General features: G+C 55.0%; 47 protein-coding genes, 2 tRNA genes and 2 pseudogenes (1 of these 51 cut by a window edge). 20 read left to right on the top strand and 31 right to left on the bottom strand.

Going from position 1 to position 41,861, the window contains the following annotated elements; genetic code table 11:
- Window positions 1–143 precede the first annotated feature (143 nt).
- The 3 genes from msrQ to G7G_RS0110355 all read right to left on the bottom strand — a co-directional run bounded on the left by msrQ (window position 144) and on the right by G7G_RS0110355 (window position 2,333).
- Window positions 144–758, bottom strand: a complete 615-nt coding sequence (gene msrQ / locus G7G_RS0110365; protein ID WP_029621906.1) for a protein-methionine-sulfoxide reductase heme-binding subunit MsrQ — start codon at window positions 756–758, stop codon at window positions 144–146.
- 4 nt (window positions 759–762) lie between these two features.
- The gene (gene msrP, locus G7G_RS0110360) at window positions 763–1,662 is read right to left on the bottom strand and encodes a protein-methionine-sulfoxide reductase catalytic subunit MsrP (protein WP_010441161.1); all 900 of its coding nucleotides are present in this window, start codon (window positions 1,660–1,662) and stop codon (window positions 763–765) included.
- A 143-nt stretch (window positions 1,663–1,805) separates the two neighbouring features.
- Window positions 1,806–2,333, bottom strand: a complete 528-nt coding sequence (locus tag G7G_RS0110355; protein WP_010441159.1) for a winged helix-turn-helix transcriptional regulator — start codon at window positions 2,331–2,333, stop codon at window positions 1,806–1,808.
- 40 nt (window positions 2,334–2,373) lie between these two features.
- Here G7G_RS0110355 and G7G_RS0110350 point away from each other — a divergent pair, with 40 nt between their 5' ends.
- Window positions 2,374–2,751, top strand: coding sequence for a VOC family protein (locus G7G_RS0110350; protein WP_010441157.1), 378 nt, complete (start codon window positions 2,374–2,376; stop codon window positions 2,749–2,751).
- A gap of 75 nt (window positions 2,752–2,826) precedes the next feature.
- Here G7G_RS0110350 and clpB read toward each other — a convergent pair whose 3' ends face one another.
- On the bottom strand, window positions 2,827–5,445 hold the full coding sequence (clpB, locus tag G7G_RS0110345) for an ATP-dependent chaperone ClpB (RefSeq protein WP_010441156.1): 2,619 nt from the start codon (window positions 5,443–5,445) through the stop codon (window positions 2,827–2,829).
- Window positions 5,446–5,572: 127 nt separating this feature from the next.
- Window positions 5,573–5,893, bottom strand: coding sequence for a hypothetical protein (locus G7G_RS0110340; protein ID WP_010441155.1), 321 nt, complete (start codon window positions 5,891–5,893; stop codon window positions 5,573–5,575).
- 118 nt (window positions 5,894–6,011) lie between these two features.
- Between G7G_RS0110340 and pyrF the strand changes: the two genes are divergently transcribed.
- Entirely contained in the window at window positions 6,012–6,716 is a 705-nt protein-coding gene (pyrF, locus tag G7G_RS0110335; protein ID WP_010441153.1) for an orotidine-5'-phosphate decarboxylase, read from the top strand.
- Window positions 6,717–6,996: 280 nt separating this feature from the next.
- Here pyrF and G7G_RS0110330 read toward each other — a convergent pair whose 3' ends face one another.
- A complete protein-coding gene (locus tag G7G_RS0110330) occupies window positions 6,997–7,389 on the bottom strand; it encodes an NUDIX hydrolase (RefSeq protein WP_010441151.1) in 393 nt (130 codons plus the stop codon).
- Window positions 7,390–7,478: 89 nt separating this feature from the next.
- Between G7G_RS0110330 and G7G_RS0110325 the strand changes: the two genes are divergently transcribed.
- Window positions 7,479–8,732, top strand: coding sequence for a DNA polymerase IV (locus G7G_RS0110325; protein WP_029621904.1), 1,254 nt, complete (start codon window positions 7,479–7,481; stop codon window positions 8,730–8,732).
- A gap of 2 nt (window positions 8,733–8,734) precedes the next feature.
- Here G7G_RS0110325 and G7G_RS0110320 read toward each other — a convergent pair whose 3' ends face one another.
- Window positions 8,735–9,607 (bottom strand): N-formylglutamate amidohydrolase, encoded by an 873-nt coding sequence (locus tag G7G_RS0110320; RefSeq protein ID WP_010441146.1) that lies wholly within the window; start codon window positions 9,605–9,607, stop codon window positions 8,735–8,737.
- Between the two features lie 150 nt (window positions 9,608–9,757).
- Here G7G_RS0110320 and G7G_RS0110315 point away from each other — a divergent pair.
- Together G7G_RS0110315 and ykgO are read left to right on the top strand one after the other, a co-directional pair.
- Window positions 9,758–9,832 (top strand) — tRNA-Val (locus tag G7G_RS0110315).
- A gap of 90 nt (window positions 9,833–9,922) precedes the next feature.
- The gene (gene ykgO, locus G7G_RS0110310; RefSeq protein WP_005648635.1) at window positions 9,923–10,048 is read left to right on the top strand and encodes a type B 50S ribosomal protein L36; all 126 of its coding nucleotides are present in this window, start codon (window positions 9,923–9,925) and stop codon (window positions 10,046–10,048) included.
- An 84-nt stretch (window positions 10,049–10,132) separates the two neighbouring features.
- Here ykgO and G7G_RS0110305 read toward each other — a convergent pair whose 3' ends face one another.
- The 3 genes from G7G_RS0110305 to G7G_RS0110295 all read right to left on the bottom strand — a co-directional run bounded on the left by G7G_RS0110305 (window position 10,133) and on the right by G7G_RS0110295 (window position 13,388).
- Window positions 10,133–11,563: an NAD-dependent succinate-semialdehyde dehydrogenase gene (locus tag G7G_RS0110305; protein ID WP_010441131.1), complete on the bottom strand. Its 1,431-nt coding sequence runs from the start codon at window positions 11,561–11,563 to the stop codon at window positions 10,133–10,135.
- A gap of 104 nt (window positions 11,564–11,667) precedes the next feature.
- Entirely contained in the window at window positions 11,668–12,612 is a 945-nt protein-coding gene (locus G7G_RS0110300; RefSeq protein WP_010441130.1) for a LysR substrate-binding domain-containing protein, read from the bottom strand.
- A 2-nt stretch (window positions 12,613–12,614) separates the two neighbouring features.
- Complete coding sequence (locus G7G_RS0110295) at window positions 12,615–13,388, bottom strand: aspartate dehydrogenase (RefSeq protein WP_010441128.1); 774 nt, start codon at window positions 13,386–13,388, stop codon at window positions 12,615–12,617.
- Between the two features lie 146 nt (window positions 13,389–13,534).
- On the opposite strand from G7G_RS0110295, the gene G7G_RS0110290 reads away from it, so the two are divergent.
- From G7G_RS0110290 to G7G_RS0110245, 10 genes are all read left to right on the top strand, one after another.
- Entirely contained in the window at window positions 13,535–14,488 is a 954-nt protein-coding gene (locus G7G_RS0110290) for a dihydrodipicolinate synthase family protein (RefSeq protein WP_029621903.1), read from the top strand.
- Window positions 14,489–14,583: 95 nt separating this feature from the next.
- Window positions 14,584–15,126, top strand: a complete 543-nt coding sequence (locus tag G7G_RS0110285) for a 3-hydroxyanthranilate 3,4-dioxygenase (protein WP_010441124.1) — start codon at window positions 14,584–14,586, stop codon at window positions 15,124–15,126.
- Between the two features lie 25 nt (window positions 15,127–15,151).
- Window positions 15,152–16,126: a TRAP transporter substrate-binding protein gene (locus G7G_RS0110280; RefSeq protein ID WP_010441122.1), complete on the top strand. Its 975-nt coding sequence runs from the start codon at window positions 15,152–15,154 to the stop codon at window positions 16,124–16,126.
- Window positions 16,127–16,189: 63 nt separating this feature from the next.
- A complete protein-coding gene (locus tag G7G_RS0110275; RefSeq protein WP_010441120.1) occupies window positions 16,190–16,723 on the top strand; it encodes a TRAP transporter small permease in 534 nt (177 codons plus the stop codon).
- The gene (locus G7G_RS0110270; RefSeq protein ID WP_010441118.1) at window positions 16,720–17,979 is read left to right on the top strand and encodes a TRAP transporter large permease; all 1,260 of its coding nucleotides are present in this window, start codon (window positions 16,720–16,722) and stop codon (window positions 17,977–17,979) included. The genes G7G_RS0110275 and G7G_RS0110270 overlap by 4 nt, the downstream gene beginning before the upstream one ends.
- A gap of 165 nt (window positions 17,980–18,144) precedes the next feature.
- Window positions 18,145–18,807: a TetR/AcrR family transcriptional regulator gene (locus tag G7G_RS0110265; RefSeq protein ID WP_010441116.1), complete on the top strand. Its 663-nt coding sequence runs from the start codon at window positions 18,145–18,147 to the stop codon at window positions 18,805–18,807.
- Complete coding sequence (locus G7G_RS0110260; protein ID WP_010441114.1) at window positions 18,804–20,003, top strand: pyridoxal phosphate-dependent aminotransferase; 1,200 nt, start codon at window positions 18,804–18,806, stop codon at window positions 20,001–20,003. The genes G7G_RS0110265 and G7G_RS0110260 overlap by 4 nt, the downstream gene beginning before the upstream one ends.
- 375 nt (window positions 20,004–20,378) lie before the next feature.
- A complete protein-coding gene (locus G7G_RS0110255) occupies window positions 20,379–21,395 on the top strand; it encodes a Fe(3+) ABC transporter substrate-binding protein (protein WP_010441112.1) in 1,017 nt (338 codons plus the stop codon).
- Window positions 21,396–21,510: 115 nt separating this feature from the next.
- The gene (locus tag G7G_RS0110250; RefSeq protein WP_010441110.1) at window positions 21,511–22,065 is read left to right on the top strand and encodes a helix-turn-helix transcriptional regulator; all 555 of its coding nucleotides are present in this window, start codon (window positions 21,511–21,513) and stop codon (window positions 22,063–22,065) included.
- Window positions 22,062–22,607, top strand: a complete 546-nt coding sequence (locus G7G_RS0110245; protein ID WP_010441108.1) for a GNAT family N-acetyltransferase — start codon at window positions 22,062–22,064, stop codon at window positions 22,605–22,607. The genes G7G_RS0110250 and G7G_RS0110245 overlap by 4 nt, the downstream gene beginning before the upstream one ends.
- Here the strand turns inward: G7G_RS0110245 and G7G_RS22910 are convergent.
- On the bottom strand, window positions 22,591–23,847 hold the full coding sequence (locus G7G_RS22910; protein ID WP_010441106.1) for a molybdopterin molybdotransferase MoeA: 1,257 nt from the start codon (window positions 23,845–23,847) through the stop codon (window positions 22,591–22,593). The two genes, G7G_RS0110245 and G7G_RS22910, sit on opposite strands and share 17 nt — an antisense overlap.
- 252 nt (window positions 23,848–24,099) lie before the next feature.
- Window positions 24,100–24,354 carry a BolA family protein gene (locus G7G_RS0110235; RefSeq protein WP_010441103.1) on the bottom strand — a complete coding sequence of 85 codons (255 nt, stop codon included), beginning with the start codon at window positions 24,352–24,354 and terminating at the stop codon, window positions 24,100–24,102.
- Between the two features lie 107 nt (window positions 24,355–24,461).
- Between G7G_RS0110235 and G7G_RS0110230 the strand changes: the two genes are divergently transcribed.
- Complete coding sequence (locus G7G_RS0110230; protein ID WP_010441101.1) at window positions 24,462–25,085, top strand: DnaJ domain-containing protein; 624 nt, start codon at window positions 24,462–24,464, stop codon at window positions 25,083–25,085.
- 2 nt (window positions 25,086–25,087) lie between these two features.
- On the opposite strand, the pseudogene G7G_RS23930 reads toward G7G_RS0110230, so the two are convergent.
- The 11 genes and pseudogenes from G7G_RS23930 to G7G_RS24530 all read right to left on the bottom strand — a co-directional run.
- Window positions 25,088–25,201 (bottom strand): annotated as a pseudogene (locus G7G_RS23930) (hypothetical protein); the annotation flags it as partial.
- A gap of 193 nt (window positions 25,202–25,394) precedes the next feature.
- The gene (locus G7G_RS23690) at window positions 25,395–26,072 is read right to left on the bottom strand and encodes an SOS response-associated peptidase (RefSeq protein ID WP_050806456.1); all 678 of its coding nucleotides are present in this window, start codon (window positions 26,070–26,072) and stop codon (window positions 25,395–25,397) included.
- Window positions 26,073–26,131: 59 nt separating this feature from the next.
- Window positions 26,132–26,725, bottom strand: coding sequence for a GNAT family N-acetyltransferase (locus tag G7G_RS0110220; RefSeq protein WP_029621901.1), 594 nt, complete (start codon window positions 26,723–26,725; stop codon window positions 26,132–26,134).
- Entirely contained in the window at window positions 26,718–27,116 is a 399-nt protein-coding gene (locus G7G_RS0110215) for a ketosteroid isomerase-related protein (RefSeq protein WP_029621900.1), read from the bottom strand. Before G7G_RS0110215 ends, G7G_RS0110220 begins: the two co-directional genes overlap by 8 nt.
- Window positions 27,117–27,118: 2 nt before the next feature.
- Window positions 27,119–27,571: an arsenate-mycothiol transferase ArsC gene (locus G7G_RS0110210; protein ID WP_010441093.1), complete on the bottom strand. Its 453-nt coding sequence runs from the start codon at window positions 27,569–27,571 to the stop codon at window positions 27,119–27,121.
- A gap of 3 nt (window positions 27,572–27,574) precedes the next feature.
- The gene (locus G7G_RS0110205) at window positions 27,575–28,054 is read right to left on the bottom strand and encodes a UPF0262 family protein (RefSeq protein ID WP_010441091.1); all 480 of its coding nucleotides are present in this window, start codon (window positions 28,052–28,054) and stop codon (window positions 27,575–27,577) included.
- A gap of 97 nt (window positions 28,055–28,151) precedes the next feature.
- Complete coding sequence (gene hisD, locus G7G_RS0110200) at window positions 28,152–29,453, bottom strand: histidinol dehydrogenase (protein WP_010441090.1); 1,302 nt, start codon at window positions 29,451–29,453, stop codon at window positions 28,152–28,154.
- A gap of 60 nt (window positions 29,454–29,513) precedes the next feature.
- The gene (locus G7G_RS0110195; protein ID WP_010441088.1) at window positions 29,514–30,035 is read right to left on the bottom strand and encodes a GNAT family N-acetyltransferase; all 522 of its coding nucleotides are present in this window, start codon (window positions 30,033–30,035) and stop codon (window positions 29,514–29,516) included.
- Complete coding sequence (locus G7G_RS0110190; RefSeq protein ID WP_010441087.1) at window positions 30,032–30,508, bottom strand: DUF2948 family protein; 477 nt, start codon at window positions 30,506–30,508, stop codon at window positions 30,032–30,034. Before G7G_RS0110190 ends, G7G_RS0110195 begins: the two co-directional genes overlap by 4 nt.
- Window positions 30,505–31,773 carry a UDP-N-acetylglucosamine 1-carboxyvinyltransferase gene (gene murA, locus G7G_RS0110185; protein WP_010441086.1) on the bottom strand — a complete coding sequence of 423 codons (1,269 nt, stop codon included), beginning with the start codon at window positions 31,771–31,773 and terminating at the stop codon, window positions 30,505–30,507. Before murA ends, G7G_RS0110190 begins: the two co-directional genes overlap by 4 nt.
- A 6-nt stretch (window positions 31,774–31,779) precedes the next feature.
- On the bottom strand, window positions 31,780–31,935 hold the full coding sequence (locus G7G_RS24530) for a hypothetical protein (protein ID WP_010441084.1): 156 nt from the start codon (window positions 31,933–31,935) through the stop codon (window positions 31,780–31,782).
- An 83-nt stretch (window positions 31,936–32,018) separates the two neighbouring features.
- On the opposite strand from G7G_RS24530, the gene G7G_RS0110175 reads away from it, so the two are divergent.
- Window positions 32,019–32,093, top strand: a tRNA-Thr gene (locus G7G_RS0110175).
- Between the two features lie 547 nt (window positions 32,094–32,640).
- Here the strand turns inward: G7G_RS0110175 and G7G_RS24665 are convergent.
- The 3 genes and pseudogenes from G7G_RS24665 to G7G_RS0110145 form a co-directional block, all read right to left on the bottom strand.
- Window positions 32,641–33,636, bottom strand: a pseudogene (locus tag G7G_RS24665) (recombinase family protein); the annotation flags it as partial.
- A complete protein-coding gene (locus G7G_RS0110150) occupies window positions 33,633–34,001 on the bottom strand; it encodes a hypothetical protein (RefSeq protein WP_010441080.1) in 369 nt (122 codons plus the stop codon). The pseudogene G7G_RS24665 and the gene G7G_RS0110150, both read right to left, overlap by 4 nt.
- 79 nt (window positions 34,002–34,080) lie before the next feature.
- Window positions 34,081–34,572 carry a hypothetical protein gene (locus G7G_RS0110145; protein WP_010441078.1) on the bottom strand — a complete coding sequence of 164 codons (492 nt, stop codon included), beginning with the start codon at window positions 34,570–34,572 and terminating at the stop codon, window positions 34,081–34,083.
- A gap of 68 nt (window positions 34,573–34,640) precedes the next feature.
- On the opposite strand from G7G_RS0110145, the gene G7G_RS0110140 reads away from it, so the two are divergent.
- Window positions 34,641–34,889, top strand: coding sequence for a hypothetical protein (locus G7G_RS0110140; RefSeq protein WP_010441076.1), 249 nt, complete (start codon window positions 34,641–34,643; stop codon window positions 34,887–34,889).
- On the opposite strand, the gene G7G_RS0110135 is transcribed toward G7G_RS0110140, so the two are convergent.
- From G7G_RS0110135 to G7G_RS24965, 3 genes are all read right to left on the bottom strand, one after another.
- Window positions 34,886–35,143, bottom strand: coding sequence for a hypothetical protein (locus tag G7G_RS0110135; protein ID WP_010441075.1), 258 nt, complete (start codon window positions 35,141–35,143; stop codon window positions 34,886–34,888). The genes G7G_RS0110140 and G7G_RS0110135 overlap by 4 nt on opposite strands.
- On the bottom strand, window positions 35,140–35,424 hold the full coding sequence (locus tag G7G_RS0110130; RefSeq protein ID WP_010441072.1) for a TraM recognition domain-containing protein: 285 nt from the start codon (window positions 35,422–35,424) through the stop codon (window positions 35,140–35,142). Before G7G_RS0110130 ends, G7G_RS0110135 begins: the two co-directional genes overlap by 4 nt.
- 767 nt (window positions 35,425–36,191) lie before the next feature.
- Window positions 36,192–36,569: a DUF6629 family protein gene (locus G7G_RS24965; RefSeq protein ID WP_029621897.1), complete on the bottom strand. Its 378-nt coding sequence runs from the start codon at window positions 36,567–36,569 to the stop codon at window positions 36,192–36,194.
- A gap of 765 nt (window positions 36,570–37,334) precedes the next feature.
- Here G7G_RS24965 and G7G_RS0110120 point away from each other — a divergent pair.
- Window positions 37,335–37,592: a hypothetical protein gene (locus G7G_RS0110120; RefSeq protein ID WP_010441070.1), complete on the top strand. Its 258-nt coding sequence runs from the start codon at window positions 37,335–37,337 to the stop codon at window positions 37,590–37,592.
- A gap of 597 nt (window positions 37,593–38,189) precedes the next feature.
- Complete coding sequence (locus G7G_RS0110115; protein WP_147437050.1) at window positions 38,190–39,497, top strand: tetratricopeptide repeat protein; 1,308 nt, start codon at window positions 38,190–38,192, stop codon at window positions 39,495–39,497.
- Between the two features lie 242 nt (window positions 39,498–39,739).
- On the opposite strand, the gene G7G_RS0110105 is transcribed toward G7G_RS0110115, so the two are convergent.
- Together G7G_RS0110105 and G7G_RS0110100 are read right to left on the bottom strand one after the other, a co-directional pair.
- Window positions 39,740–39,961, bottom strand: coding sequence for a hypothetical protein (locus G7G_RS0110105; RefSeq protein ID WP_010441066.1), 222 nt, complete (start codon window positions 39,959–39,961; stop codon window positions 39,740–39,742).
- Window positions 39,962–40,150: 189 nt separating this feature from the next.
- Window positions 40,151–41,861, bottom strand: partial view of a BCCT family transporter gene (locus tag G7G_RS0110100; RefSeq protein ID WP_010441063.1) — the 3' portion only. Its footprint extends 104 nt past the window's final position; 1,711 of the gene's 1,815 nt are visible here — the last part of the coding sequence; its start codon lies off the right edge, out of view; the stop codon is at window positions 40,151–40,153.

Below are 41,861 nucleotides of genomic sequence, written 5' to 3'. Positions count from 1 at the left end.
ACAAATATCAAATTTTAATGCACAAAAACAAACGGTTATGAGAGCGACTCAGCCGCAGCACCCGGAAGTCGCTAACGCCGACCATCGCAAAACAGCACCTCAGATATGTTATTCACACGGTTACCCACAGACTCGCCCGCGAGTCAGACTGAATCGGCCTGCCTAAACCGGATCAGGAGTGTTGTGACCGGCAGACGCATGGCCAGTAGGCCGAGGATGATCGCCAGATAGACCAATGGCTCGATCTGAAACCCCTTCGCCAGCATCACATAATGAAGCGCCCCCAGAATTGCTGCTGGATAGATCAGACGATGTAATTTGCGCCACCGAGACCCCAAACGGCGAACCGACCAGTTGTTGGATGTGATTGCAAGCGGCAGCAACAATACAAAGGCAGCCATGCCGACCGTGATATAGGGCCGCTTGATAATATCCGCCCAGATTTGGCTGGGAATCTGGACATCCAGAACCAGCCAGATCAACAGATGTAACGCGACATAGGAAAATGTCAGTACGCCTATCACACGGCGGAACTTCATCAGATTTAGCCCAACGAAGCGGCGCAAGGGCGAAATCGCGAGACCCAAAATCAGAAGTTGTAGCGCCAGTTCGCCAAATTCATGCTCGAGCGCCTCGATCGGCTCGACCCCGAGGCCACCGGTCATGCCCTGATAGAACAACCAGGGCGCTGGCAGCGCGCCCAGCAGATAGACGGACCAAATGGGGATCCGTCGCAAGAGGTCGTTGAGCCGCTGCATCATCTTAATAGTTCTTCGCCAGATCCATGCCTTCGTAAAGGCCGGCAACTTCGTCTTCATACCCGTTGAACATCAGCGTCGGGATTCGCTTGGCGAACAGACCTCCGCCGATCTGGCGTTCCGAGGCCTGCGACCAGCGGGGGTGATCCACATTGGGGTTCACATTGCTGTAGAATCCATATTCACGCGGACCCGCCAGGTTCCAACTGGTCGGAGGCTGCGTATCCGTCAGGGTGATCCGCACAATCGATTTGATCGATTTGAAACCGTATTTCCACGGCACTACCAGGCGTAGAGGCGCACCGTTCTGGTTCGGGATGTCCCTGCCATAAATCCCGGTCGCCATAATGGTCAGCGGGTGCATCGCCTCATCCAAACGCAGCCCTTCGCGATACGGCCAGTCGAGCACCGGATATGCGACACCCGGCATCTCATCGGGTCGATAGGCTGTTTCAAAGGCCACATATTTCGCGCCGTCCTGAACACCGGCCATGCCAAGCAAATCTGCCAGCTCGAACCCGTTCCAGGGGATGACCATCGACCATGCCTCGACACAGCGGAAGCGATAGATTCGCTCTTCAACCGTCATTTCAGACATGATGTCCTTGAAATCATACTCTCCGGGGCGGTCGACCAAGCCGTCGATGGTGACACTCCAGGGTTCGGTCACCAGCGTGTGCGCATATTTCGCCGGGTCATCCTTGCGGGTCCCGAATTCGTAATAGTTGTTGTACGAGGTGATCTCTTCCCAGGTATTCGGCTCAAGCGCCTCGGCCGCTGCGGGTCGTGCAAAGCCCGCCAGCCCGACACCCGCCAAACCGGCCATGACCTGCCGCCGGTTCAGGAACGCCGCCCTTGGGGTGACGTCTGCATGCGTCAGTTTGTTGGTCCAGCGATGCGCCATTTGGTTCTCCGTCATTCATTAACCTCGGAACTGAGGTAAGGTCTGATAGCACAGAGCCAAGGAAACAGGCGTCACGATTGAGCGAACAGATTGTAACGAAAACTCGGCGTGCTTTGGCGCAGAGATATCAGTCACCCGATGTTCTAGCCGACAACACGGTTTATTTCGCAGCCAAGATTGACCGCCTGATAGGTCGGAAAAGGCAGCCGGGCCGAAGTTTCGATATCGCGTCGAACCCAGTCCTGCGCCTCCAATTGCTTGAGCGAGGATGACAATGCACGATCCGTGATCACCTGAAGGTCGGACCTAAGCCCGGAAAAGCGCCGAGGTTGGCGGGTCAGCGCCAGAATAGGAACCGTCCAGCTGCGGCGCAGTAGCGTCAATTCGGTATCATCCGGCACCAAAGCCATGATTTCTGCCGCTACCGCCGCCGCCTGTACTCCGGCTTTGGTCAAACGGAATTCAGGTCGCAAAGGGTGGCCGTGGCCCGGGTTCCGTTCAAGCAGGCCAAGGCTGACCAGATGCTCCAGACTTGCTGCAAATGCCGTCCGGCTTGCCCCGGTCGCAGCGAGTAATGGGGCCTGCCTGCCCGGAACCCCACTGTGCAACTGCGCAAGAATGTTCAGCGACCAGGCCCGAGAGGTAAGCTTGACAAGTAGCTTTATGTCCATAAAGTATAGTTACTTTATTTTAGGACAAAAGGAAAGTTCCATGCCCCTCGTTTCCTTAGAAAACACCATCACTCTTGCCATTTCGGTCAAAGACCGCCACGCCAGCGCACAATGGTACAATGAGAAGCTCGGGTTTGAATTGGTTCATCATATTGATGAGGCGGGTTGGAGCGAGATGCTCACCAAAACCGAAGGCGTGACCCTTGGTTTGGGTGAGCAGGCAGAACCAGCGCCCGGAAACACCGTTCCGGTCTTTGGTGTTGCTGATATCGCAAGCGCACGCGATGCTTTGGAAGGGGCTGGAGTTCGGTTTGACGGCGAAACCGAGACGATTGAGGGGATGGTCAGCACTGCCACATTTTACGACCCGGACGGCAATGCAATGATGCTGGCGCAGGACTTGGCCGGACAGGCCTGAACGCTCTCAACCCTTTTTCGCGCCACTACCAAAAAAAGACCCGTCAGATTGACGGGTCTTTTCAGTTCTTAAGGCTTAGTGAACCACGGCATCGTCAGGACGTGGGCGTTCAGACGTTCCCAACCGATCGCCGATGATCAATCCATCCGTGCCTGCTGTTACAGGTACAGTCTCACCATCCTTGATCTCACCGGCCAGCAAAGCCTCGGCCAGCGGGTTCTGCAAGGCACGTTGGATCACGCGCTTGAGCGGGCGGGCACCGAAAACCGGATCATAGCCTTCGTTTGCCAGCCATTCCTTAGCCCCATCGTCCAGAACCAGCTCGATCTTTCGGGCGGCCAAACGTTTCTGCAGACGTGCCATCTGGATATCGACGATGCCATCCATATCGGCCCGTTTGAGACGGTCGAAGATGATCGTTTCGTCCAGGCGGTTCAGGAACTCGGGCCGGAAATGCGCCCGGACCGCATCCATCACATCGCGCCGTGCCTGGGCGCTGTCCGCACCTTCGGGCAACTGGCTGAGCGCCTGAGACCCGAGGTTCGACGTCAGGATGATCAGCGTCTGCTTGAAGTCCACGGTGCGACCCTGACCGTCGGTCAGTACGCCATCGTCCAGAACCTGCAACAGCACGTTGAACACATCCGGGTGTGCCTTTTCGACCTCATCGAACAGCACGACCTGATAGGGCCTGCGCCGTACGGCTTCGGTCAACACACCGCCTTCATCATAACCGACATAGCCCGGAGGGGCTCCGATCAGACGGGCGACCGCGTGTTTCTCCATGAACTCGGACATGTCGATGCGCACCATCGCGTTGTCGTCGTCGAACAGGAAGTTCGCCACAGCCTTGGTCAATTCGGTCTTACCCACGCCGGTTGGCCCGAGGAACAGGAACGAGCCCAGCGGGCGGCCTTCATCGTTCAAACCGGCACGCGCACGGCGCACGGCGTTGGCCACGGCGGTCACTGCCGCATCTTGACCGATCACGCGGGAATGCAGATCGTCTTCCATCCGCAGCAGCTTCTCGCGCTCACCTTCCAGCATTTTCGAGGTCGGGATACCCGTCCAGCGCTCCACCACCGAAGCGATCTGCTCTGGGCGCACCGTTTCCTCGGCCATCATGGCGTTGCTCTCGGCGTTCTCGGCCTCGGTCAGCTTTTTCTCAAGCTCAGGGATGACGCCATAAGACAACTCGCCCGCCTTGGCGAGATTGCCTTCCCGTTTGGCGATCTCCAGATCGGCCCGCGCTTTGTCGAGCTGTTCTTTCAGATCACGGGCACCCGCGAGCTTGTCACGCTCGGCCTGCCATTGAGCAGTCATCTCGGCGGATTGCTCCTGCAGGTCGGCGAGGTCCTTTTGCAAGGTTTCCAGACGATCCTTGGAGGCCGCGTCATCTTCAAGCTTCAGCGCCTCTTCCTCGATCTGCATCTGCAGGATCTGACGGTCGAGTTGATCGAGTTCTTCCGGCTTGGAGTCCACCTCCATCCGCAACCGAGACGCCGCCTCATCGACAAGGTCGATGGCTTTATCGGGCAGGAAGCGGTCGGTGATATAGCGATGCGAGAGCGTCGCCGCCGACACGAGTGCCGAGTCGGAAATACGCACACCATGGTGCAGCTCGTACTTTTCCTTGATGCCACGCAGGATACTGATCGTGTCCTCGACGGTCGGTTCAGCCACCACAACGGGCTGGAACCGGCGCGCAAGGGCCGCGTCTTTTTCGACGTATTTGCGGTACTCATCCAGCGTCGTCGCACCAATACAGTGCAACTCACCCCGGGCAAGCGCGGGTTTGATCAGGTTGGCAGCGTCCATCGCGCCGTCGGACTTCCCAGCCCCGACCAGCGTGTGCATCTCGTCGATGAACAGGATGATCTCACCGGCGGCCTCGGTGACCTCGGTCAGAACGGCCTTGAGTCGTTCTTCGAACTCACCGCGGTATTTCGCACCAGCGATCAGCGCACCCATGTCGAGCGCGAGCAGCTTCTTGTCCTTCAGCGATTCCGGCACGTCGCCGTTGACGATGCGCAGGGCCATACCCTCGGCAATCGCAGTCTTACCGACGCCGGGCTCCCCGATCAGAACCGGGTTGTTCTTGGTGCGGCGCGACAGAACCTGCATCGAACGGCGGATTTCCTCGTCCCGCCCAATGATCGGGTCGATCTTGCCTTCGGCTGCGGCTTCGGTCAGGTCGCGCGCGTATTTCTTAAGCGCGTCATAGCCCTCTTCCGCCGATGCGGTGTCAGCGGTGCGCCCCTTGCGGATGTCGTTGATCGCTTCGTTCAGTTTCTGGGCGGATACGGCACCGGCCTCCAACGCCTCTTTGGCTTTGGATTTCACCATACACAGCGCCATCAAAACGCGTTCGACCGGCACAAAGCTGTCGCCCGCCTTGGTGGCGATCTTCTCTGCCTCGTCCAAAACCTTGGCAGTCTGGCCATCCATATAAATCTGGCTCGCGTCGCCGCTGACCTTTGGGATCTTGCCCATTGCAGCGTCCAACGCCTCAACCACACGGTTCGGTGCGCCGCCAGCGCGTGTGATCAGGTTGCTCGCCAACCCCTGATCGTCATCCATCAATGCTTTCAGAATATGTGTGGGTTCCAGCCTTTGGTGCCCCTCACGCAGCGCAATGGTCTGCGCCGCTTGCACGAATCCCCGTGCCCGCTCGGTGAACTTGTTCAAGTCCATAGCTTTCTCCTTCTCCTAAGCGCCCCGTTTTGATGCGCCCGCTTGGCGGCACGCGTCGTTCTGGGCCTCACATTCAATTTGGGAAATGTCTTTTCCCGTTCAAGGGGCTAGAGCAGATAAATCGGCGTCACCCGCGCGGAATGGAATAGACGGAATAACCGCCGGTTTGGCCCATCAATTCAGCATCATACATTTCAACCAAAGATTGCTCGGCACTGCTGCCTGTGGGGCATGAAACCAGATCAGCTGTATGATCGAGGAAGTTGCCGGTATAGGCTGTCTCCCCTGTCAATTGACACCAGTCGTCTTCCGATCGATACCCACGCACCAGCAGAAGATTGTCATTGGTTGGAGCCGGTGCAGCACCAGTTTCGGGCGGATCACTCTGAGGCGCGTCTTCGCATGCGGCCAACATCAGTGCCACGCCAAGTAGAATTACTTTTTTCATCTTTTTTATCCCTGTTCTGAACGTTTGCACATTAGCACAGCTTCACCTCAGGCTTCGCGCATAGACAGATCGCTCCGAACCCGTTAGGACGCACACGTTTGCCAAAAAGGAGCCCCCTATGTCCGATGACCGCCTAATCGTAGCCCTCGATGTCCCAAACGCCCTGCAGGGTCTGGCCATGGCTGAGCGGCTGGGGGATGCTGTTTCGTTTTACAAGATCGGGCTGGGGATGCTGACCGGCGGCGGGCTGGCATTGGCCAACGAACTTAAACAGGATCACGGCAAGCGCATATTTTTGGACATGAAGCTGTTCGATATCGGCAATACTGTTGAAAATGCGGTGCGTGGGTTGGCGCAGTTTGACTTGGACTTCCTCACTGTTCATGGCGACCCGCATGTGGTGCGCGCCGCAAAGGAAGGTGCAGCGGGCAAAGACCTGAAGATTTTGGCGGTTACCGTCCTGACATCCCTGAACAGGGACGATTTGGATGCGAGCCTTCTGAAAGCGGGCGACGTTCAGGACCTCGTGGTTGAACGTGCAGCCAAGGCATTTGAAGCGGGGGCCGATGGCGTCATCGCTAGCCCTCAGGAGGCTGCTCTGATCCGGGCCCTACCCCAATCCGACGGCCGTCTGATTGTCACGCCTGGAGTGCGCCCGGCTGGCGCTGCTCATGGCGACCAGAAACGAGTCGCAACCCCTGCCAGCGCAATTGGAGACGGCGCGGACCACATAGTTGTGGGTCGTCCGATCTATAAGGCTGAGAATCCACGGGCCGCCGCAGAAGCCGTTCTGAACGAACTAATTTCTTTGCCGCGGCACTGACTGAGCAACCGGATTAATGCAGAATAGAGGACAAGTTCGACCTGCAACCAGTTGACCTAACGTCAATTTTCACTGCAGCCGCGCCAAATCGCCCCTGTGCCCGAAAACACACATGAAAAATACGAGTTTATTGCACGATTGGCTTGAAGGTATCGAAATGGGCGAATTTGCGCGATTCTGGACTTGAGACACTCCCCAACGGGCCATCTCTTCCTGAGGTCCGTTTCCTCCCCCCGCACCAGCGGGGGGCTTTCTTCTGAGAACAACCAACCCTTTTCCACTACCCAAGTTCGGTAAGGTAATCCTTTAGACGGACAACGAAATAGGGTATCGCAAGTGGGTCGGCCAAATAATCTTGAGGGTGCATCAGGCACCATCCCTGCCCTTCGTCACCCAATTGGACAAGATGCACATCTTGGGCCGGGCGTCGGGCAACAAAGAACCAGTTTTGATCGTATTGACGGGACCATACAATATCAGTTTCCGACAAGTTCAGCCCAACTTCTTCGACCGTCTCTCGCAACGCACATTCTATGGGGGATTCGCCCTCCTCTCGCCCTCCGCCGGGGAAATCGAAATGCCCGGGAAAGGGGATATCATCTTTTTGGTCTCGCAAAATCACAAGCAATTCGTCCCCGAGGAACAGCGCAGTTTTGGCCCCGGTGAAATCCATCAATCCCCTTTTTATTCCGGCCCAATCGAGATAGATTCTAACCGACCCAGAGACTTCGCCAAGTCGAAACTGGACCGAAAGAACCTGTGATGCCTGCTATCTGTCGCGATTGTTTAAATCAAATAGAGCAGAGCAAGCGCTGCACATACTGTGGCAGCCCACGATTGAAATCGCACCCCGAGTTGTTCGATCTAACCATCGCTCATATGGATTGCGATGCCTTCTACGCATCTGTCGAAAAGCGCGATAATCCCGAACTGGCAGACAAGCCGGTGATTATCGGGGGTGGGAAGCGCGGGGTGGTATCGACCGCGTGTTATGTCGCGCGTATACGCGGCGTGCGATCAGCGATGCCGATGTTCAAGGCACTTCAGCTGTGCCCCGACGCGGTCGTGATCAAACCGCGCATGTCGGTTTATGCCAGCGTTTCACGCCAAATCCGGGAGATGATGGACGAATTGACGCCTGTTGTGGAACCGCTGTCACTGGATGAGGCGTTTATGGACTTGTCGGGCACTGAACGACTGCATGGTGCGCCACCAGCTGTAATGCTGGCACGGCTGGTCAGACGAATGAAGGATGAACTTAGCTTGACCGGCTCAATCGGTCTTAGCCACAACAAGTTTTTGGCCAAGGTCGCTTCAGATCTGGACAAACCGCGCGGGTTTTCGGTGATCGGCAAGGCTGAAACAGCTGAGTTTTTGCACGATAAACCAGTGAGGCTGATCTGGGGAATCGGCCCGGCTGCGCAAGAATCGCTGGATCGTGTAGGAATTCGAACATTTGCCGATCTTCTGCGCTGGGATCAGGAGGCACTGACCGCCCGGTTCGGATCGATGGGCTATCGCTTATGGCATCTGGCCCGAGGGCAGGATAAGCGGCGCGTCTCTGCGCATGAACCGATGAAGTCGATAAGCAACGAGACCACGTTTTTTGAAGACACCGCCAGCATCGAAATATTAGACGGACACCTGTGGCGCATGTCCGAAAAAGTGGCCGATCGTGCCAAAGCCAAGGGATTGGCGGGTCGGATTGTGACGCTGAAACTGAAACAAGCCGATCACAAAGTCATTACCCGGCGCGTGTCGTTGCGCGACGCGACACAGATCGCGGATAGGATATATCGCACGGCGCGCGGATTGTTCGATCAGGTTGGGGATCAGGGCCCGTATCGCCTGCTTGGATGTGGCCTATCCGATTTGTGCACCGAGGATCAGGCTGATATTTCGGGTGATTTGCTGGATCCCGGTGCCACACGCAGATCCCAGGCTGAGCGGGCCACAGACGATATTCGCCGCCGATTTGGTAATGATGCGATCGTTAAGGGACGCGCGCTGCGCTAAGGTTATTCGGCAGCCAGCGACAACGGCTCGGACCCTATGGAGGCAATCTTGCCGGTGACCTGCCGCAGCACCTCACGGAACGACTGAAAGTTGCCGTTTGGCTGAATTGTATCTTCGTCCATATAAAGAGAGCGGTCGATCTCGATCTGGATCGCGTGTTGCTGCCGGGTTGGGCGTCCATAGGTCTGAGCGACATAGGCCCCTGCGAAGGGCGCATTACGAGCTACATTCAGACCCGCATCTGTGAATGCAGATTCAATCTGATCGACGATCACCCCCGAAGCAGCAGCACCAAACCGATCACCTAGAACGATCTCGGGGCGCGCACTGCCAGAGCCGCCGGCCATTGCGACCGCCTCATGTGGCATCGAGTGGCAATCGATCAGGATCGCTTGCCCAAACATCTCATGCGATTCGGACAGAAGGGATTTCAGTTTTTGGTGATAGGGCCGCCAGTAAGTGTCGATCCGCAGGCGCGCTTCGTCCATCGTCAGCTTACCACTGTAAATCGCGCGCCCATTGGCAACCACGCGGGGGATCACTCCCAGCCCCGAAGCCACACGCGGATTGTGCCCGTGACGGCGCGCGCCCTGAATCAGCGCCGGATCCAATTCATCAGCACTGCGATTCAGGTCCAGATAGGCGCGTGGCATGGCCGCGGCGAGGAATGGCGCTCCGGATTCCGGGGCCGAGTCGAATAGCTGATCGACATAGGCATCCTCGGAAGACCGAATCATTTTACGGTTCAGTACAGACCGTTTAAGCAACGACGCGGGATATGCCCGACCACTATGCGGAGAGGCAAATACCACGCATGAGGTACGCTCTGCGGGCATATCCAGAACATAGGCTGCATTGGTCGCGGCGTTGGGCATGGGCTCTCCGTTCGTTCGCATTGAACATAGACCGGAAAATAGTTCTGCCAAACCCCTTGATCCCCCTAACGACTCCTTTTATAGACCCCGCTACCGGCGCGGGGTTCCGCGCCCCATTTCGTTATGGGGTAGGCCAAGCGACGGTTTCATGGGCGGTTAGCTCAGCGGTAGAGCACTTCGTTGACATCGAAGGGGTCACAAGTTCGATCCTTGTACCGCCCACCATGAATTCACTGCTTCGGATTTCCGGGGCACCCGATTAACCCAGGCGCTGGCCACGTCCTTGATGAAGGCGCCGCAGATTGGAGACAGACCATGAAGGTCAAGAACTCGCTCCGCTCGCTCAAGAACCGGCACCGTGATTGCCGGGTTGTGCGTCGCAAAGGCCGCGTCTACGTGATCAACAAGACGCAGCGCAAGTTCAAAGCTCGTCAGGGCTAAGAGCTGCACATATCCGAATAAGAAACCGCGCCTTTGAGCGCGGTTTTTTTGTTTAGGGTTGAAATGATTTGTGCGACGCCTGGGTTAAGAGAGTTTGGCCGAGTGCCAGACATGTTTGACCGTCATGTAGTTCTCCAACCCTTCGGTTCCGCCCTCACGGCCATAGCCGCTAGATTTCACACCACCAAAAGGCGTTTCGGGCATCGAGGCTTCGAGCGTGTTGATCGACAGATTGCCCACCTCGACCTCATCGATCAAACGGTCGATATAATCTGCACGATTGGTGAAGGCATAGCCTGCCAATCCATAAGGCACCGAATTTGCCTGCTCAATCGCATGATCCAATGAAGTGACCGGATTGATTACCGCGACCGGACCAAAAGGTTCTTCCTGCATGATACGCGCTTTGTCGGGCACATTCAGTAGGACCGTGGGCTGAAAGAAGTAGCCTTTGTCACCATGTTTGGCTCCGCCCGTCGCAACCGTCGCGCCCTTTGCGCGGGCGTCTTCCACCAGTTCTGTCAATGCAGGTACCCGGCGATCATTGGCCAGTGGCCCCATCTCAACATTTTGGCCCATCCCGTTGCCGACAACAGTTGCAGCGGCGCGTTCGACGAACGCGTCTGAATACGCATCGAAGATGCTTTCATGGGCAAAGAACCGAGTCGGTGATGTACAGACCTGCCCGGCGTTGCGCATCTTTCGAACCGCGCTTGATACACCTGCCGCCCGAACATCGGTATCTTCGCAGACAATTACGGGCGCATGGCCCCCCAGTTCCATCAGCACCTGCGTCATATGTTCGGACGCAAGCGTGGTCAGATGGCGGCCCACTGCTGTCGAACCGGTAAAAGCCACAAGCCGGATCGGTTCCTGCGGGATCAAGTGGCCAGAGATTTCTGCTGGGTTGCCGAACACAAGATTCAACACACCCGGAGGTAATCCAGCGTCGTCAAAGGCCTTTGCGATATGGATTGCACCCGCCGGTGTTTCTTCGGCCGCTTTCAAGATGATCGAACAACCTGAGGCGAGTGCACCAGCGATTTTCCGTGCCGGTTGGCTCATAGGAAAGTTCCAAGGTGAAAACGCGGCGACCACACCGATGGGCTGGTGATGTACCGCGAATTTGTGACCCGGCGCAGCGGGTATGATCCGTCCATAGGTGCGCATTGCTTCGCCCGCGTCCCACTCAAAGAACTCGACCCCTCGGATCACCTCAAGTCGGGCCTGTTTTAGCGGTTTGCCATGTTCCAAAGTGATGGATTGAGCGATTTCCTCCTGACGTTCCCGCATCAGTGCAGCAGCACGCAGGATCGTGTCAGCACGTTCGCGTGGTGCGGTGCGGCTCCAGATTTTGAGACCTTTGACAGCCGCATCAAGCGCATCATCCAGATCGCTTTTGGACGCACAGGGAAGACGTGCGATTTCTTCTTCGGTCGCCGGGTTCACGACAGGCAGATCCTGGCTGGTCGTGCGCCATTTTCCTGCGATGAACAGCTTAAGCTCAGGATACATGTAATTGATGCCTCCGAATTAGGACCCTTTCAACTCATGCAATGGCTGACATTACTTCAAGTGAATTGGATGAATACTGATATCAAATTGGCGAATACCTGATCCTATTTCTTTTGCACTGCTTGGTGTAGCGCGGCTTTGAAAGCCCGGCCTGCCGGGGACAGATCGGCATCGGCACGAAATGAAACTCCGATGGGCCCCTGACCAAAGGGTACGTCCCAATCCAACGGCGTCAAATAACCGTGGGCAACGTCCTGCGAGACAACTTCTGCCGGCATAAGCCCAATCAAATCGCGCGATTGCAGCAAAGCCCGGTTGGTTAGGTAGGACACGGATTCTATCATCACCGGCGGCACATGTTGTTGCTGACCAACGAAGAAATGGTCGAGCTGTCGTCTGAGTGTGGTTTCCAATGGGGGCACAATCCAGCCAAAAGGCTTGGTCTGGGCAAACGAGATGTTCTTACGCCTGGCAAGGGGGTGCTGATTGCCAACAATTGCAAGTATGTGATCCTCGAACAGTTTCTCCTGCCTGATCTTGTCACGGTGTCGGTGCGAGGGCAGGCGTCCTACCACCATATCGATTTCACCTGACAGCAATCGGGGCATCAGAACTTCATTCGTGCCTTCATTGATCTTGATTGCCACGTTCGGGCGATCGGCCAACAATATTTCAATTGCCGTTGGCAGCAGGCTGGTCGAGGCGGCGAGCAGAGTACCCACAACCACACGCCCCGAATTCCCCTCATTCAGGTCATCAAGTTCCTGCGCTGCGTTTGAGACTTGTGCAAAGATCAGCTTGCCATGACGGATCAGGGTCTCTCCGAACACAGTTGGGATAACGCCGCGATTGGTTCGGCTGAATAGTTTGACCTCAAAGTCTAGTTCCAGATCCTGAATCATCTTGGTCGCGGCGGGTTGCGAAATGCCCAGCTCGCGCGCTGCATTCTGGATATTGCCGTGTGCGCCTACGGCAACAAGCAAACGCAACTGGCGCAATTTCAGCCGAGTCAGGGCGCGGTCGACAATGCGTGAATGACGCCCCACCATGATCAGAGCACGACTGGACTTGAAATCTGTTCGAGTTTCGAGACGACGCTCATCGCGGCCAGTGCTGAGCTGCGCGGATTGTCAGGCAGGGAATTTCCGCTGATCTGAAAATGGAACTGCCCGAAATCGCCTTCGGCTTCGATCTCGTGGATGTTGCGCGTAATCGAAGGGTCAGCGATCAGACGGACCTGCGTTTGGTCGAAACCCAGCCCTGCCAGCGCGACCGCCGCCGCAACATTCGCGTTCTTAGGAAATCTCAGTGCAGCCTCTCGGGCGGTGCCTTTGAAATGCGTTTCCGCGATTGTCAGAGCCTCCAGGTGCAGTTTGTCCGCTGCCGGTGAACCCATCCAGCCCAGTGGCGGTTTCCGCCCGACATAGGTGACTTTTTCCAGCTTGCCCGTCGCGGCGGCACTAAGGCAATCGAGCGCTCCGATCGCACCGCTGGCCAGATGCAGCTTTGCCCCACCTTCCCGTGCGGCCGATGCCAACGCATCTGCCACCCTCTGATCCGCCAGTGCGCCAATGGAAACGGTAACCAGATCGAGGCCGCAAGCCAGAATCTGGGGCCCGTACTCCTCCAGTGCCCGATGGCCCGCGCAATCAATCACCAGTTCCGTATTCGCCGTGAGATTCGAAACCGAATCTACAAACAGTTCCGGATTTTGCGAAACGCTGCCCGATCTCACCAGCACCGCGCAAACCGAATGTCCCCGGGCCTGAACCGCGTTCGAAACATATTGCGCAATCGCGCCTTTACCAATCAATCCGATCCTCATGTGGCAAGCCTACTCCAGCGCTAAAGTTTTCTAAATTGATAATCCATGGATATTCTATTTTCCGATATCCAATTCCCGGCTTTCGCGTTGGATCAGGTGGAATGATCGGGCTTTCATGGTGCGGTCAACCGGAAGGCCCGTCTGAAATGAAATACTCCAAGCACAATGCAAAAGCCTATGCACGCGAACACATGACAGGAATTTGGGCAGCAGCCCTGAATCCGTTCAATGACGACCTTACGCTGGATGAGGCGGGGTTGAGGTCGAATATCCGGCACTGGATTGATGATCTGGGCATTCAGGGCCTGTTTGTAGCGGGCAAACAAGGCGAGTTCTTTTCGATGAGCCTTGAAGAGCGCAAACGAAACTTTGAGGTTGCCGTCGATGAATGTGCGGGCAAGGCCGGTGTGATCGTTTCAGTTTCGGATCAGAACATGGACACAGCGCTGGACCTAGCACGCCATGCGCAGAATTGCGGTGCCGACTACGTCGTTCTGCATGCGCCCGTTCTGAGTTTTGTTCAGGAACGCGGAGAGGTTCTGTACCAATATTATAAGCGGTTCTGCGACGAGCTTGATATTGGAATCGCGATGTGGAGCCATCCGGACAGCGGATATCTCATGCAACCCGAGGAATGCGCGCGGATTGCCGATCTGCCCAATATCGTTGCGATCAAATACTCGGTCCCGCGCGAGATGTACGTGAAGCTGACCCATATGGTCGGCGACAAGATTCAAGTCTCTACCTCAGCCGAACATGAGTGGCTGGATAACATCCTCGAACTGAACTGGAAACTGTACCTGTGCTCGTCACCACCCTACCTGTTGCAGAGCAATAACGACCAGCGGATGAATGAATACACGCGGCTGGCCTTTGCGGGCAAAGCAGATGAAGCACGCAAAGTGTTCGACAGCCTGAACCCAGTGCGGGACGCAATGAAGCGTACCCGGCCTGCGGACAAACCCACCGCCTTTGGCAAATACTGGCAGGAACTATTGGGACAAACTGGCGGGCGTGTACGGCCCCCGATGTTAGAACTGACAGAGGCTGAAAAAGAGATCATTCGCAATGGGTTCGAAGAAAGCGGACTTAAGGTTTAGCCCGATAGATATAAGCAAATCAGATATCTAAATGCAGATAATTTCTTTGCGGTTATGGAAAAACAGGCCAATCTTCTACTAACAGGGAGTGTGATATGTCGAAGTTAAGAGCATTCAACTTTCAGAAATGGATCGACGAACACCGTCACCTGCTGAAACCGCCTGTCGGCAATCAACAGATCTGGGAAGATGCCGACCTGATGGTCACTGTGGTTGGTGGACCGAACAAGCGGACCGACTACCATGACGACCCGGTCGAAGAGTTTTTCTACCAACTCGAAGGTGACATGGTATTGAAACTGTTTGATGGTAATGAGTTCTACGACGTCCCAATCCGCGAGGGCGAGATTTTCCTGCTGCCGCCCCATGTACGTCATTCTCCGCAGCGCCCTCAGGAAGGCTCGATCGGGTTGGTTATAGAACCCAAACGGCAGACAGGTGATCTGGACGCTATCGAGTGGTACTGTTTTGAGTGCGGGTCGCTCGTTCATCGAGCCGAGATGCAACTGCAGTCCATCGTCAAAGACTTGCCGCCAGTCTACGAAAAATTCTATGCATCGGAAGAGGACCGAACATGCCCCCAGTGCCGGACCGTGCATCCGGGCAAAGAGCCGCCAGAAGGCTGGGTCACCCTCTGACACCAACAATAAAACAGGGAAACACATGAGACATTTTGCTAAGATCGCCGCATCAGCAGTCGCGCTTGCTATGACATCGCTGGCCGCCCATGCAGATGAATTCCGTCTGGGCCTGATTACTCCACCCCCGCATATCTGGACCAAAGCAGCAGAGTCCTTTGGGGCCGAGTTGAATGAAGCCAGCGGTGGCGCTCATTCCGTTTCGGTTTTCCCGGCCCGCCAGTTAGGGAACGAGGCCGAGATGTTGCAGCAACTTCAGACCGGTGCGCTGGACATGGCGTTCATGACGGTGGCCGAGGTATCGAACCGCGCACCAGAATTGGGTGCGTTTTACGCCCCCTATCTGGCGGATGATATTGGCCATGCTGGGCGTATCCTGCGTTCCGATACCGCCAAAACAATGCTGGAGCCCCTGCCCGGTCAGGTTGGCGTCGTGGGCGTTGGCTACGGTATGGCTGGCCTGCGCCAGATCGTCAGCCGGGGAGAAGTGTCATCAGCCGACGACTTGTCAGGCCTGAAACTTCGGATCACGCCCTTCACACCGATCCTTGATTTCTACAACGCAGTTGGGGCTGCTCCAACTCCGATGCCCCTGCCGGCGGTCTACGACGCACTGGCCAATGGTCAGGTCGATGCCATCGACATGGATGCTGAGTTGATCTGGGTTCTGAAATACTATGATCACGCCGATACGATCGTGCAGTCGGACCACATGATGTTCCCAATGGTCGGTCTGGTTTCGGCCAAGGTCTGGGCCGGTCTATCCGATGAAGATCGCGCAATGATTGGCGATCTGATGGCCAAGCATGTGGACAGCACCATCGATGCCTATGTCGCCAATGAGGCCAAGTGGCTCGATCAGATCGAGGGAACCGGCAAGGCCTACAAGAAAGTGGATGCCTCGTTCTTCGGCGATGCCATCGAGGAATGGAACGGTATCTGGTCGGAAAAAACCTCATCCCTTGACGCATTGCGGGCGACTGCGGCAGAAACCAAATAAAGGTGAATACATCAAGGAAAGGGCGTAGGTCGATCCTGCGCCCTTTTTCATAGGGGATCAGCGATGTTGTACCGGCTGTCAGCCGCCTGGGCGCGAGTAGAGTTGTGGTGTGCCGCAGGTTTGGCGGTCTGCGTGACCCTTTTGATCTTGCTGAACGTGGTGACACGCACAGCTGGAAACGCGCTTTTCTGGGTGGATGAGTTGGCGATCTATGCGATGGTCTGGATGACGTTTCTAGGCGCATCAGCAGCATTGCATCACCGCAACTCGGTCTCGATTACGCTCGTTGTTGATCTGGTACCACCTCATATCAGGGCAATCATCGGCAAGGTGGTGGATCTGGTTGTATTCGTTTTCGCAGCCGCGATGCTGTACTTCTGCTGGCGCTGGTTCCTACCTTTGGATATCGCGCGCGCTGGATTCGATACAGCGACCTTTCAGGGCAACACTTTCAATTTCATCTATGCCGAGCCAACCCTGACTCTCGGGCTGCCGAAATATCTGTTCTGGCTGGTCATGTGGCTGTTCGCTCTGGGGGCCACATTGCATTCCACGATGCACCTGCTGGCTTGGCAAACTAAGGGCGCGCAATCATGAGCCCGATTGTCTTTCTGGCCGCACTGCTTTTGTCGGTTCCCGTCGCCATCGTTCTTGCTATTACGGCGATCTGGTACATCTGGGAGAGCGGTAATACTGTTCTCTATGACAGTTTTGCCCAGAAGATGTTTGGCGGGCTGGAGAATTATGGCCTGCTGGCGATCCCCCTGTTCATGTTAACCGGAGAGCTGATGAACGAAGGCGGCATGACGCGTCGCCTGGTTGCTTTGGCGCGTGTCTTTGTGGGCGGGTTCCGAGGTGGGCTTGCCTATATCAACCTGTTAGCCAACATGTTCATGGCCGCCATCATTGGCTCTGCCACCGCGCAGATTGCCGTAATGTCGCGCGCCATGGTCCCCGCGATGGAAGAAGAAGGTTATGATAAAGGCTTTGCCGCCGCGACCACAGCGGCGGGAGGCCTGCTGGCGCCCGTCATTCCGCCCTCGATGATGTTTGTCATCTTCGGGGTTCTGGCTCAGATCCCGATCGGCGACATGTTCATCGCAGGAATCATTCCGGGTCTACTGCTGGCCGGGGCCTTTGCGCTGGTGATCACTTTGATTGGGTGGTCGCAGCAGTTTCCCAAGGGCGTCTGGATGTCACGTGGCGACGCGATGCGCGCTCTGATCGCTGCCCTGCCCGCCCTACTGATCCCTGTTTCGATCATCGGAGGCATCCTGTTCGGCATCGCCACGCCAACCGAATCCGCCGCCATCGCCTCACTGATCGCGTTTCTGGTCGGATGGTTGATCTACGGCGATCTTAAACCTCAAAACCTGGGCGAGATGTTCAAAAGAACCGCCTCAAACGCGTCAATGATCCTGTTCATGATCGCCGCTGCCAGCGTTTTCGGCTGGGTTATTATCTACGAAGAAATCCCCCAACATCTGGCCGGTTTAATCACCTCAATTACATCCGATCCGTTTCTGTTTCTGCTGATCGTCAATCTCGCCCTGCTTTTGGTTGGAATGGTCATAGACGGCATCGCAGCGATCATTCTGATCACACCCATTCTTTTGCCCATCGCAACCGGATCCTATGATATCAGCCCATATCAATTCGGTGTTGTCGTTTGCCTGAATCTGGTTCTGGGCCTGCTGACGCCACCTGTCGGAATCGGTCTCTACATCGCTTCCACAATGAGCGGCACGAGCCCGGGGGCTATTCTCAAATCTCTTTGGCCCTTTCTAATCGCAGTTGCCACCGTTCTGATCCTACTAAGCTACGCTCCAATACTGTCGACGGCTTTGATATAGCCCGTTCTACCCGGTTAGGTCTTTGTTGGGTGGTTCATCATCGTTTCCAACCCCGTGTACCGCAGAACGATTTTTACAAGAATAGCCGCCCATTCTTGATCCAATCCTTGGTTAAAATCACCTTGCGATAATCAATAGTATTAATAATTATACAACTGCATAACAATGGCATTTCATGGATTGGAAATGATAACCCAAGGTCGGAAATTCACGCGTCAATCCGCCGAATCTCGACGTGAAGCCCTGATTCAGGCGACGTTGGACCTGATTGCGGAGATAGGTTTACACGGCGCAACTGTCCGCGAAATTACCGCTCGCGCAAACGTTACGCAGGGATTGATCCGGCATTATTTCTTATCGAAAGAAGAGCTGATTCAGGCCGCTTATGAACATCACATGAACGCTCTGACCAATCAAACAACAGCCGCGGCAGGTGATGGAACCGCGGTGTCTCAGCTAACCAATTTTGTGACTGCGTCGCTACAGCCTCCGGTAGTTGATCCAGCTGCCATAGCGTTATGGGCCGGTTTTCTGAACCGGGTGCTCCATGACCCCAAAATGCAGTGTATCCACCAACAGACCTATACCTATTTTCGCGACAAACTTGAGAAACTGATCGTCGCGGCATTGAACGAATCCGGACACACGGTCAAAGCATCCGAGGCAACTCAACTAGCGATCGCCTGCAACGCGGTACTTGATGGGCTTTGGCTTGAAGGTGGCGCCATCCCGGACGCTTTCTCTGATGGGCAACTAGCGCAGATTGGGCTGACAGCGATCAGTGCGATCATCAGAATTCCGTTAACCAAAGATATGAGGCAGCCTTGAGAACCACTGACGTAACTAAACGGCTCGCCAACCTGGGAGGGGCGAAATGGGGTGTACACCTGAAAGCACGAGAGCTTATCAAAACTGGTGCGGATATCGTCGAGATGACAATTGGCGAACCAGACGTCCCTGTTCCAGATACACTGATTGAAGCCACCGTATCTTCGCTAAGGGCTGCGCGCACTGGGTATTCCAATGGCCACGGTGAACCTGGTTTACTTACAGCGATTGCCGAACGCTACACAGCCAACCGAGGGCGAGTTTTTGAACCTGAGAATGTTTTGTGCTTCCCCGGAACCCAAACCGCATTGTTTGCAGTAATGGCCGGGGTGGCTCAGACCGGAGACGAGGTTCTTGTCGGGGACCCGATGTATGCGACTTACGAAGGGGTTATTCGCGCGTCTCTCGCTGACGTGGTGCCCGTTCCGCTTCGACCTGAATGCGGATTTCGCATGCAGGCGCAGGACATCGCGCCGCGGATAACATCGCGCAGTCGCGCGATTTTACTAACCACACCACACAACCCCACAGGTGCAATTCTGACCGAGGCAGACATTGCCGAGATTGGACAATTGGCTATCAAACATGATTTGTGGATTATCTCAGACGAAGTCTATGAAGAACTCGTCTATGAAGGCGCTAGATTTGTTTCGCCATTAGCTATGTCGAATCTGGCTGATCGCGTTATCGCGGTTTCTTCGATCTCGAAATCACATGCGGCCCCGGGGTTCCGCAGCGGTTGGTGTGTCGGACCCGTCTCATTTTGTGAGGCTTTGCTGCCTTTTTCCGAAACCATGCTGTTCGGGAACCAGCCTTTTATTGCAGACATGACAGAACTGGCGATCCGAAGCGGATCTGAAGTGGCCCCTGAAATGGCTGAACGATTTGCGTCGCGCGCCACCCTGTTGGCCGAGCGACTGCGCGCCGAAACGAAGCTGACAGTACACCGGCCAGAGGCAGGGATGTTTGCACTTATCAACGTCTCAGCCACCGGTTTAAACGGAGAGGCCTACGCCTGGGATCTGCTACAAGCTGGCGTGGCCGTCATGCCCGGATCAGCCTTTGGCGACGGCTTGAACGATTGGGTACGTGTCGCGCTGACGATCAGTGATGCCAAATTTTCCACAGCGGTCAGCCGTATTGTGGACCACGCCAATTTGTTAACCTGCGAACGCATCAGAGCAAGGCATGCTTAGACGCCGCATTAGAAAAAATGTTCATGATAGCATCGCTCTAAAGCGGTTGATCTTAGTTGGTTCTACAAGTTTGATTTAGCCCCAACACATAGGGCTATGTCACTTGAATTGGTCTCGTTTGCGGCCAGAGGGCACGTGATCACCCATACATTTAACATAAAACGGGACGCGCAGAGCTTACGCGGTTCACTCCGAATAATGACTGCACCGGCAACTCAACTGCAGTATCCGATGCCTTATCGTTTAAGCCTTCAAGCGCGGCGACAATTTGACCAAGTAATTTTGTCGGAATTACTTGCATCTCCTGCCAAATCGTCTAATTGACTGTTTCAGTCGGGTAAGCGCCCGCACCGAATTGTAATGTTGGGACACATCATGCTGAAATCCTCCACATGTATCGCCGTCGTCTTGACGGCTCTGATCTCCACCTCGGCTGCAGCCGAAGGTGAGCTGAACCTTTATTCTTCGCGCCACTATGACACTGATGAGCGCCTGTATTCTGACTTCGAAGACGCCACCGGCATCACCATCAACCGCATTGAAGGCAAAGCAGATGAGTTGATCGCGCGGATGGAAGCTGAAGGTGCGAATTCACCTGCCGATATCCTTCTAACAGTCGACACGTCACGTCTGGCCCGCGCCAAGAATGCTGGTATTCTGCAGCCCATCGAAAGTGCAGTGCTGGAAGAACGCATCCCGGCCAATCTGCAGGATCAGGACAATCAGTGGTACGGATTCTCGCAGCGCGCACGGATCATCTTTTACGACAAGGCCGACGTTGCCAATCCCCCGGCCACCTATCTGGATCTGGCCAAGCCAGAGTATGAAGGACTGATCTGTATACGGTCGTCAAGCAACACATATAACCAGACACTTTTGGCGTCGATCATCACCAACCACAGTGCGGAAGAAGCCAAGAAATGGGCCGAAGGCGTTGTCGCCAATATGGCCCGCGAGCCACAGGGCGGTGACACCGACCAGCTGCGCGGTATCGTTTCCGGCGAGTGTGAGATCGCTGTTTCAAACTCCTACTACTTTGCTCGTGCCATGCGCAAAGACGTAAAAGGCCTGAGCGCAGATATCGATATGATCGGCGTGCAGTTCCCGGCTCAAGACGCCGAGGGCGCTCATATGAATCTGTCGGGCGCCGGTGTCGCGGCGAACGCGCCGAACAAAGAGAACGCCATCAAGTTCCTCGAATATCTCGCGAGCGATCAGGCCCAGGTATATTTCTCAAACGGAAACGATGAGTTTCCCGCGGTCGAAGGTGTAGCACTGGCCGACAACGTTGCAGCGTTGGGTGATTTCAAAGCGGATGAGGTGAACCTTTCGGAAGTCGCCAAGAACATCCCCGAGGCCCAAAAAATCTTTAATGAGGTTGGCTGGAAGTAAGTTATCTGGCAACCCGAGCAGTTAAGGGCGCGGATATTCCGCGTCCTTTTTTGTTGCGCACTACATTATTTTTGGCATAATTCTCAATTATGAAAATGATTCCCATATTTGATTTATGCTAGACAACCTCTCAAACCGCCTTGCAAAACGTCTGAGCGAGTTGCGTCAGGGCCGTGGCTGGTCGCTTGAACAACTGGCTGACCAAAGCGGTATCAGTCGAGCCACCCTTTCGCGGATGGAAAATGGTGATGTTAGCCCAACCGCCGAAACCCTTGGACGTTTATGTGCGGCTTACAGCTTGCCGATGTCGCGCTTGTTGATGATGGTCGAGGACAGTTTCGACCCTAAGGTGCCTTTTGAAAAGCAACCCGAATGGCACGACGCCGAAAGCGGTTTTACGCGCCGGTCGGTCTCACCTCCGGCGACGGGACTCAGCGGTGAAGTGATGGAGGGCCATCTGCCCCGCGAAACCGTCATAAACTACGACACACCACCCAAACCGGGGCAGGAACATCATCTGATTGTTCTGGACGGCGAATTGGCGCTGACAGTAGACGGAGTGCGCCACGCACTCAGCGGCGGCGACTGTCTGCGCTATCACTTGTCCGGACCCACGCGGTTTGAAACCGGGGCGAAACGAGGCGCGCGTTATCTGCTGGTGCTAATATGATCTCGCGCTTGCCCGAGGCCTTTTTCGATGCCGCACTGGAGGATTTGTCGGATATCCTTCATCGGTGCGTGCATACCGGTTCCAGCATAGGTTTCATCCTGCCATTTTCACACGAAGCCGCCCTTACTTATTGGCGGGATCGGGTGCGCCCCGGCCTGCGCCAAGGCACGCTCGATCTGTTCGTTGCCTATGGTGATGGACGCATTCAAGGTACAGTGCAATTGATTCAAGCCACAATGCCAAACCAGCCCCATCGTGCAGATGTTGCCAAACTGCTGGTCCACCCCGATGCGCGCCGCCGTGGGCTGGGACGCGCCCTGATGACCGCTTTGGAAGCACGGGCGGTTGAACTGGAAAAATCCTTACTGGTTCTGGATACCCGTAGCTCCGATCCTTCACGGGTATTGTACCAGTCGCTGGGTTTTCAAATCTCTGGCGAAATTCCGAACTATTGCCGCAACCCGTTCGAAAATCGACTGGAACCCACAACCTATATGTTTAAGGACCTGAGCTTATTACCGGTCGTCAAAACAGTCGGTTAAATCTCAAAAACTCAACCCGGTGCCCTTCAGGCAAGTTCGCGATCTCTGCCGGGATTACCGCCAACCCGTCGGACTGCGCCAGCAATGCCACCCGCCCGCTGTAGGATGCCGCCAGACATCGCAACTGCGGAGTCCCCTCTGGTGATGTGCCTTCAATCCGCACCGGCCGATATTCCTGCCTACCTGCTTGGCGTTGCAATGGCTCTGCCAGAACAGCTTGCTCGCTTACCGGCTGAGTGTGGCTCAATCCCGCCTTCCGCGCCATTATGTGCGACCCGATGATCTGCCATGTGACATAAGCAGATACTGGATTGCCCGGTAGCCCAACATATAGCGCATCCCCACGGCGCCCGAACATGATTGGCTTGCCCGGCTTCATTGCCACCTTCATCACATCAGTCTCACCGCCAATTTCCTTGAACAGGCGAGGCATATGATCTTCATCCCCCACCGAAACGCCACCTGTGGTGACGATTAGATCAGACGTTTCACAAGCCTCCTCCAACACGCGCTTCAGAAGTTTGGGGTCATCTTCGATCTGGCCGCAATCCGTTAAATCAATCCACGGCTTGTTCAACAAAGCCAACAGCATATACCGATTGGAGTTGTAAATCTGGCCGGGGCCCAGCACTTCATCCGGCTCGCGCAACTCACTGCCAGTCGAAAAAATTGTCACCCTCAGTTTGCGATATACCTTGACGCGCCCGTGACCAGAAGACGCCAGTACGGCAGCTTCGCGCGCCGTAATCTCACATCCGCGGGACAGAATCTGGGTCCCGACCTGTAAATCCTCGCCCGTGCGGCGTATGTGTTGACCGGGCTTGGGCCGACGAGAAAATCGGATGCGGTCAGCGATTACGCTGCAGTCCTCTTGCATAAGAACGGCATCAAACTCCGTTGGAACCGGAGCGCCGGTAAAAATTCGCAAGGCGCTGCCCACAGGTGCGTTGTGCACTCCGCTATCACCGGCGGCCATTCGCCCGCCTATCGGCAATTCAAACTCAGGCCCTTCGTCCAGATCACCAGTCCGAATGGCGTATCCATCCATGGCCGAATTGTCGAAGGCTGGCATGTCGACCTTACTATAACACTCCTCGGCCAGTACACGCCCGATCGCTTGCTGCAGCGGTAAGGATGCAGTGTTACCAACCGGGTGCGCGATCGACAGGCCAAGGGTTAAGGCCGCATCCACGGTTTGATATATGAGAGCGTTACGGTCACAATCACACCCATCAGCCATTTTGAGCCCTCTTAATCCATTACTCCGATCGATCTGGCAGGCCAGAGATCGACGTGGCGAATTTAAAGAGCGGTGAATTGCAGTTCTTTGATCGAGGTTAAATCTGCAATAAATTCGAGATCAGCTATTTTGCCTCTGAAAGTGGGCTGTGTGCCAAGCCAACCCAATCACTCTAGCTCTGCAGTTGGCGATTCTGGCGGGTCAATCAAATTCGGACACGCGCAAATTTAACTACGCCCGAGGTTTTGACCGCTATACATCAATATCCAACGCCAGCGCATGAATACGCGGCACGATGTCCCCCAACGCTTTATGAACCGCGCGATGGCGGGCGACACGAGATTGGCCAGTGAAGGCTTCAGACCGGATGCGAACGTTGAAATGGCTCTCTCCACCCTCTTGATAACCTGCATGACCGCGATGGCTTTCGCTATCATCGACTACATCAAGCTCAGTCGGATCAAATGCTGCCTGCAATCGGTTACGGATTTCGTCGGTCACGCTCATTTTTTTGCTCAACGGCAAATAAATTGCCGTTCCCCTCTTCTACTTTCGGCTGCTTAGATTAAACTGCTGCCTCCGAGTCGAAAAGATGCCTTCGTGAGGTTGTGCAGATGGTAAAGTCAGATCCCTTCGGGTTCGATATGTCCGTGTCCAGCGCTAAGAAAAAGAAGCCGCGCGGGCGCCGAGGCATGTCGGGTGCGTCCGAAACTTCGGTGCGAATCTGCGATCACGAGGGTTGCGAAGAGGCCGGCAAGTTCCGCGCGCCCAAGGCACCTGATGTTCTGGATGATTTTTTCTGGTTCTGCCAGCAACACGTGCGCGAATATAACCAGAAATGGAATTTCTTCGACGGCACCACCGAGGCCGAGTTGAACGCACAGCGCTCGAAGGACAAAGTGTGGGAGCGTGAGACCAAACCTATGGGTGACCCCGAAGCACGAGCATGGGCACGCCTGGGCATCGAGGACCCGCATCAGGTTCTGGGCGAAAACGCCACCAAGAACCCCGGCCGTGCCAACTCTGGCGGCCGCCGCCTACCCCCCACCGAACGTCGCGCGATCGAGATTCTCGAAGCTCAGGACAGCTGGTCCAAGGCTGAAATCCGGAAGGCTTATAAGAAACTGATCAAGGTGCTACACCCCGACATGAACGGTGGTGACCGGTCGCAGGAAGAACAGTTGCAAGAGGTCGTCTGGGCTTGGGACCAGATCAAGGACAGCCGCAGCTTCAAGTAAGGTTATGCGGGAGCGGTTCGGCTTGGTACACGAATAATGCTTGTTTCGCGACATTTTCCGATTCCCCGATACATGCTGTTTGTAGGATCAATCCACTTGTAGAACGTCGCCAAATCGGGTTTGGCGGCGTAGAGGTGCCCGAGATTGTGCTCGGCTGGGCATTCAGCGCCGCGTTTGCTTGCTTATCATGGATGGCACGAGCGAGGCACTCGTCGGATCGCAAGGCTCTATGCCGTGGCACCACACAGTACATTCCGCTCCATAATAACCGGCCAGGTTCACCGGACGGCCACTTACGCTTTGGTTCAATCAAAAATCAAACGCCGTCTGAACCGGCGGGGAATATGGCTCGATCATTTCTTCGCCTTCGCTATCGCGCTTAATCGGTCTTACAGCGTGAAACTCGAAGCGGCCCTCGTAACCTGCTCCAAGCGATTTCTGAGCGTCCTGAGGTGTCGTTACCCCTGACAACCAGCTTTCAATCTCATCAGGCGTCAGGATGACCGGCATACGACTGTGAATATGGGCAATCTGCGGGCTTGGCTGACGGGTTAGAATCGAACAATTGTGACTTCCGTCTTGTGTTCGAACAAAACCGGCGAAGAACATGGTAGGTGCGTTGCGCTTGACCGTAATAAAGACCGGGCAATCATGGCCCCGGTCTTTTGGCCACTCATAGTACCCCAACGCCGGGATCAAGCAGCGGCCGTTGTCCCAGTAATCTTGCCAGAAACCTACATTTTCAATCTTCGAGTTTATGACGGGCTTCGCGCTACGCGGGTCCTTCAACTGCCAGCGTGCGGTTGTCAGTTCTGCGGTGCCATTCGCCCACCGGATCATGCCGATCTGATTGGTCGGGGAAACATTATAACCGCCTGTTGGCAACTGGTCGGGCAAATGAGCCGAAACTTTTCCGTAGAGAAAATTCTCGAGTATCGCCAACATCTCGCGCTGCGTCAGGTGACCGGCTGCAAACTTACCACACATGCCACGATGGTATTGGGTGGCTATAATCGGGGCAAGTGGGCAGCTTGCCCTCAAGCATTTTATAGATCACGAATCCAAAACTGCAGTGGTTTTTGGTTTTCAAACTCCTCGCCCACATCCTTCCACGAGAACTGCGCTACCAACCCCGGTAACGGCGTGTATCCCCGCGCGCGCCAGAAGGTATCAAGCGGACGGTAATCGGTGGGTCGCATCGGATGGTTGTCGGGGCGCTGGACGCTGCAGAAGGTGCATTTGGTGAAGCCCAACGCACGCGCATGTTGCTTGCGCAGGTCAAAGAACTTATGCCCTACACCTTGTCCTCGGTAGCGCGGCAACAACACGGACTCTGCGCAGTAGAAGATGTTTGAAAGGTCCAGATCCGTCTCTGCAAAGGCTGCGGCGAAGTCGTCTGCATGATCGGTCAGGGGGGCCCCTGTCGAGGCGCCGACCAACCTGTCGCTATCAAAGGCACCGACAACGATAGCCCTGTCACTGTCCCGATAGGATCGCAGGTATTCCCGTTCATAGGCCAAATCGCCATCATAGAGATATGGCCAGACCCGGAACACCTCGATCCGCAGGCGCGCCACATCGTCCAGCGCAACCTCAAGTGCCGCTCCGGTCAAGGGGCGGACATCCGTGATCTCAGCCATTTGCAACCTGTTTGGTCCAGTCAGCAAGATTGTAGTAGGTCGTCACGCGAGTGATCTTGCCATCCCTGAGGTCAAAGAACGAACCCGCAGGCAGGCGATAGGTCTGGCCATGCGCCTCAGGCAACCCCTCATCGGTTTCCAGATAGGTGCCGTTAACGATAAACTCGGCGGCGGCGCGGGCGCCGTGCTCGGCCTCGAAGATCACGATATCGGTCAGGTTCTCGTGGTAGCAACGATTCATATGGGCGCAGAATGCGGCAAATTTCTCTTTGCCGACGCGTATCTGACCTTCGTTCACATGATGGGCCACGTCATCGGAGAGGCAGGCCAACATGCCTTCCACATCACCCGCATTGAAGGCATCAAAATAGGTTTTTACAGTCGGGTTCATGGTCACTCCGTAGGTTCGCCCCAGCGGTCTTTCAGATGCGAGATGATCTGATCGCGGGTCTGTCGATAGTGACGTAGCTTTTCCTCGCGGGATTCGCCTAATCCGGTAGGGTCCATAATTGGCCAATAATCGACATCGAGGTGAAAAAACCGGGTCAGTTCCAGCGCCTTTCTCTGGCTGGCTGGCGATAGGGCCACAATCAGATCAAACGAGCTGAGATCGTCGCCCCATTCCTCCATCTCGTCGAATGATCGCGAACGGTGGCGGGACAACTCGACTTCGATCTCCTGACAGACAGCTATGCAAAAGCCGTCGATATCAAGATCACCGTGGACACCCGCAGATTGCACATAGGTGCCTGTCCCATAAAATTTCTTCATGATGCCTTCGGCCATGGGGGACCGAACCGAATTGTGGTCGCAACAGAACAGAATGGACTGCGGCAGAGACGTCACCCGTCAGCCTCCGAAATGCAGCACGCAGATTAGCGTGAACAGGCGGCGGGCGGTGTCGGTGTCGATATCGGCTTTGCCTTCCAGCCGTTCCTGTAGCACGCGGCTACCTTCGTTGTGGATACCGCGCCGGGCCATATCGATGGTTTCGATTTGGCTGGGCGGAAGGTTCTTCACCGCGTTGAAATAGCTCTCGCAAATCTGGAAGTAGTCTTTGACCACTTGGCGGAACGGCCCCAGCGACAGATGAAACTCAGCCGCCTTCTCGCTCGCCTCGGTTGCAATGTCGAATACCAGACGTTTGTCGCGGATTGACAGTTGCAAGTGGTATGGCCCGTCCGGGGTTGCCCGGTCGTCGCGCGAAGGAAGGGTGAATGAATTCTCCTCAAGCAGATCATAGATGGCGACCTTGCGCTCCTGCTCGATTTCGGGGGTCGGCGGGGGTAGGTTCCGGTCATCCAGTTCGATATGTGAGATACGGGTCATCTTAACAGTCACAATCCTTACGTCTGCACAGACCTATAACAACGGATTTCAATGGGCAACGCACAGAAGTGGCATCGCCTCAAGTCATTGCGTCTCATCAACCGTTCAACCGGTTCAGGCGTGCCGTAACCGATAATCCGTGCGCCTCAAGGCTTTCCGACTTCGCAAGCATTTCGGCCGCCGGACCGATGATGCGGAGAGCCTCGGGCGTCATTTGGCTGAGCGTGGTTCGTTTGAGGAAATCCATCACGCTGAGTCCTGACGAGAATCGCGCCGAACGTGCGGTTGGCAGCACATGATTAGGGCCGCCGACATAGTCGCCGATGGCTTCGGGCGTATACTGGCCGAGGAAGATGGCACCTGCGTGGATGGTTTTCTGGCTCAGAGCCTCTGGGTCGGACACGCAGAGTTCCAGATGCTCGGGGGCGATACGATTGGACAATGCGGCGGCCTCATTCAGATCACGCACGGTAATCACCGCGCCGAAATCACGCCAACTGGCACCTGCGATGGTACGGCGCTGAAGGGTCTCAAGGCGTTTCTCGACGGCTTGGGCAACGGCCTCACCGAAATCGGCGGCGTCAGTAATAAGAATCGATTGCGCGCATTCGTCATGTTCGGCCTGGCTGAGCAGGTCCAAAGCGATCCAGTCGGGGTCGTTGTCCCTGTCGGCAATGACCAGAATTTCCGAGGGACCGGCGATCATATCGATGCCAACTTTGCCGAAAACGCGGCGTTTGGCAGCCGCAACAAAGGCATTGCCCGGCCCGGTGATCTTGTCGACCGGCGCAATAGTCTCGGTGCCATATGCCAGCGCGGCCACGGCCTGCGCACCTCCGATACGATAGATTTCATCCACACCCGACAGCTGCGCCGCCAGCAGGACCAACGGGTTCGCCTGACCGTCAGGTGTTGGGACGACAATCGCCAGCCGGCCCACGCCAGCCACCTTTGCAGGAATTGCGTTCATCAGAACCGATGAGGGGTATGACGCCAGTCCTCCCGGCACATAGAGCCCCGCAGCCGACACCGCGGACCAGCGCCAGCCGAGCGTCGCCCCGGCCTCATCAGTCCACCGATGGCCCTCGGGCATCTGTTTTTCGTGGTAGGCCCTGATGCGGTCAGCCGCCAGTTCCAGCGCTGCGCGATCCTCTGGCGTAACCCGCGCGACGGCTTCAGCGATCTCATCTGCAGAGAAGGCCATGGTCTCGGGCGTCAGCTCGAGACGGTCGAATTTCGCGGTCAGTTCAATCACCGCCGCGTCGCCTCGGGTCCGCACATCGTCGATGATCTGTGCCACGACCGCGTCCACATCGGGGCTGTCCTCGCGTTTTGCGGATAGCAGCGACTGAAAAGCGGGCTCGAAATCAGCTGCGGTCGTATCGAGGAAAACGGGCATGTAGGGTACTCCGAAGGCGTTTCAACGGGTCTTATAGCCGGGACCGCGTGGCCTCAACCCTTAGCCTACTGGATGCAGCGATTTGCGCATTGGATATTGCGGAAGGCCGTTCCATTCGGTGGGGTCTCCAGCATCCTGCCAACCCTGAGCGACATAGAACCCATGCGCGGTTTTGGTCGCACGCAATTGCGCCTCTGTGCAGCCTTGCGCGCGCAATTCATCCTGCAACTGATGCAGAAGAGTTGCGCCAATTCGTTGCCCAGAGTGATCTGGATCGACATAGAGTAATGAAATCTCACCCTCTGCACGCAGTCCGCCAACCGCTACAACCTCCTCCCTTTTTGTCGCGACCCACAGAGAGGCTCCAGCATCGATCCAGTCTCGGATCGCAGCCGGATCCTTGTTGGCGGTCCATAGGGCAAGCTTCATGGGGTCATCCCGATGATCCGCCTGACACAGATCGCAGAACGAACGGGTCAGAGTCCGGCTCATGCCGAACACATCAAAAACAGTTGCGGGTCGTAATCCTAGACCCTCAGATGGGTTCGAAAACGCCTGAGCGATGCCACGTTTATTGTTCACTCAGGGTGCTGCGGAGCCTGGCCCGAGGGCGCGATGTATGGGCGTGTAACGTCCTTGAGCGTAACGTCTATCACCTCGACCGACAGCCGTATCGCACCATCGCCAGCGAGCGTCAGCAACACCTGACCGGCGCCATCTTCTGCGGGCTCGAATTCAACCGACAACAGGGACAGGATCATATCCTTATCGCTGCGGTCGATACCTTGGCTGGCCACCGACAAAACGGAATCAAACACCAATACTGCCTGCACTCGTTCGAATGCGCGGCCTCGCCGGGCAGCGGCATCTTTGTCTTCCCACCGAAAGCGATTCAGCAACAAGGCAAAGCGACGCTCGGATGGGCGCCATGTCATCTCGGTGACCGGAAAAATCGCGTCCTGCGTCAGGGTCGCGATAACCTGCAGGTCATCGGCATCCTCGGCCCCAAGGTTCAGCGGTGCCTCACGGCCGTCTTTGAAACTCGCGTCTGTCATTGACCCTTAATCCGTTCGATCTTTGCGCCCACGCCTTCCAGCTTGCGCACCACATGTTCATATCCGCGATCCAGATGATAGACCCGGCTGACCACCGTTTCACCTTCCGCCGCCAATCCGGCAAGGATCAACGAGACCGAAGCCCGCAGATCGGTCGCCATCACCGGCGCGCCTTTCAAGCGCTCAACCCCGGTGACGGTGGCCGTGCCACCATGCACCTCAATATTCGCACCCATGCGCACCAATTCGGGGGCGTGCATAAAACGATTTTCAAAGATGCGTTCCTCAAGCACCGAAGTTCCCTCAGCTGTACACATCAGCGCCATCATCTGCGCCTGCAAATCGGTTGGAAATCCGGGGAACGGTTCGGTAACAACATCAACCGAGCTTACGCGCCCGTTCTTGCGCGTCACTTTCAGGCCTTTGTCGGTCTCTGCCACACTGACCCCTGCCGCATCCAACTTGGCAGCAAAACTCTCAACCAGCCGCATACGGCCACCTAACAGCTCGACCTCGCCTCCGCAGATCGCAGGGGCCAGCATATAAGTGCCCAACTCGATCCGGTCGGTCACCACCTGATGGGTGGCACCGTGCAGCCGGTCGACACCTTGAATTTCGATGGTCGAACTACCCTCACCGGAAATTTGCGCGCCCATCTTGCGCAGGCATTCCACCAGATCGACAATCTCAGGCTCGCGCGCAGCGTTCTTAAGTACTGTCGTACCCTTAGCCAGCGTGGCAGCCATGACGATATTCTCAGTCGCACCAACCGAGGCAAATCGCATTTCGTGCACGGCACCTTTCAGACCACCGGGTGCCTTGGCGTGTAGATAGCCATCTTTCAATTCGATTTCGGCACCCAGCGCCTCTAACCCTTCGACATGCAAATCCATCGGGCGCGCGCCGATCGCACAGCCACCAGGCAGCGAGACAACCGCCTGCCCAAACCGCGCAAGCAACGGTCCGAGTACCAGATTCGAAGCGCGCATCTTACGAACGATGTCATAATCAGCAACATGGCTGGTCAGGCTGTGGCTCGACATCGCAATCACCTGCCCATCCTGCAATGCGGACACTTCAGCCCCAAGAGATTGAAGCAATGCGGTCATTGTCTTGATGTCACTAAGGCGCGGCGCATTGGTCAGCGTCAGCGGTTCTTTGCTGAGCAACGTCGCAGGCATCAGCGTCAGGCACGCATTCTTCGCCCCTGCAATGGGAATCTGCCCACTCAGCGGACCGTTGCCCGTCACCAGAATCGAATCCATCTGCTCTTATCCCTCGTCCTTGTCGGCCTTGTGCCCGGACGCTGCCCGCGCTTTCGCCTGTGCCTTACGCCGCGCCATATTCGCCTTCAGAGCCGCCTTCAAACGGTCCTCGCGCGTTTCCCCGGATTTGCCGTGTTTTTTGGGTGAATTTTTGTCTGCCATTGTCTTTCTCTACAGCAGTGGAAAAAAACCGTCCAGACACCCTTGCGCCGCGTTTCGTTTGAGTCTAATCACCCGCCCACAGCGCTGCTGTAGCTCAGAGGTAGAGCACTCCCTTGGTAAGGGAGAGGTCGAGAGTTCAATTCTCTCCAGCAGCACCATCTCGCTTTTTGATCCCGAAATCCCCCCTAAATACTTGAAAGGGAATGATAATTCGGGAGTTCCATACACGCCATTTAGGCCGTACCTTAATGGCTCTGCAAATGCCAATCTGAGTACAGTTTGGCGCATAGCGTAGTCACCATTTTTATAAACATTCCAAGGACTTGATAGGAACCGTAGTGAGAGTTCCATACACTCCTCCAGCCGTCCCTTGTCAGGCACGGCAGCATCGATCTTTTCTTGGAGTACCATTTTGTCGCGTTCGAGCCTATCGATACGCGTTTCATAGGCGCTCACGACGGATGCATTGCTTGCTTCGACAATTCGGTCGAGCAAGCCATCGATTTGCTTGTTGGTATCATCCAACTTTTTCTGCATCGCTTCCTTTTCGCCTAGGGCGATTGCAAAACGCATATCCCAGGCATCGCGTAACATAGCCTTCGCCAGATCGAAGAGTTCTCTGGCTGGCTGCAAACCCCTCAGGATTTCAGCAAAGCTGTCCTCCAGCTTCGCCTTGGGGACTGATTTACTTTTGGCTTCACAGCCACGGGTTTCGCACCTGTAGTACGCGTAGTGACGGTACTTACCCTTTGACCAAGCGGCAGTCATCGCGTTGCTGCAGCAATCACATGCAACAAAGCCGCGCAATGGGAAGTCTTCGTTGTGGTCTTTGCGCGCTGGATAATGGCGTTTGCGCCCCTCCAGAACGTCTTGCACCTTTTGGAAGGTCGCAAAGCTAACGAGACCATCATGCTGCCCTTTGCGGGTACTCACTCCCCATTTGGGGGCCTCGACGTAACCGGCGTAAACAACCTTCTTAAGCAGACGATTCACTGTCATTGGTCGCAATTTGCCGTCCGGTTTGTCTTTTGGGAAATGTGGGCTGCGTTCCAAGAAACGCTGCACTTCGGCTTGAGAGCCAAAGTGACCTGATGCGTAACCTTCAAGCGCATCCGTTACAATGGGCGCAAGCACCGGATCGGGTTCGAGAACCTTGCCACCACCAGAAGGCGCTGACACGTAACGATATCCAACAGGCGCACGGAAAACCCAAAAGCCATTCTCGACGCGCGCCTTCATTTTCTGAACAACTTGGCGACGGTTCTGTTCGCGCTCCAATTCACCTTGAGCCGCGATCACCGTCTCGATGAACTTACCTTCTGGGGTATCTTCAAAGCGGAAATTCAAGCATTCGATCGTTGCGCCACGCTTGGCGAACTCACGGCGTAGTTTCAAATGAAATTCCGTATCGCGGGCGAAGCGCTTCAGATCGTCAAAAATCACGACATATGGCTTGCCCTTTTGTGCATCAAGAAAGCTAAGCAGAGCGACCATGCCGGGGCGATGCATGAAATCGCCGCCACCGCTGACATCATCAGGAAATACCGCTTCCACGGCATAACCCTTTTCATCGGCATATGCGCGGCAGCGTTGTTCCTGACTTTCAAGCCCGCTACCTTCTAGTCGCTGCTTGGTTGATGACACGCGGCAATAGACCAATGCCCGAGTTACTTCAGCGCTTTTTGAATACTCATCTTTCATTCTAACTCCAAACTGCCTTCACGCTCATTAGCGCGGGCGTCCTCGTCATCTTGGGGGTATTCCAAGCTTAGCGCATCTGAATATTCATCGGTGGATAGAGTGCTTGTCCCAGCATCTTTTCCACAGACTTCCTGAAGCGGATGCACACCGAACCCCAGCTCAACAAAACTCATCATGATATTCCAAAGCGATTGAAGGAACTCGGCCTTCTGAACTTCGGTCAAGTCGCTTTCATCAAGGAAGTGTTGATAGCGCTCCACATCCACCGATAGGGTTGGCTTTGTAGAGGTGTCGAACTCGAACTTAAGGCCGTCACAGCCTGTTTTGTCATTCAGTTTTTCAACCATTTTATCACCTAACTTCATTTTATCATAAACTCCTAAAAACGGCTAATTTCAGCGGGTTACAGCGTGATTTCCTGCATAAGTTGCGATTGATGTGTTTCTAGCGGCTCCACGATCGTTGACGTCGTTCATACCCAGATCGGCGGTCCACAGATTTTTGAAAATCCCGTTTCACTTCTTCGCGTTTGAAGGCCCGTTTCTCGCAGGTTTCGAGCATAGTGCGCAGAACTTCGGTTTCGTCGCGATCAATCCGGGCCATGTCTTTTTTGTGGGCATCGATCACTTGAGCTTTCGCACGGCGATTAATGTCATTCTTGTCGAAGTTATCGGCACCAAAGAACTTTGGTGTGAACTGGCGTTTCACGGAGCCTGCTTCATCGATCAGGCGCTTGCGGGTTTCTTGAAACCGCAAATTGCGATCAAGCTGAAATGCCCGTTCGGTGTAGCGGCGTTTGGCATCGAAATCCCCAGCAATTTTGGAATAGGTTTTCCATTCCTTGTTGTTCATGACGCGGGCTAGTTGATGGCGCAGCTCATAAAGCTCACCCTTTGGATTGAAGTGAGCACGAAGTTCATTGGATGACTCTGGCATCATAGTCTCCCTTGGTTTCGGGCCGACATTTGTGGCCAGATCACAGATTTTGCTATGCTGAATCCAATATGAAATTCAGCTTCATCAACGATATTGTGGATTGGCTTGAGCCAATGGATTACGAAACCTTCTGGGAAGAGATCAGACCTTTTTGCTTGATCATGCTGCCCCGTGAGAAATGCGACACCGACATTGCCAATGGTGATGTCGATGAAGAAACCGTTCTCCACGTCGTGAAGAATTTGGCCAGGGTGGAATTGGCTTCCATTCTGGAACTCGAATGGCGTGTTGATTGGCCCGAAGAGACAATCCATTAGCGCGTCTCCTCATGGAAGAAACGCACCCAAGCGCAGTTGCCACCTGTCGCCGGAACATCGAATTCACCATAGGGTCCGATGAAGCGACAGCGCACATAGATGCGCGGCACGGATAGGCTCATGCCATGACCGTTGTCTCGCCAAGTGTATGACCAAATCACATGCGGCAATCCGAGCGTATGGAAGGTCAGCCACAACGCTGCCAAGGGTCCGACCCACAAAAGATAACTGGGCTTGAACAAGCGCGGAGTCATTGTTCACCCTCTGGCACTATGTTGATTGTTACTTTTGGGTCACCGATCGCGCGCGAAATTCGCTCGCATTCTTCGAATGAGCTAAAGCCAAAATACTGCTTCACGATCGCATTCTCTTCGATCGTTGCCGCTTCTTTGTCAGAGTAGGCCCGCTGTATCTCGGACCGCGACTGCGCGATGAAATGCAAGTTGCCGCCATAACCGCGAATAACGGTCATGGCTGAGATAAGCGACTTGAGCGGCGCATTGGTTGCTTCATCCAAGATGAAATCAACCGGCACGCCAGCTCCGAAGAGCACAGCATCAACGAAAGACTGGAGGTGCAGCGCATAAACGGCGGCTCAACGTGCTCGATCATGGGTTTATAATCGGAAGAACAGCTTGAGGGAAAAAGTGAAGAGCGGCGACATTGATTGGCAAGGCTCTAGTACATGGCTAGACATAGTTTTCTTTTCCCCTGTCGTCATCTTTGGGTTCACTTTTGGGAAAGACGAGAACTTTATCCCTGTTTGGCGGTATCTTCGTTGCCAATGCCCTCGCAATGGGATTGGCGTTTGGATGTTTGTCCTTGCTACTTGGAATCAGGCTAATGCAAAATCGTCCAAAACCACTCGTTTCACCTTAGGCGAGTGAACTTCCGCTTTGAGCTCAACGCGGTCATCTGACAAAAACTGTCGGATGACGGCTTTCCAGCGAAACCCCCTTCCCGCACTTAAACGCATTTTTCAAAATGTCCCTCAACCTTTGGCGGGCCCACCTAAGCGGTCCACTTCCCAGTAGTGAAACTTTAGAACGAAGTAGATATAGGCAGACAAACCTGCCGCAACGAAGCACCAGATTGACGTGAAGGCATGAGAAGCAAAAAAGAACCCCAAAGCAACGGAAACGACAATTAGATACCCGAAACCTCGCAAACCTTTATCGCTCGATCCTACAAGCGGAACGCAGATCACCAAAGCGTAGAAAACACGTGCAAAGTTCCTCGTAATTTCGGAGGGGTACGTTTCTATGTTTTCATACTGAATGGAGTGATGAACGAGGCCGATATCTAGGTTTTCTGGTGACAACAACACTGGTAAGTAAAGCAACAAGCCAAGGCAGAAACCAATTCCGCAAATCCCTTGGAATATGAGCCTGTGACGCCGGTTACTTTCGATCGAAGCCGCGGACAGCGGAACCCAAAACGGCCAAAAAAATAAGCAAAGAAAAGAAACGTCAACGCAGCTGCCGAAGAAGGGTTCGCCGACGGGTTATCAATGGACACCCACAAAAAGCCTTCGGACAATTGCTGAATCCCAAAGAAAAGTGGAAAGCTGGCTAGCGGAAGAAATCGTTCGCCCATTTGCAACGCCAAACGTATCGTAAGACCACTGCAGGCTATGATTGCTGCACCGGCTACAAAACTGGCTTGTGATGAGAAACACATGCTTAGACCACCTCTGCCGTTTTACATAGCTGAAGTCGTTGAAGCAAAGAACACTTTTCATTCCGAAGTACTGGCTTGTGCTGCCCAAAGGGGCATTGTCTGTTGTCTGGCCAACTATTTAGGAAACGGTGCTGTCAGGTAAATTCGGACCAGTCAAATCGGACCAACCAGCGGAATGTTGGTCGTTAAGCGCCGACGATCTCAGCGGCCGGGTCCGCGAAGAAATTGGTTAAAAAGTTAAGTGTCTTTATGTTTTCTTCCGACGTACCAAGGAATGCCGATAGCCTGTGCTACGCGGATTTTCGGGCTCGTCTTTTGACCTTCTTCCCCATGCTGTTTGTCTTGACCAATGAAATCGCTCCGGCCTTGAGTTTACAGTTGAGGAAGTGACTTCAACGCTGGCTTGCAGCTATCAGGAAAAATCGCGGCATTGAGGCTCACCTTAACTAAAAAGTATCCATCACTCGGAATTAGCCGCGCTGCCAACGATCCGTCCCTCCGGTCCAGTTGATAGCGCGAGTTGCGAATCCAATCCGGGCTTTGCCGGCTATCACATGCACCCCAAACCTGTAACCTGCGCGTGCCACCCATCCCTCGGGCGCCGTTTTTTTTCGGTCCAACCGTCTGAATTGTACGTATTAGCAATATCACAAATCACGAACGGTTTGTCTTGTAATTTGATCCCGCTGCTCCACTGGCAGCAAACACTCCAGTTATGCTCAGTGGAACTGAGATCACGAATTATTTGGAATTGGGAGGAAAATCATGACCAGTAGTTTAGACGTGAAAACCACATGGGCTTCGGTAATGGATGAAACCAAAAACCCACTAAGAAATCAGTCCTTACCCGTGGCCCATTTGCTGATGCAAATGTTGGCATGGATGTGGAGCGCAATTTTCTCGCTTATGGTCGGCAGTTACTTCGTGTTCGGCGTAACAGCGTCGGCGCATATGCTACTGATAGGCGGTCTCTTTGTAACACTGTTGGTGTTCAGAAAGTCGGAAGTGACTAAAATCGACTAATTCGCTTCTGTTGCTTGCGGGTTTCTTCTGTGCCCCGGTGGTCCATAGAGTTCCTGCTCGGTCGTTATGGCGTGGTCTGGCGGTTCGACGCCGTGATGGTTCAAGACCCGAAAATTGCGGCAGAACTGGAACATAGTCGCGTCCCACCTGCCAGCCGTCGTACGAAAGCGTAAATCGCTGAATCTTGCCGCCATCTGGCACAGGCGCGGCCTCCATGTTCGTCCAACCTTTGGCCTAGCTGCGCTGCGGCAGGTTTGCTTTGCTTGGACGACCGCTGTGCGGATAACGCGGACACGCAGCGTAAGAAAATATTCGATCGAACAGAGCGCATCGCCGCTCAGATGACAGTTCGGACATATCGCACAATTTTGTGTATGATGCCGCCGAGCCATACGCTCAAACAAATTCGGACAATATTTAATGTGGAGACGATAGATGCAGCATTTGCATACTAAAGCCCGCAATACTTTTGTCGCCTGTATTAGCTCGTTTCTTGTTTTCGTGCCCGCAATCTCAGCGGAGGCTAATTTCCAGACGACATGCAACCCAAAAGCGGACCAGGCTTTCAACGAAGGTCTGAATCTCATTCACAACATGATGTACATTCAAGCCGAAGAAGCGTTCAACAAAGCAGCGTCTGCGGAACCAACTTGTGCCATGGCACAGTGGGGCATCGCGATGTCGAACTTTCACCCTCTTTGGCCGGGCACTCCCAGTGAAGCCGAAACAGAGAGAGGGTCTGCTGCAGCGGAAAGACTCGGGTCAATGTCCTCCGAAAGCGCCATTGAACAAGCATTGATCGACGCCGCCGTTGCTTTCTACGCCTCAAGCCAGGAAGGCTACCGCGCTCAGCTAAAATCGTGGGCGGAGAAACAGGTGGCAGCTGCGGACCAACATGCAGACGACTTGGATGCCGCGGCATTTGCGGCGCTGGCGCGCCTTGCAACGGCGCCGCGAGGGGCCGACGGAATCAAAGTAAAGTCGCAGGTGGGAGATACGCTCGACGCGCTTCATCAAAAGGCACCAGAACATCCTGGCGTCATTCACTACGCGATCCACGCCTATGACAATCCACTACTCAAGGAGCGAGGCAGGCCGTACGCCGAGATATACGATAAAACGGCTCCAAGCGCTCCACATGCGCTGCATATGCCCGCTCATATCTTTACACGAACAGGAGAGTGGGAAAAATCAATTGATCTGAATAGCCGGTCCGCTGAAGCCGCTCTTGAGCAATCAAAAGACGTGGTACAAAGCCACTATGCGCACGCGATCGATTACATGGTTTACGGCCACCTACAACTTGGGAACACAGACGAAGCTGCAGGGCTGGTCGACGAAATGCTCGCAATTCAAAATCATCAGGCCAGTTTCGGAAGCGCTTATGCGTTAGCGGCTGCACCCGTTCGGCTGCCTCTTGAGCAGGGACAATGGGACGTCGCGGCGGCACTGTCGCCTGAGATGCATCCGGTCATTCCATGGGAGAAATTTCCACAAACTGTTGCCATGCGATGGTTCGCGATCGGTATCGGCGCGGCCCGTAGCGGTGATGTCGATACAGCGCAGAGCGCGCTTGCGGAGCTCAAGTCTTTGCACGCTATGATGAAGGAGCGTGGGCAGGGCTATTGGGCGCAGTTGACCGAAGCACAGATCATGTCGGTGGAAGCCTGGATTGAACTGGCGGGTGGGGGCTCTGAGACCGCAGTTGCTAAGCAGGCAGCCGCGGCTGATCTCGAGGATAAGATCGGCAAAAGCCCGGTTACACCCGGCCACGTCCTTCCGGCACGAGAACTTCTCGGGGACATGCTGATGGAGCTTGGAAAACCCAATGAAGCTGCGGTCGCTTATCAGGCGACGCTGGATCTTTCTCCAAACAGAGCAAGAAGCCTCGTGGCACTTCAATAAGTGGCAACAACACACTTGGTCGGTGCTTTGTAGTTTTTGCAGCAGTATCGATCGCTTTGGGCAAAAGCAACCGCATAGCGATCATGGCTCGAACGACTGCCATGCGGGACAAAGCTGACTATGTCTTTTTGGCCGCCCCGGCTTGGCTTAAACCACCGGAGAACTTCAGAAATGGAAGATTTCGGAAAAGGTTATGCCATAACACGCTTCGAAACGAACCGCGCTTTCGAAAGCCGTAATTTTCAAAACATTTTTTGAGTCGTCGGCGCGACGGTGTTGGCATGAGAGATACGATCAGCCCCTCTTCGCAACTCGCCGCTATAGTGGCACGATGGATCAACACCTAAACCAGCCTTGTCCCGCGCATACTGTTCGAAGGTGAATGCCATTTCGATCTGATTTGGGCTGTTGATAAACTGCCCAAATTCCACACCAGTTTCTTGCGCGGGAATGACCGGCGGCATGACCTACCATGCAATCAGGGGAACAGATGCTGCCGGCGAGCCAGGCAGCCATTTTCCTGTCTGCGTATCTTCCGGTTACGTGGCGTAGCTTAAGTGCGTGATTCGATGCAGAGGGGTAGTCGGAGATGGGCGATGCCAAATACCGAAATGATGCCGGGCGACCGCATCGCGACCGCCCGGCACAACAGCTTATTCAGCCGGCGCAGCGTGCTTTTGCCGCAATCCGTCGCGATACAGCGCCTTAGCAAGCGCCACGCACATCAGCCCCATGACCATTGTAAATGGCAATGCGCCGATGATCATTGCATTTCGCAACGCATCCATCGGATTGTTCTCACCCGCAGCAAGTATGAGCGCGCCGATCACTGCGGTCAGGATCAGACCCCAGATGATCTTGTGCTTGTTGCCAATATTCTGATCGCCACCCGACATGATGGTGTTCATCACCAGAATACCCGAGTCTGCCGATGTGACCAGGAACGTCATGATCAGTACAACGCACATCACGGTGATGCCGGACAGCAACCCGCCCGAGATCATCTCTTGCAGAGTGACGAACAGCTTGGCGGTGTTCGATGCACCGATGATGGCGCCTTCGGCCGTGCCGTTCAGTTCCAGATCGATCGCGGTGCCACCCAGTATGGTCATCCAAGCAAAGCAGACCAGCGCTGGTGCGAATACACAGCCAACGATGAACTCACGAACTGAACGCCCTTTGGAGATGCGCGCCAAGAACAGGCCCACAAAGGGCGAGAACGCGATCCACCAGGCCCAGTAGAACGTGGTCCAACCTGCCTGCCAACCAAACTGGCGACCCGGATCACCAGCGGCGTATACCGAAGCGAGAACGGATTCAGGCAAAGCTGCGGCGTCGCCTTCAAGTCCTGATTTGAACCCGTCAAACGAACCCCAGGGGTTGGTTGCACCGCTGTACAGGGCATCGGCAAATGGGGCAGCTTCGCTTGGCAACGCTGCATCAAATGCTGCCGCTGACTGCGGGTTGAACGCGCCAAAGCTGAGCGAGATGAAATGCAGGATGTAGTCGATGAACGCCGTTGCATAGGTGGTCATTGCAAACAGGAACGACCCGAATACGACGAAGACCAGCAGCAGGATCAGAGACAACACCAGATTTAGGTTAGACAGATACTTAACGCCACGACCAACACCCGAAACAGCCGATATGATCGATAGGCCCATGATGACGATCAGACCCGCCAACAGACCTACTGTACTTGGCGTCGGCACTTCTCCGTTCAGATCCATGATCCATCCCATACCGGTGATGGCATAAAGACCGTCGATAAACTGTGAAACGCCAAAACCGATCGTTACCGAGACACCCAGGATTGTTGCAACAACACCCAGAACGTCCACGACGTGGCCAAGAAAACCGTTCATCAGCTTGCCGAACAAAGGTGTCAGCGCAGTGCGGATCGTTAGCGGCATGTTGCGCGTGTAGGCATAGTAGGCCAGCGACAAGCCCGTCACGACATAGATCGCCCAGGCATGAAACCCGTAGTGCAGGAAGGTATAACGATACCCCGACTGCAGTGCCTCTTCGGTATTACCAACTACCTGTTCGGCGATCACAACCGGATTTGACCCCCAAAGGCCCAGAGGTTCGGCGGTGGCAAATACCATCAGACCGACGCCCAGACCGGCGCCGAACATCATAGAAAACCACGAGAAATCCGAAAATTCCGGTTTTTCACCCTCCGGCCCCATGAGTCGTTTACCAGTTTGCGGCAGCGCAGCCACAACAAACAGGAAAAAGGCAAAGAAGCCGACGATGATGATATAGAAGGCGTTAAAGTCTTCCAGCAGGCGAGAGTTCAGGCTGCCAAGAACACCGTTTGCATTCGCGGGCCAGACCAATGCCCAGATCACCAGCGCGACC

Origin of the sequence: Ruegeria conchae (assembly GCF_000192475.1) — a bacterium.
Classification (GTDB): Bacteria; Pseudomonadota; Alphaproteobacteria; order Rhodobacterales; family Rhodobacteraceae; genus Ruegeria; species Ruegeria conchae.
This window is presented reverse-complemented; position numbering and strand designations above follow the sequence as displayed.

Bases quoted from the DNA above. Each gene is read 5' to 3' on its own strand.
- msrQ (WP_029621906.1), bottom strand. From the start codon at position 758: ATGCAGCGGCTCAACGACCTCTTGCGACGGATCCCCATTTGGTCCGTC.
- msrP (WP_010441161.1), bottom strand. From the start codon at position 1,662: ATGGCGCATCGCTGGACCAACAAACTGACGCATGCAGACGTCACCCCA.
- G7G_RS0110355 (WP_010441159.1), bottom strand. From the start codon at position 2,333: ATGGACATAAAGCTACTTGTCAAGCTTACCTCTCGGGCCTGGTCGCTG.
- G7G_RS0110350 (WP_010441157.1), top strand. From the start codon at position 2,374: ATGCCCCTCGTTTCCTTAGAAAACACCATCACTCTTGCCATTTCGGTC.
- clpB (WP_010441156.1), bottom strand. From the start codon at position 5,445: ATGGACTTGAACAAGTTCACCGAGCGGGCACGGGGATTCGTGCAAGCG.
- G7G_RS0110340 (WP_010441155.1), bottom strand. From the start codon at position 5,893: ATGAAAAAAGTAATTCTACTTGGCGTGGCACTGATGTTGGCCGCATGC.
- pyrF (WP_010441153.1), top strand. From the start codon at position 6,012: ATGTCCGATGACCGCCTAATCGTAGCCCTCGATGTCCCAAACGCCCTG.
- G7G_RS0110330 (WP_010441151.1), bottom strand. From the start codon at position 7,389: ATGGATTTCACCGGGGCCAAAACTGCGCTGTTCCTCGGGGACGAATTG.
- G7G_RS0110325 (WP_029621904.1), top strand. From the start codon at position 7,479: ATGCCTGCTATCTGTCGCGATTGTTTAAATCAAATAGAGCAGAGCAAG.
- G7G_RS0110320 (WP_010441146.1), bottom strand. From the start codon at position 9,607: ATGCCCAACGCCGCGACCAATGCAGCCTATGTTCTGGATATGCCCGCA.
- ykgO (WP_005648635.1), top strand. From the start codon at position 9,923: ATGAAGGTCAAGAACTCGCTCCGCTCGCTCAAGAACCGGCACCGTGAT.
- G7G_RS0110305 (WP_010441131.1), bottom strand. From the start codon at position 11,563: ATGTATCCTGAGCTTAAGCTGTTCATCGCAGGAAAATGGCGCACGACC.
- G7G_RS0110300 (WP_010441130.1), bottom strand. From the start codon at position 12,612: ATGGTGGGGCGTCATTCACGCATTGTCGACCGCGCCCTGACTCGGCTG.
- G7G_RS0110295 (WP_010441128.1), bottom strand. From the start codon at position 13,388: ATGAGGATCGGATTGATTGGTAAAGGCGCGATTGCGCAATATGTTTCG.
- G7G_RS0110290 (WP_029621903.1), top strand. From the start codon at position 13,535: ATGAAATACTCCAAGCACAATGCAAAAGCCTATGCACGCGAACACATG.
- G7G_RS0110285 (WP_010441124.1), top strand. From the start codon at position 14,584: ATGTCGAAGTTAAGAGCATTCAACTTTCAGAAATGGATCGACGAACAC.
- G7G_RS0110280 (WP_010441122.1), top strand. From the start codon at position 15,152: ATGAGACATTTTGCTAAGATCGCCGCATCAGCAGTCGCGCTTGCTATG.
- G7G_RS0110275 (WP_010441120.1), top strand. From the start codon at position 16,190: ATGTTGTACCGGCTGTCAGCCGCCTGGGCGCGAGTAGAGTTGTGGTGT.
- G7G_RS0110270 (WP_010441118.1), top strand. From the start codon at position 16,720: ATGAGCCCGATTGTCTTTCTGGCCGCACTGCTTTTGTCGGTTCCCGTC.
- G7G_RS0110265 (WP_010441116.1), top strand. From the start codon at position 18,145: ATGGCATTTCATGGATTGGAAATGATAACCCAAGGTCGGAAATTCACG.
- G7G_RS0110255 (WP_010441112.1), top strand. From the start codon at position 20,379: ATGCTGAAATCCTCCACATGTATCGCCGTCGTCTTGACGGCTCTGATC.
- G7G_RS0110250 (WP_010441110.1), top strand. From the start codon at position 21,511: ATGCTAGACAACCTCTCAAACCGCCTTGCAAAACGTCTGAGCGAGTTG.
- G7G_RS0110245 (WP_010441108.1), top strand. From the start codon at position 22,062: ATGATCTCGCGCTTGCCCGAGGCCTTTTTCGATGCCGCACTGGAGGAT.
- G7G_RS22910 (WP_010441106.1), bottom strand. From the start codon at position 23,847: ATGGCTGATGGGTGTGATTGTGACCGTAACGCTCTCATATATCAAACC.
- G7G_RS0110235 (WP_010441103.1), bottom strand. From the start codon at position 24,354: ATGAGCGTGACCGACGAAATCCGTAACCGATTGCAGGCAGCATTTGAT.
- G7G_RS0110230 (WP_010441101.1), top strand. From the start codon at position 24,462: ATGGTAAAGTCAGATCCCTTCGGGTTCGATATGTCCGTGTCCAGCGCT.
- G7G_RS23690 (WP_050806456.1), bottom strand. From the start codon at position 26,072: ATGTGTGGTAAGTTTGCAGCCGGTCACCTGACGCAGCGCGAGATGTTG.
- G7G_RS0110220 (WP_029621901.1), bottom strand. From the start codon at position 26,725: ATGGCTGAGATCACGGATGTCCGCCCCTTGACCGGAGCGGCACTTGAG.
- G7G_RS0110215 (WP_029621900.1), bottom strand. From the start codon at position 27,116: ATGAACCCGACTGTAAAAACCTATTTTGATGCCTTCAATGCGGGTGAT.
- G7G_RS0110205 (WP_010441091.1), bottom strand. From the start codon at position 28,054: ATGACCCGTATCTCACATATCGAACTGGATGACCGGAACCTACCCCCG.
- hisD (WP_010441090.1), bottom strand. From the start codon at position 29,453: ATGCCCGTTTTCCTCGATACGACCGCAGCTGATTTCGAGCCCGCTTTT.
- G7G_RS0110190 (WP_010441087.1), bottom strand. From the start codon at position 30,508: ATGACAGACGCGAGTTTCAAAGACGGCCGTGAGGCACCGCTGAACCTT.
- murA (WP_010441086.1), bottom strand. From the start codon at position 31,773: ATGGATTCGATTCTGGTGACGGGCAACGGTCCGCTGAGTGGGCAGATT.
- G7G_RS24530 (WP_010441084.1), bottom strand. From the start codon at position 31,935: ATGGCAGACAAAAATTCACCCAAAAAACACGGCAAATCCGGGGAAACG.
- G7G_RS0110150 (WP_010441080.1), bottom strand. From the start codon at position 34,001: ATGAAGTTAGGTGATAAAATGGTTGAAAAACTGAATGACAAAACAGGC.
- G7G_RS0110145 (WP_010441078.1), bottom strand. From the start codon at position 34,572: ATGCCAGAGTCATCCAATGAACTTCGTGCTCACTTCAATCCAAAGGGT.
- G7G_RS0110140 (WP_010441076.1), top strand. From the start codon at position 34,641: ATGAAATTCAGCTTCATCAACGATATTGTGGATTGGCTTGAGCCAATG.
- G7G_RS0110135 (WP_010441075.1), bottom strand. From the start codon at position 35,143: ATGACTCCGCGCTTGTTCAAGCCCAGTTATCTTTTGTGGGTCGGACCC.
- G7G_RS24965 (WP_029621897.1), bottom strand. From the start codon at position 36,569: ATGTGTTTCTCATCACAAGCCAGTTTTGTAGCCGGTGCAGCAATCATA.
- G7G_RS0110120 (WP_010441070.1), top strand. From the start codon at position 37,335: ATGACCAGTAGTTTAGACGTGAAAACCACATGGGCTTCGGTAATGGAT.
- G7G_RS0110115 (WP_147437050.1), top strand. From the start codon at position 38,190: ATGTACATTCAAGCCGAAGAAGCGTTCAACAAAGCAGCGTCTGCGGAA.
- G7G_RS0110105 (WP_010441066.1), bottom strand. From the start codon at position 39,961: ATGCCGCCGGTCATTCCCGCGCAAGAAACTGGTGTGGAATTTGGGCAG.